Here is a 56,201-nt window from a genome sequence, read left to right as displayed (position 1 = left end):
CCGCCGTGGTGCTGTCGGTGCTCGGCGGCCTGGCGATGCACTACATCTACGGCGGCGTACGCCTGCAGGGCATTGGCGACCGGATGACGAACGCCGCGCGGGCCCACCTGACCACGCTGGTCGCGGTCTTCGTGTTGCTCAAGGCCGTGGCGTACGTGCTGGACCGGCGCGGCATGCTGCTGGAGTACAACGAGCAGGCCCGCATCTACGGAGCCGGCTACGCCGACATCAACGCGCTGCTGCCGGCCAAGGAGATCCTGGCCTACATCTCGATCGTGGTGGCGATCGCGATCATCGTCTTCTCCAACGCGGTGATGCGCAACCTGGTCTGGCCGGGCATCTCGCTGGCCCTGCTGGGCATCTCGGCGGTGGCGATCGGCGGCATCTACCCGTGGGCGGTGCAGACCTTCGAGGTCAACCCGAGCCTGCGGGACAAGGAGGCCCAGTTCATCGAGCGCGGCATCGTCGCCACCCGGGAGGCGTTCGGGCTCGACATCAGCGAGCAGACGCCGTACCCGGCGACGAACCTGACGCCGCCGGAGAGCCTGGCCACCGACACGGCCGTGGTGCCCAACATCCGGCTGCTGGACCCGCAGCTGGTCTCCGAGACCTACACCCAGTTGCAGCAGGTCCGTGGCTTCTACGACTTCGGCACGAAGCTGGACATCGACCGCTACACCATCGACGAGCAGACCCAGGACTACGTCGTGGGCATGCGGGAGATCAACTACGGCGAGCTGACCGAGCAGCAGAGCAACTGGATCAACCGCCACACGGTCTTCACCCACGGGTACGGCATGGTCGGCGCGCCGGCCAACCGGGTGGTCTGCGGCGGGCAGCCGTACTTCGTCTCCGGCTTCCTCGGTGACCAGGCCCAGGAGCAGTGTTCGTCGTCGACCGAGGAGATCCCGGTCGAGCAGCCGCGGATCTACTACGGCGAGCAGATGGACGGCACCGACTACGCGATCGTCGGCTCGCCCGGCGACACCAACGTCGAGTTCGACCGGCCGACCTCCAGCGGCGGCGAGCAGTACTACACGTACACCGGTTCCGGCGGCGTCGAGGTCGGTTCGTTCGGCCGCAAGCTGCTGTACGCGATCAAGGAGCAGGAGACCAACTTCCTGCTCTCCGAGGCGGTCAACGAGAACTCGAAGCTGCTGTACGTGCGTAACCCCCGCGACCGGGTGGAGAAGGTCGCGCCGTTCCTGACGCTCGACGGCGACCCGTACCCGGCGGTGGTCGACGGGCGCATCCAGTGGATCGTGGACGGCTACACCACCTCGGCGACCTACCCGTACTCGGAGCGGGTCAACCTGCAGGTGGAGACGGCCGACGAGCTCACCGGCCAGGGCACGTTCGTGCTGGCCCGGGAGAACGTCAACTACATCCGCAACTCGGTCAAGGCCACCGTCGACGCCTACGACGGCACGGTGCGGCTGTACGAGTTCGACGAGAACGACCCGGTGCTCAAGGCGTGGAACGCGGCGTTCGGCGGTGACCTGGTGATCCCGAAGGCGGAGACGCCGCAGTCGCTGGTCGACCACTTCCGCTACCCGGCGGACCTGTTCAAGGTGCAGCGCAACCTGCTGGCCCGCTACCACGTCACCAACCCGGCGGAGTTCTTCTCCGGGCAGGACTTCTGGGAGGTGCCCAACGTCCCGGACGCCCCGGACACCGAGGTCAAGCAGCCGCCGTACTACCTGCTGACCCAGTGGCCGGAGCAGGACGAGCCACGCTTCCAGCTGACCTCGGCGGTGACCCCGGCCGGCCGGCAGAACCTGGCCGCGTTGATCTCCGGTTCGTACGTCGACGGGCAGCCGCAGCTGCAGGTGCTGGAGCTGCCGGACCAGACGGCGATCTCCGGCCCGGTGCAGGTGCACCAGCGGATGACCAACAACGCGGCGATCCGCCAGCAGCTGAACCTGCTCTCGTCCAACCAGGCGCAGGTGCAGTACGGCAACCTGCTGTCGCTGCCGTTCGGCAACGGCATGCTCTACGTCGAGCCGGTGTACGTGAAGAGCAACCAGACGAACGCGTACCCGTTGCTGCAGCGGGTGCTGCTCTCCTACGGCGACGGCGGTTCGTACGTGGTGCTCGCCAACAGCGTGCAGGACGGCATCCGGCAGCTGATCGAGCAGGCTGAGCAGGGTGGCGCGCCGACGACACCGCCGGAGGGTGAGGAAGGCGAGGGCGAGGGTGAGGAGCCGGGTGGCACCCCGACGCCGCCGACGCCTCCGCCGACGACGCCGACCGATCCGGGTCTGGTGACGCCGGAGCTGCAGGCGGCCGCCGCCGAGGTCAGTGCCGCGATCGACGAGGCCCGCGCCGCGCAGGCGGCAGGTGACTTCCAGCGGTACGGCGAGGCGCTGGCCCGGCTGGACGCGGCGATGACGGCGTTCCAGGAGGCCCAGCGGGCGGCCGGGATCGGTGGCGCCGCCGCTCCACCCCCCGCCGCCGATCCTTCTCCCACCGGCTGACCTCGCCTGCCCCGGCTGACCCCTGCCGACTGACCCACTGCCCCCGCGATCTTGCACTTATCGAGAAGATATGTCCGGATTGTCCAACGATAAGTGCAAGATCGCCGGGATCTTGGGTGGTGTGGCGGGGGAGTTGGGGGTCGTTTTGCGGCGGCCGGACGGTGTGCGCTAGTGTTAACGCATCGCCGCGGGGTGGAGCAGCTCGGTAGCTCGCTGGGCTCATAACCCAGAGGTCGCAGGTTCAAATCCTGTCCCCGCTACCACGGTGAACGGCCCGCCAGGGAGTCCCTGGCGGGCCGTTTCGTGTGCATACCGTCTTGCGTCCCAGGCCTAGATGACGACGGCGGCGGCAGCGCCTGGGCCCAGACGACGACGGCGGCGGCAGCGCGCCTGGGCCCAGACGGCAGCGCCAACTAACTCCGTAGCGATTCGGCGATGTCGAGCAGCTGGCCGATCGTGCGGGAAGTGACGGTGTTGTCCGGGAGTTTGCCGGTGTCGGCCCGGAACCGTCGGCGCAGCTCGGCGGTGACCGTCGGGCCGTCGCCGCAGAGCAGCTCGACCAGCGCGGTGTCCTTGGCTTCGGTGGGCAACCCGGCCACCCAGTCGGCCAGTTCGGCCGAGTCGGCCGAGTCGGCGGCTGTCTGCGCCGTCACCGGGGCGCTGGCCTGGGCCGCCGCCGCGATCAGATCGGGGTCGATCCGCAGGAACTCGGCGAATTCGCGGAGCGGACCGGTGAGCCGACCGAGTCCGGCCGGCACCGGCGGCTCGGTCGCTTCGTCGCCGAACTCGCCGCCCTGGATGAGGAACAGCCAGGCCAGGTAGAGGGCGCGATGGTCGCCGACGGCGAGTTGATCGCGGATGCCGACGATGTCGGCGAGCCAGCCTTCACCGTCGCGGTCGACGCTGTCGTCGGAGTCCTCATCGGTGCTGGTGAAGTTGAGGATGAGGTGGTCGTCCGACTGGTACGCCTCGGCCGGCTCGGCCCAGCAGTACTGCTGGGCGGTGGTCAGGTCGAGCAGCCGCAGCGGCAGCCGGAGCGCCAGTTGCCGGGTGCCCCAGTTGGCGAAGTAGAGGTGCGCGTCGAAGTACTCCTCGACCATGGCCATGGGCTCGGCCTTGAGGTCACCCCACTCGTACGAGTTGGTGAAGCTGGTGGCGGTGATCACCGCCCGGGTCGACAGTTCGCGGAGCTCGGCCTGCTGTTGCTTGTCCAGCGGCCGGTCGATGGCAAGGAAGTCGTAGAACTGATACTCGCTCACCGGGCCATCATTCACCCGGCCGGTGCCGGTGTCTGCCCCGGGCAGGGCGGCTGCCCGGCGCCGTGCCTACCATTCCCGCCACAGGGCGGTGAAGAGCAGGGCGGCGCTGGCGACGGCGAGGGTGACCGGGATCGCGCCGGCGATCCAGAGCCAGGTGTGGTCGGGTTCGACGTCGCGGGGCAGCTTCGGGTAGAGGATGCCGGCCGGGTCGACCTGGACCTTGGTCCGCTCGTCGAGCTGGAACTCGCCGACGTCGCCGGAGACGGTGAATTCCCGCCGGTCACCGTCGAGGAGCCGCATCCGGTAGGATTGGTACGGGTCCCCGAACCCCGGCAGCGGCTGGTAGGTCGGGGACACCTCGGTCACCACGGCGACGGCGGACGGCCCTATACGGAGGATTTCCCGGTCGTGGTGCGCGGAGACCGACACGCAGAAGGCGTAGCCGGCGGCGGCGACCAGCAGCACCCCGGTCAGCAGCGCCGCCCCGAGGTCGTCCTCGTCGACCAGGCGGTTGAACACGCCCATCACCCCGGCGATGCCGGCGACGGTGACCAGCGCACCGAACAGCATCGCCCATCGCAGGGCACCCTCGTCCTGGGTGATCCGTGGAACGTGCCGGCCGATCGCCCCGAAGCCGGCGACCATCGTCAGCTGGCAGGCCAGGATGGCGGCGCTGGGCGGCAGCGTCCGGCGCAGGCGGGCTCGTCGTGCACGGCGACGGTAGGCGCGGAGCCGGTCCCGCAGCGCCGCCGGGTCGACGTCTCCCGGTCCGTCGGTCACCTTGTCGACGGTAGAGGTCCGACGCCACCGTACGAGCGGGTCGCGGCGGTCAGCTCCACAGTCGCAGGGAGCGGTCAGCTCCACAGGCGCAGCGGGTCAGCCGGGTCGGCGTACCCGATGAAGCCGGACAGCGTGACGCGGCGGCCGTGGTGGGTGGGGGTGACGGCGTGCACCCGGTCGCTGCGCAGCAGCACCAGGTCGCCGGTGCGCGGTGCCAGGGACACCGCCGGTTCACCCAGCAGGTCGCGGCGGTAGCCGTAGGTGCCGGCGACGCCGTGGTCGGTCCGGTCGACCGTGTACGGGTCGACGTCCCACAGCTGCAGCAGGCCGTCGTCCTGGCCGGCTGGTGCCTGCAGGAAGAGGTTGACGCCGAGCTGGCCGGTGAAGCGGTGGGCCCCGGGCACCCGGGGCGCGGCCCGGGCCAGGATGTCCATGTGCGGCAGGGCATGTGCGCCGTCCTGCCAGACCCGCAGCATCCCGAAGACCAGCGGGGTGCCGCCGTGGCGCAGCAGTTGGCTGCCGGCCGGCCAGCTCTCGTCCAGTTCGCAGCGGAGCCGGTCGACGGGGGAGGCGTACGGGGCGCAGCTGGCCCGGACGGCGCGCAACGTGTCGGCGGCGCGGGACCGGTAGTGGGCCAGAGCTTCGGCGTCCTTCTGGGCTTCGCTGAAGGTGCCGACGTTGCTGCGGTAGATGCGGCTGGTGGTGCCGGCGGCCCGGTCCAGGTGGTCCAGCAGCGCGGGGACGACGTCGGCGCAGACCTGCGCCGGAGTGTAGCCGCGCACCCGGGCGATCAGGGCTGCCCCGCTGGTCAGTGCGTCGAGGGTAGCGGTGTCCAGGGTGGGGGAGTCCAGGATCACGGCCGTCTCCATTCAGTTGTGGTCGTCGGTCACCGGTGCTCGTCGGTGACTCACGGGTGGTCGTCCGGTTGCCACTTGCGGTGCAGGCTGTCCAGGGTGGCGCGGGCGGTGCCGGCCATCAGGCCGATGTCGGAGCCGATGGCGACGAAGCTGGCACCGTGCGCCAGTTCGTCGGCGGCGGCGTCGGCGGTGCCGGAGAAGATGCCGAACGGCACCTTCGCAGCACCGCAGGCGGCGCGGACCTGCTGTACGGCGGCACGGACCGCCGGGTCGTCGACCTTGCCGAGCCGGCCCAGGCTGCCGGACAGGTCGTACGGGCCGATGAAGACGGCGTCGTAGCCGGGTACGGCGACGATGTCGTCGATGTGGCGGACCGCCTCGGCGTCCTCGATCTGCAGGATCAGCGCGGTGGCGTCGTTGGCGCGGGACAGGTAGCCGGCCAGGTCCATGCCGTAGCCGTGGGCGCGGGCGATGCCGACGCCGCGGGTGCCCAACGGCGGGTACTTCGCGGCCCGGACCCAGCGGCGGGCGTCGTCGGCGGAGCGTACGTGCGGCACGATGACGCCGTCGGCGCCGCTGTCGAGGATCCGGGCGATCCAGCCTTCGCCGGCGACCGGGATCCGGGCGATAACGTACGCACGTCCGGCGACCGCCTGGGCGATCCGTTGAATCGCCCTGGTGTCCAGGGTGGGGGAGTGTTCGGCGTCGACGAACAGCCAGTGCATTCCGCTGATGGCGAGTGCTTCGGCGGCTTCTGGATTTTCCATCGTTACCAGGGTGCCGATCAGTGGTGGTGCGGTGGCGAGCCGGTTCGGCAGTGCGGACAGCGTCATGATCCCATTTCCCTGAGTCGGTGGAATTCGTCGGTGTCCCGCAGTTCGGGGTGCAGGTCGGCCAGCAGGTCGAGGTTCGCCGCGTAGACCCGACGACCTTCGTTGATGTGCAGGGCGGCGTGCCACAGCTTGTCGAAGTGGCCGAGCATCACCTGGGCGACAGCCTCGTTGCGAATGAGTACGGAGTCCATCGCCCCGGTGAGGTTGACCGGCGGGAACAAAAAGACGAACGACTGACCGTCCTTGACGGTGATGTGCATGCTCAGCGGGTGCAGCAGTGGCCCGGTGGTGGTCTGGCGGAACACGGCGAACGACGCGCGGCCGGTGGCGGTCAGCTCCAGCGAGCGGGCCAGCAGGAAGCGCAGCTTCTGGTTGCTGTCGATGCTGGCGATGCTGCGGAAGCTGCGCAGCGGGGAGCGTCTGGCGCGGATGTAGGCGTGCAGGCGCTGGAAGTAGACGTCGAGGTTGCTGTGTTCGCCGCGCGCCGGGGAGAGGTTGAGGGTGCTGACCGTCTCGGCCCCGATGCTGATCTCCATCAGCTTTTCGAGGAATTTTTCACTCGTGTGGAACACCTCGACGCCCTGCGCCGGCTGGTTGAGGATGCTCGCCTGCTGATCGGCGAGGTGATCGAGCCGACCATGGACGTATGCTGCAAAAGCAGTCAATGTCGCGAACATGTAGCCGATGGTCAACTCGACGGGCAGCTCCACCGGGGCGGTGGTGAACAGGTTGAAGACACCGATCGGGAGTGCGACCAGAGTGAACGCACCGAACAGCCAGAGTGATACCGTTCCCGCGACGTCGGCGTCCGGACGTCGGGAATTCTTGATCATGCAGCAGGGCCCCGGGTCCAATATCAACTGATGAAACGTGTTAGTCCATCGTCGTTAGACAATGTCCATTGCGCAAGTGTCAGTCGCGCAAGCGTCAGCCGTCGATCGACCAGTCCCCACCCGCCAGGAATCCCCCGTCCGCATAGTAGGTGTGCCCGGTCAGGAACGCGCCGGCATCGGAGGCGAGCAGCAGGAGCAGGCCGGTCATCTCGTGCGGGAGGCCGGGTCGGGCCAGCGGGACCCGGTCGAGGATCCAGTCGGCGATCGCCGGGTCCGCCCAGAGCGGCTCCGACAACGGGGTCTTCAGGAATCCCGGAGCCAGGCAGTTGACCCGGATCCGGTGCCGCCCCCACTCCGCCGCCTGCACCCGGGTGAGCTGGGACAGCGCGGCCTTGGCGGCACCGTAGACGGCGACCCGGGCCAGCCCGAAACTGCTGTTGATCGAGCCGACGTGCACGATCGAGCCGCCACCCTGGTCGATCATGTGCCGGGCGCTCGCCTGGGCCAGGAAGAACGGGACCTTCAGGTCGTTGTCCATGATCCGGTCGAAGGTGGACTGGTCGACGTCGAGCGTCGGCGACCTGCTGTTGACCGCGGCACAGTTGACCAGCACGTCGAGCCGGCCGAGACGCTCGACGGTCCGGTCGATCAGCTCCTGGCAGTCCCGCTGGTCGTGCAGGTCGACCACGTCGGTGCTGGTGTCGGCCTGTGGCGACAACGCGTCAGCGGTGACCTTCAACCGTTCGGCGTCGCGGTCGGTGAGGACGGTGTGGGCTCCGGCGGCGGCGAGGCCGGCCGCGAGCCATTGGCCGAGACCGCCGGCGGCGCCGGTGACAAGTGCGGTACGGCCGGAGAGGTCGAAGAGGTGTTTTGGATGCAGTCGTGTCAATTCGGCCAGCGATGGGACGCCTGCCTGGTGGTCCTCCATCGTGACTCCCAAACGTGAAACGTGGTCGTGATGCAGGAATATCGCGAAGATCGATCCAGGAACACTCGGGAATCATCTAGATCTGCTGATGGATGCCGCTATCAGGTGATTAGAGCATATTCGTAGTATCTGGGCTTCTTGTCTTGTGCGGTGTCGCGACCTGCGGCAACTCGTCCGGTGGCCGGGGCGGTCCGGCCAGTGGACGGGGTGGGCTGACCGTCGGCCGGGAGTGGTCTGCCCGGTGGCCCGTGGCGGCTACGCCGGCCGGTCGGTCCACACCCGCCCTTCGGTGGGGTGACAAGGATTGCCGGCGTCGATACCGTGTAGCGTTCTGCACCGCTCAACACCCTCTGTGGAGAGTTGTGGATCTTCAACGCATCCGGCTGCTCGCCAACCAGTCTGCCAACTTCGGGTTCCTTGTGGATCATCCGTTGCTGGTGTTCTACGGCGTCGGCACCGAGTCGTTGATCTACGTGGACGCCCAGGCCGCGATGTTCAAGGCGCGGGCGTTCGGCGACACTCTCGCCCGTGAGCTGGTGAATCGCACCGGCACCCGGGCCGGCAGCGACAGGTTCGTCGATCAGGTGCAGGCGCTCAACGCGGCCGGCGTACTCACACCGAAGATCAACGAGGCGTTCCACCGGCTGCGTACGGTCGGCAACCAGGCGGTGCACGACCACCTCGACCAGGTGCGGACCGCGCTGGAGCTGCTGCGCTACTGCTTCGAGTTGGGCGTCTGGTTCCACCGGGCGCTGACCAACGACCGCAGCCCGATCGGCTTCGTGCCGCCCAGCCCGCCGGCACAGCAGGTGCCGCAGCGCGTCGTCGACGGTCTGCGGGCCGAGCTGGACCGCTACCGCCACGAGCTGGCCGAGGCCAAACTGCTGCTCGACGGGCAGCCGTCGGTGGCGGCGGCGCAGGCGGCGGCCGAAGCCGCGGCCGACCGGGCGGTCACCGAGTCCGCGGCCCGCCGTACGGTCGCCGCCGAGCTGGTCGCCGACCTGGAGCCGCAGATGACGGCGGCCAGTGCGGAGTTCGCCGCCCGTGCGCCGGCGAAGGTGTCGGCGGCCAACCGCGAGGCGTTCATCAGCCGCGCCCGGCGCGCCTCGGCCGAGCCGCTCAACGAGGTGCAGACCCGGGCCGAGATCGACCGGCAGCTCACCGCCGCCGGCTGGCAGGTCCAGGACGAAACCCAGATCAATTTGTACGCGGGGACCGGTGTCGCCGTCCGGGAGGTGACCCTGGCCACCGGCCGGGCCGACTACCTGCTCTACGTACAGCAGAAGTTGGTCGGGGTGGTCGAAGCCAAGCGGGAAGGCACCGCGCCGCGTGGCGTGGAGGCGCAGCTGGACCGCTACCTGCGCGGGTTGACCGCCGCGCAGCGGATCTCGGCCTGGCGGCGGGACGCGCCGCTGCCATTCGGCTACGTCGCCACCGGCACCGAGACGGCGTTCGTCAACGGGCTGGACCCGCAGCCGCGTACGCGGGAGGTTTTTGCCTTTCACCAGCCGGAGACCCTCGCGCGCTGGATGCGCGAGGCCGACGACGACCCGTCGGCCCCGACGCTGCGGGCCCGGCTGCGGGAACTGCCGCCGCTTGCGGAGGAAGGGTTGCGGCAGGCGCAGATCGACGCGGTACGCGGCCTCGAAGGCTCCCTCGCCGCAGACAAGCCCCGGTCGTTGATCCAGATGGCGACCGGTGCAGGCAAGACGTTCATGGCGGTGACCAGCAGTTACCGGCTGCTGCACCACGCCAAGGCAGTCCGGGTGCTGTTCCTGGTCGACCGCAACAACCTGGGCCGGCAGACGCTGCGCGAGTACGCCGGCTACGCCGCGCCGGGGGATGGGCGCAAGTTCACCGAGCTGTACAACGTGGACCGGCTGGCCGGGTCGGGGATGTCGGACTCGTCGGCGGTGGTCATCTCCACGATCCAGCGGCTGTACGGCGCGCTGGTCGGGCGGGAGCTGCCGGACGTCGACGTCGACGACCAGGCGTACGACAGTTATGAGCTGGACGAACCGGCGCAGGTCGCCTACAACCCGGCGATCCCGCCGGAGGCCTTTGATCTCATCATCGTGGACGAATGCCACCGGTCGATCTACGGCAAGTGGCGGGCGGTGCTGGAGTACTTCGACGCGTTCATGGTCGGGCTGACCGCCACGCCGGTGAAGCAGACCCTCGGCTTCTTCCAGCAAAACCTGGTCTCCGAGTACACCTACGAGCAGGCCGTCGCCGACGGGGTCAACGTCGGCTTCGACGTCTACCGCATCCGCACCGAGATCACCGACGCCGGCTCGACCATCGAGGCGAAGACGGTGGTGCCGCTGCGCGACCGGCGGACCCGCGCCGAGCGCTACCAGGAGCTGGAGGAGGACTTCAGCTACGTCGGTAAGGACGTCGGCCGCACGGTGATCTCCAAGGGGCAGCTGAAACTGGTGCTGGAGACCTTCCGGGACCGACTCTTCACCGAGATCTTCCCCGGCCGCACGACCGTACCCAAGACGTTGATCTTCGCTCGGGACGACAACCACGCCGAAGAGATCGTCACCATGGTCCGCGACGTCTTCGGCCGCGGCAACGACTTCGCCACCAAGATCACGTACGCGTCGCGGCGCACCGGCGACAACCCCGACGAGCTGATCCAGGCGCTGCGCAACAGCCCGGAGCTGCGGATCGCCGTCACCGTCGACATGATCGCCACCGGCACCGACGTCCGGCCGCTGGAATGCCTGCTGTTCCTGCGCCCGGTCCGCACGGCGACCTACTTCGAGCAGATGAAAGGCCGGGGCGCCCGCACCATCGACGCCGCCGACTTCCAGGCCGTCACCCCGGACGCCCAGGTCAAGGACCGGTTCGTCATCGTCGACGCGGTCGGCGTCACCGAGCAGGAGTTGGACGAGGCGGTGCCGCTGCACCGGCGCACCGAAGCACAGATCTCACTGCGCGAACTCCTCGGCAAAGCCGGCACCCTCACCGCCGACCAGGACGAGGTCGCCACCCTGGCCGCCCGACTGGCCCGGCTAGACCGCCAACTCACCGACGACGAACGCGCCGAGCTGACCGACCTCGCCGACGGCCAACCCCTGGCCGCAATCGCCCGCCGACTCACCGACGCCGTCGCCCCCGAATCGCTGATTCCCGCGCACGAGGCCGGCCCCGACGCGGTACGCGACCTGCTCGCCGAAGCGCTCCGGCCGCTGGCCGCCGCACCGGAGCTGCGGCACCGCATCCTGGAGATCCGCCGCGCCCACGACATCACCATCGACGAGGTCAACCGGGACACGCTGCTGTCCGCCGCCGGGGTGCCGGCCGCCGAACGCGCCCAGAAGGTCGTCCGCAGCTGGCACGCCTACCTGGAGGAACACCGCGACGAGATCACCGCGCTGCAGATCTTCTTCGACGGCAAAGGCCGGGTCGACTTCGACGAGCTCAAAGAGCTGGCGACGCGGATCTCCCGGCCACCGCAGGCGTGGACCCCGGACCGGCTGTGGGAGGCGTACGTGCTGCTCGGCCGCACCGCCGAGGCACCCGGCGACCGGGGCGTCACCGACCTGATCACCCTGGTCCGCTACGAACTCGGCATCGACCAGGAGCTGCGCCCGTACCGGTCGGTCGTCGAAGAACGCTTCCAAGGATGGCTGTTGCGCCAGGAGCAGGCCGGCACCGCCTTCACCCCCGAGCAAGTCTGGTGGCTGGAAAGGATCAAGAACGTGATAGCGGCAAGCGTTGCCGTCACCCCCGACGACCTGGACGGCGCCCCGTTCACCGAACGCGGCGGCATCGACGGCTACCTCCGAGCCTTCGGCGACGACCGTGCTCAACCCCTCCTCACCGAACTCAACCAGGAACTGGCGGCATGAGCGACCTACCCCCAGGCTGGGAGTTGGCACCCCTTTCGGAAATCGTTGCCATTAACCAACGGCGCTTCGATGCCGAGCCAGACGACGATGAGCACATCTCATTCGTTCCGATGGCGTCGGTCGAAGCTGAGTCTGGGCAGTTGGATGCTTCGCAGACGGCACCCTACGGAGAGTTGAAGCAGCGATCCCTGACGCGATTTCAGGAAGGCGATGTCTTATTCGCCAAAGTGACACCATGCATGGAGAACGGCAAGATCGCGGTCGCACGTGGTCTGTCGTCCGGTCGGGGGATGGGGAGCACCGAGCTGTTCTCGCTGCGATCCCACGGGGCAATCGACCCTGACTATCTTGCCTACTACCTGCTACAGGACTCGGTCCGGCGGGACGCTGCGCGCGCGATGACCGGCGCTGTAGGGCTCAGGCGAGTTCCACGCGGCTACCTCGAGGACCTTGCCATCCCGGTCCCACCGCTCGCCGAGCAACGCCGCATCGCCGAAGCCCTGGATACGCATTTGTCATCTCTCCAGGCTGGCATGCAGCAGCTTGACCGTACAGCTGGGCGGGTGAGCCGATTCCGGGACCAGGTGATGTTGCTTGTCAGCACGGGGCAGCTCGCACGTGGCCGGGCGGCGGGACAGGCCGCGTTGGAACCAGACGGTGTTGACGATGGGGAACTGCCCGATCTCCCCGACTCCTGGTCGTGGCACCGTTTGCATGAGATCGCCGACGTCATCGGCGGTGTGACCAAGGACAGCAAGAAGCAGTCGGATCCTGACTACGTCGAGGTTCCCTACTTGCGAGTGGCGAACGTGCAACGCGCGGAGCTTGACTTGACTGCGGTAGCCCGGATCAGGGTTCCTGAGAAGAAGGCGCAGCAGCTCCGCCTGCTTCCGGGGGACGTACTCCTCAACGAGGGCGGCGACCGGGACAAGCTGGGGCGCGGGTGGATCTGGGAGGGGCAGATCCCCGACTGCATCCACCAGAACCACGTGTTTCGTGCGCGGATTCGGGACGAGATTCTGCATCCGAAGCTGCTTGCCTGGCACGCGAACGGGTTCGGTAGGAGGTGGTTCGAGGTCAACGGACTGCAGAGCGTGAACCTCGCCTCGATCAGTCTGGGGAAGATGAAGAAGTTCCCGGTGCCGGTGCCGCCGGTGGAGGAGCAAGGCGAGTTGGTGCGGCAGGCCGAGACGTACCTCTCCCTGCTGGATCAGTTGGAAACCGCGATTTCCGACGGCCTGCGCAAGGCGAGCACGTTGAGAACATCGTTGCTTGCGGAGGCGTTTGCGGGGCGGTTGGTGGAGCAGGATCCGGCGGATGAGCCGGCATCGGAGTTGCTGGCCCGCATCCGGGCGCAACGGGTGGCGGTGCCGAAGCAGCGGGGTCGGCGTACGGCCAAGGAGCTGGCAGCGCCCGCGACCAGGGCGATTGGGACCGATTTTCAGCAGGGAGAGTTGCCGCTGTGAGCAACGTGGATTCGCGCCGGCTGGTGCAGAAGCTGTGGAACTACTGCGACGTACTGCGCGACGACGGGGTCTCCACGATCGACTACGTGGAGCAGCTGACGTACCTGCTGTTCTTGAAGATGGCCCACGAGCGGGCCGAGCGTGTGTTCAAGCCGGAGCAGATCGTGCCGGCGGACCTGAGCTGGCAGACGTTGCTCGACCGCGAAGGTGTCCGGCTAGAGGTGCAGTACCGCAACATCCTGAGCGGGCTCGGGCAGGAGTCCGGCACGCTCGGCACGATCTTCCGCAAGGCGCAGAACAAGATCCAAGACCCGGCGAAGCTCAAGAAGCTGATCGTCGACCTGATCGACAAGGAGCAGTGGTCGCAGGCCGGCGTCGACGTCAAGGGCGACGCCTACGAGGAACTGCTGGCCAAGGGCGCGGAGGATGCCAAGTCGGGTGCCGGGCAGTACTTCACGCCGCGCGCGCTGATCGAAGCGATCGTCGACTGCGTGCAGCCGACCCCGGACGACACGATCACCGACCCGGCATGCGGCACCGGCGGGTTCCTGCTGTCGGCGTACGACCATATCCAGCGGCACCACGGCGACAGCCTGACCCGGGACCAGGCCCGGCACCTCGCCAACGGTGGGATCACCGGCACCGAGCTGGTCGACGGCACCGCACGGCTCGCGGCCATGAACATGCTGCTGCACGGCATCGGTACGCCGAGCGGCCCGTCGCTGATCGACGTCCGCGACTCGCTCGGGCGGGAGCCGTCGAGCAAGGTCAGCCTGGTGCTGGCCAACCCGCCGTTCGGGCGTAGCTCGTCGATCCGCATGATCGGCGAAGACGGGCGGGCCAGCCGCGAGGAGCGGGAGATCGAGCGCGCCGACTTCTGGGCGACGACGTCGAACAAGCAGCTCAACTTCGTGCAGCACATCGCCTCGATGCTGGAGATCGACGGGCGGGCTGCGGTGGTGCTGCCCGACAACGTGCTCTTCGAAGGCGGGGCGGGGGAGACGATCCGGCGGCGGCTGCTCAAGCAGTACGACCTGCACACCATGCTGCGGCTGCCGACCGGCATCTTCTACGCCGGTGGGGTCAAGGCCAACGTGCTGTTCTTCGAGCGCAAGCGCGCCCGGGAGGAGCCGTGGACCAGCAAGCTCTGGGTGTACGACTTCCGCACCAACCAGCACTTCACGCTCAAGCAGAACCCGCTGCGGCGGGAGCATCTGGAGGAGTTCGTCAGGGACTGCTACCTGCCGGGCAAGGACCGGGCCGAGCGGGTGGAGAGCGAGCGGTTCCGGGCGTACGACTACGACGAGTTGCTGAGCCGGGACAAAGTCAACCTGGACATCACCTGGCTGAAGGACGCCTCGCTGGAGGACGCCGACGCACTGCTGCCACCCGAGGTCATCGCCCAGGAGATCGTCGAAGACCTACAAGCCGCCCTACGCGAGTTCGCCGCCATCGCCGACGCGCTCACGAGTCGCGCTGCAGTGAATGCGCTACCTTTGCAGAAGTCGGAGTCAAGAGTTCCTGATGCAAATACTACTTTGCAGTAGAGTGGAAAGAATGCGGTGCCCACTCCAGACGGGAGTGCGCTCTCTCTGCAAAGATCCGGTTTCTGGTGCCTTGTTGGTTGTGGTTAGTCTGACAAGCCTCTCCGACAATCCAAGAACAGTCCGGCTATGCGGGAATTATATCCTGCGGCCAAACCGAGGAGTGCCAAATGCCCCCAACGCTGGTTAATGGTAGATTTGTACTGACCGACGAGTCGCCAAAACGGGGTGGCTTGTCAGAGGTGCGGAAGGCGTTCGACAGTGCAAGTGGCGGGTTCGTCGCGGTCAAGATGCTTAACTCGCCTACGGGTGACGGCGTCATCGAGATTTTCTTGCAGCGGGAGACGGAGACACTCGGAAAGCTGCAGCACAAAAACATCGTCCGCTTGCTAGACTCCGGATGGAGCGCAGAGCTCGGCAAGTACTTTATGGCCCTGGAGTGGATCGACCGTAGTCTGAAGGACGAACTTGACGCAGGACGCGTTTACGAGTGGCAAGAGTACTTTGACAAGATTGGCCTTCCGCTCGCAAATGCGTTGAGTTTTGCACACGCAAAGGAAATTGAGCATCGGGATGTCAAGCCAGGAAATGTGCTGCTTGATCCCGAAGGTGAGGTAAAGCTTGCGGACTTTGGAATTGCAAAGATTCGTTCAAAAATGACGGATCCGGACCGGACTGTTTCCGGCTTCCGGTCTGGCTTGTACGCACCTCCCGAAATGGATGATTCGGTTCCTTATGTGCGCGACATATTTGCATTCGGGGTACTTGCGGTCAAGGTGCTTGCGTCGCGTGAGGTCGCAAGTTACGCAGACCTTGAGCCGGCGCTAAATAGTCTCGTAGTCGTGCCAAACGAGATTCGTGATGTCCTGTGGAATTGTGTCGCCCTCGATCGAAGTGATCGCTTCAAAAATGCTGCAGTGCTGAACCAGAAGCTGACGGATGCTTACCAAATTTTCCGGCAACGGACCTCTCGTAAGAATAACGTTCTTTGGCTTGGGATGACCCGTGCCGCCGCTGGTGCGATCCTGCGCGTTGAAAAGGAGAAGGTTGACCAAAGGCGGGCTGAGGCTGATGTCCTCAACGATTTGGGTGATGTATTGCACATCGATTATGGATACGACGCAAGAAGTCGGCAAGTCGACCGCGATGTGATCGTTCTTGCCGGCAAGTCCATGATGCTGCGCGTTGTGCAGGACCACGAGTATGACGACCGGGCGCGGATCGTGAGTGCTAGTGTCAGAGACGAGGAGTGGCTACGGCGATGGCGAGAGAAAGCTGTCGATTTCAGCCGACTTCTGACTCTCCGTTTCGATGATCCGGGCGAGGCGGCGGCCAGTGCAGGCATCGATTTTGTGCTTGATCGCTTGGACGAGGATCAGTCAAATAAACGTGCTGCAGCCGAGAGTTCGGCAGAGAACGGGGACAAGATTGGTGACCTGTATGAAAAATGGCGCAGGCTGCTGGAAGCGCGCGAAGTCCTTGCCCGTGGTGCCCGGAAGCCAATTGTCTATAGGGGAATTACTCAGCGTGGCCGAAAAATCATTTTTCATCTGACCGAACCTCATGAGATTTCCCTGATGGGGGAGGAATGGGAGGTGGCCCACTCACCTCAGGGCTATTCCGTCGATCGTGGCGAGGTGATTGAGCAAACAGATGACGGCATACGCATCCAGTTCCGGAAGCAGACAAATAGGGTTCCCCGAAACGGCGTCCTGGTGCCGTACCTAGGACCGAGCAAGGTCGCCCTGCAGCGGCAGCAGGAGGCACTCGTCAACGTCCGTACCGGCCAGACAGCGAACCCACGACTGGGGCAGATCATCCAGGATCCGATCTCTCTACAGGCAGGAACGCCAGTCGAGGTCACGGAGTGGTCGCGCGGTAACCTTGATCAGAGCAAGCAGCAGGTGGTCCGGCACGCTTTGGGGACACAGGATCTCTTGCTTATCCAAGGACCGCCTGGTACCGGCAAAACGACGGTCATCGTTGAAATCGTGCGGCAGACGATTAGGCGACAGCCGAACGCCCGGATCCTAATAGTCAGCCAAACCCATATCGCAGTCGACAATGCGCTGGAGCGCTTGGAATCGGCTGGCGTTGAGGGCCTCGTACGGCTTGGACGTCCGGACGATCCTAGAGTTTCCGGGGATGTTCGACATCTGTTAATCGACGGTCGGATCAAAAAGTGGTCACGTGGTATACGGGCAAAGGCTGCCGCATACTTAAAGCAGATCGCATCCGCTCAAGGGCTTAATTCCCGTCATCTCGAAGCCGCCTTGCTGTTGGAAGAGTTGGCAGCGATTCAATCAGATGCGAGTCACGTGCGGGAAGTCGTTGCTCGTCTGGAGTCTTCGATAACCGGTGATAAGACTAGTGCAACGAGAAACGCTGCTGGCGATCTGATTAACGCTCGGGAGCGGTTGGAGCGGCTGCAGGAGAAGTCCGACGAGCTGATGGTGGATATCCAAGTTCTCCTTGATGGAGCACTTACGCTTCCAGCCCGACCTAATGCCTCCGTGGCGCGCTCTGCTATCGGCGCGCTGCTTGGTGATGCACCCACAGCACATAATCTGATGAACCTTCTCAGATTGCAGGGAGAGTGGCTACAACGCATCGATACCGACATGAAGCTAGTAACCGCGTATTTGCGTACCACAAATGTTGTTGGTGGTACGGCGCTTGGATTCCTCAGCCATCCTGCTGCGCGTGAGTTGGATTTTGATCTGTGCATCTTCGACGAGGCATCGAAAGCTACTGCGACCGAGGCTCTGGTACCACTTGCTCGAGCTCGGCAGTGGATCCTGGTGGGAGACACCAACCAACTGCCGCCGATGGACGAAGACCTGTTGCGGGAGCCTCGATTGATAGACGAGTTCGGACTCACCGAGGAGCTGATCAAGACAACGCTATTTCAGTACCTATCAGATCGGACTGCAGCGCCAATCCGGCACATGCTCACCGAGCAGTACCGCATGACGCCTGCAATTGGGAACCTTGTCTCAACTTGCTTTTATCAGGGCGAGCTCGTTTCGCCGAACCGCCACCTGCTGAAGGGCTACGATCGGCTCAACAAGCCGGTGCTCTGGATTAACACGCGTTCGCTAGGTGAGGCGCGGCGCGAGTCAATACGTAGCTTTGGAAATACGAGCGTCGCCAATCCGGCTGAGGCGAGTCAGGTGATCGCAGCGCTTGAGGTGATGAATCGGGCGGTCGATCTGCACATGGTCGAACCGGGCGGAGATAGGCTCAATATTCTCGTGATTGCGCCATACGGGCGCCAGGTGGAGGACCTTCGAAGGCGAGTCGCGGGCATGCGTCCGACGCATCTGATCGTCGAAGTTCTGTCTGTCGATGCGGTGCAAGGGAGGGAGTGCGATATTGCAATCTTCTCCGTCACGCGCAGCAACGAACGCGGGGAATTCGGATTCATCGGCGAGCACTACTGGCGGCGAATAAACGTTGCGCTCTCTCGTGCCCGTTTTGGTCTGATCGTCATCGGGGACGCCGAATTTTGCCGAGGTAAGCCGGGTGCGCTGCGTGATGTCCTATATTATATCAGCGAGCACCCAGAGGAGTGTGGTATCCGTGATGCAGGCAACTAGCAGTCCAGACAACCAGTTGGCGTTGCGGTTCCAGGGAAGTCGTCCCGGTTGGGACCTGGTCGCTATTGTCGATGCGGCCATTCCTGTCACTCTAGTCAGCGCGGATGTGCTCGCCCAGGATAGGAAAAAGCTACCGCCACTAGACGAATTTATCCTCCGATTTCTTGCTGCAGACGTTGTAACTGTCGAAGACCTCACCGGTCTCCTAGGCCTTCCGGAAGCTATTGTCACTGACGCCATCGCCGGCCAATTGTCGTCTGACAACATCGCCTACCGTCACCACCTAAATCGAAAGACGCTGGCGCTCACTGGTCGCGGTCGGGTTACGGCCCGGGAACTTGCGTCGGTGAGCCCTGTGAACGTAGAGCTTCCGTTGATTTTCGACCGGCTACTCTGGCGAATTCGGCCGTATGACGATGGTCAGACAATATCCCGAAGTGAGGCCCAGCGAGATGATGTCGTCATCCTTCCGGAGTTGCGGCCACATAAAGTGGCGACGACGGATATAACCGCGGCGGAGATTAATTCGATTCTCCAGACTGATGGGCTAGCGGAGCGCGAGGTGCTGGTTGTCAAGGGGGTTCGGCAGCGACCCGCAAAGCGCTTTATGTCGGCAAAGTTGATGGTCTTTGCGGACGCGTCGCGAGAGGAAGTGCAGCTAGCTGTCGTTGTGGACGACGAACTCAGCCAAGAGCATGAGATGGCTTTGCTGAGTTTAGGCGGCGCATCGAGGATTGGGATCAAGGCCGAGCCTGCTGAGCCAAGACCGTTGCTCTCGGATGAGTTGGAGAGCTTACGTGTCCCGCTGGAAGAAGTGACGCGGCAGCAGGCGGAGTCTCTATCCGATGGCCAGCGCGACGAAGTGGCTCTTCCGGTGGACATGCCGGAGGTCCGTGGGATCGGAGTCTTTGAGCATCCCGGCCTTTTGGATGAGGCGCTGACTCAAGCATCACGCCGTGTTCTTATCGTGTCGCCTTGGATCAAGAGGAATGTCGTCAACACCTCTTTTCTTGGGAAGCTCGAGCAGCGACTACGACGAAATGTTTCAGTGCATATTGCGTACGGGATCGACCCAGGGGATCCAGAATGTCACGAGGACGCCGTGCGCAAGCTGTCGAACCTCGCGGGACGATATCCCGATCGGTTCACCTTCACTAGGTTGCGCAGGACGCATGCCAAGGTGCTTATTTATGATGACGTATGGATTACAACAAGTTTCAACTGGCTTTCGTTCCAGGGATCGGCGGACCGCACCTATCGGATGGAAGAGGGCACGCTCGTGCGAAGCAAGGAACTAGTTGATGAAAATTACCAGAAGTACTTAAGCTTGATTGCGCAACACCGCCTCACTGCGTGACTTGGTGTGGGATGGTCGTGGTATGGGCCTGCCCTCGATCGACTCCTAGTTTGTTCCGGGATTGTGCGGATTCCGATTTGTGGGGTTCTATCGTGTTCCTGAGAAAAGGTTGGGGCGTTGACCCTGTTCACCAGGTGAGTGGGTTGCGGTTGTGAAGAGTCGGCCGGTGTGTCCGTGGCCGGGCAGTGTGGCCAGCCAGGTGAGTGTTTCGGCTGCTTCGTCGGGGGTGTGGTTGGCTTTGCCGTAGGGGAGGCGGGTGTTGCCCTTCCCTGGCGAGGCGGCGTTGACGAGGATGTTGTGGTCGTGTAGCTCAGCCGCGAGGATCTGGGTGAGTGCGTTGACGCCCGCCTTGGAGACTCGGTAGGAGACGCTGCCGGTCCCCATCTCGGCGGACGTGCCCATGTGGCTGGTGACATTGACGATCCGGCCGTACCCGTTTCGCTTCATCTCCGGGATGGCGGCGGTGCAGCAGCGCCAGGTGCCGATGAGGTTCGCGTCGAGGGTCGCGGTGACCTTTTCCATGTCGACTGCGCTGGCTGCCTGGCCTCGGTCGATGGCGATGGCGGCGTTGTTGACCAGGACGTCGAGTCGGCCGTACTGGTAGCCGATGTCGACCATGGCGCGGGCGACGCTGGCGGGGTCGGTGATGTCGAGCTGGTGGCCCGAGACCGGCAGGCCGAGTCCGGTCAGCTCGGCGGCTGTCCGTTCTGCGGCTTCCTCGCTTCTGGCGGTGACGACGACGTGGAGGCCGGCCTGGGCGAGCTGTTGGGCGATTGCTCGGCCGAGCCCTCGGTTGGCTCCGGTGACCACCGCTACCCGCTGGAGTGCCGAGGCTGCGCCGGCATCTGCTGCTGCCTGCGTGGCCTGAGGACTGCTACCGGTGGGTTGGTCAGTCACGGTGGGCACCGGGCGGCCAGATGATGTTCACAGGGACGCCGCGAGACTTGGCGTAGGCGACGGCCTAGGCGGTGCCGCCGTAGCTTCGGGCGGGCATACCGTCCCAGACGGCGAAGAGCCGATCCGATTGGTCGACCATCAACTCGCTTGCCGCCATGTGGGCATCCGAGTCGGAGACCCGGTAGTCGCATCGGTGGACCTTCGCGGCCTGACTGATCAACTTGTCGTACGCGGCGTGGGCGTGCTCGGGCAGGCCGTCGCGGTACTCCTGTGCAGGGACGACAACTTCAAGCCGACCGCCGCACCGGAGCACCGCTTCAGCGAAGAGTTGATCTGCCCCGTCAGCGAGGCAGGTGACGCCAACGAGGTCGTCGGTCAACTGCGCGAGTTGCACACCGAGGGCTCGCGCGACAAAGCCGCTGACCTCGTCGCTGAGCCCTCGATGTCCGGTGATCGCTATCCGCATGGATGCCAAGTCAGTGCTTGGTGCTGACCTCGGCGATGAACGACTGCCAGGCAGCCGTCGCGAAGGCCAGGGTGCCGCTGTCGCGGTCCTTGCTGTCGCGGACGAGCACGCGACCGGGGACGTTGGCGGCCACCTCCACGCACTCGCCACCGTTGCTGCTGCTGCGGGATGATTTGCGCCAGATCGGTTCAACCGTGCTCATCGATCATCCTCCGGTTGAGTCTCGCGGCTGCTGGTCGGGGGAGCCTCTGAATCTTCCCACGGATCCATCCTGAGTCCAACCGTGAGTGCAACTGCTCCGTGCACCCGCCGCGATCTTGCTTGGCTGCGACAATATTGCGACATGCGTGATCTGGCGCGGGCAGCGTCAGCTGTGGACAGCGTTGGTATATCGATGGCAGCATCGATCACTGCCGGAGATAGTTCGTACGGGGAAGTGGCAGCGGATATGGCAATCGGTAACGCCGGTAAGGATCATGAGGTCGGCATGATCAAATCGCAGGTGATCGCCGAAGCGCGGAGAGCGCTGGGACGGCAGCTCGCCGCCTACCGGGAGGCCGCCGGGCTCATCCAAGAACAACTCGCCCCTTTGATCCACTACGGTCGCAGCACGATCGCCAACGCCGAAACTGGCTATTCGATCTGCAGCCGTACCTTCTGGGAACGGTGTGACGCGGAGCTGAACGCGCATGGCGTGCTGCTCCGCAGCTACGACGAGTTCAAAGCACTCACGCGCGGACAGCGAGCTGCGGCCGCCGAGCAGGTGAAGGATGACCGGCTCGCCAAGCTGCGGCGGTTGCAAGATCATTCGAGTGGGACCTCCGGCGTTGGCACGGTAGGCGAACCATCCGATGTGCCTCTCCAGCGGATACCGGAGCCCTCGTCGTTCGCCGAGAGCCGGCCGGACGAGCCCTGGGGCTGTCTCGCGTACTTCATGCAGCATCCAGATCAACTGGACGAGCCCACCGTCGAACACCTTGAGTGGTACACCTGCGAGATGTTCCGCCGCGAGGAGCACCTGCCGAGCGGAGATCTGACCAGGCACCTGCAAGCGCACATCATGCGTCTGAATCACCTGCTCACCGGGCCGCCTGTGCGATTCCAGCGCCGGTTGCTGATGGCGGCCGGCGAGGCGCTGGCCCTGGCCGGCTGGCTCGCCTGGGATCTGAGGGACTTCGCCGAAGCGGACCGTCTCCTCGGTGCCGCGTCAGATGCGGCGCACCAGGCCGGAGACGGACCGCTGCTCGCCTGTGTCCTGGCCTACCGCAGCTACGCCGCCGAAGCAGACGGCGACACTGGAAACGCCCGCGAACTGCTCGTCGCGGCCCAGCGCTATGCGCGCAGCCCAGAAAGTGCCACCACGCGGGCATGGCTGGCAGCACGCGAAGCCGAGATCAACGCCACTCTGACGGACGAGATGCCCGCGCTGCGGGCGCTCGACCGGGCGATGACGGCCTACGATTACGCCCGTCCTCACAATGAACGTTCGTGGACCGCCTTCCTGACGCCGACACGTCTGGGCAGCATGTCGATCACCACGCATGCCCGGCTGGACCATGCCGATCTTGATGCGGTCACGGACTCGGTCATCGCCTCGCTGGAGGCGACAGACTTCAAGAAGGTCATCGTCCTCGCGGACGTGTCCGCTGCGGCTATCCAGCGCGGACGTTACGACCAAGGTGCGGCGCTCGGCCACGAGGCTCTTGACCACACAGGAGCAAGGAAGACCCGCCTGATTAGCCAGCGGGTGCACGGCTTGCGTCAGCTGATCCGGGACAAGTCCGATGTCCCGGCGCTCGCCGAGCTTGACGACCGGCTCCTGACCCACGTGGCGTGAACGTTCAGCGCTCCTGCGTCTCGGCGACAATCCACTGCAGGTACGGTGCGAATCCGGCGACGATCGGCACACACACGATGCCGGGCACCTCGTAGTTGTGACGCGCCCGGATGTGCTCCTCCAAGTCCGCGTACCGGGTGATCGTGGTCCTGAACGTCACCCGCCACTCCTCGGCGGCCACCACCTCGCCCTGCCACCTGTAGGTGCTCCTGATCGGGCCGGCGATCTGAGCGGAAGCAGCCAGCCGCGCCGCGACGGCAGAATCGGCCAGCGCTTCGGCCACCGTACGGGAATCGGTAGCCGTGACGACGTGGCAATGCTGCTGACTGGACATCGATGGCTCTCCCTCGGGGATCGTCTGGTCGTGACCGTCAAGTTGGCAGGGTCGGCGGCGCGCCTCCGGTCTGGAGATATGTGACCGCTGCTGCGATGGCTGCCTCCGGTCGGAGGCGGAGGTGTTCGGCGGGATACTCCGTGGGGACGCCGCCGAAGTCGAAACTGATGCCACCCGCCGGGGGTCTGACGTCCGAGGCGGCGAGGTGGTAGCCGTTGTCCGAGATATGGGCGACGAACGCGTGGATGGGGTGGCCGAGTCCGATCTGCAGGCCGGGTGGCAGCTCGTCGGGGTCAGTGGGTGGCTCGGGGTAGATGGTCACGACAACGGGCTCGGCCCGGTCGTGGATCTCGCGCAGCAGGGAGCCCAAGTCAGCGGCGTCTATTGATGTGGTGCTGTGGCGCTCCCGGAGGCCGCCCTTGTCGTATGCCCAGTTCACTTTCATGCGATGGCGTTTGAGCTGCGCTGCCACTCGGTCAGCAGTTCGCGCTCGCGGTCTTGCGGCAGTCCGTGGTCGGCGGCGCGGGCCGCTTCGCCTTCGCCAACTATCCAACTGCCGCCCTCGGTCAGCCACGCCCAGGTGTCGTCGATGGTCGCCGTCAGAGGTACGCAGCGTAGCCCGGCGGCCTGTGCCCGTGAGCTGTCGACGGCCCACACACCGCCGTGGGTACGCCACAGCGGCAGGCCGGTCCACTGCTCGACGCCGTGTGCGGTCAGCCAGTCGGGGTCGGCCCAGACCGGCTCGGCGTCCGATCCGGTCGCCGCGATACAGCCGGTGACCAGGTCCGCGAATGTGGCGTGCCCTGGCGGGGCGGTGATGTTGAAGGTGCCTGAGGTGCCGTGGCGGGCGCAGCGCAGGGCGAAGTCAGCCACGTCGCGTACGTCGATCGGCTGAATCGGTCGTGCCGCCGGGGCGGGCACGAGTAGCTGACCGCCTCGGGCGGCGCGAGCCAGCCACCAGGTGAGCCGGCCTACGTACTCGTAGCGGCCGAGGATCACACCGGGGCGCAGGATCGTCGTTTTATCGGTGCCGACAGTCGCTGTCACCGCCTGTTCGCAGCCGGCTTTGAGCGCGCCGTACTGGCCGGCGTAGCCGAGGTCTGCCCCGAAGTCAGCTCCGGCGTCCGGTGGGCAGTCGAAGACAGGGGAGTCCTCGTCGAGCGGCTGGTCCGGCCAACCGGTGTAGACGTTGACAGTGGACAGGTAGACGTAGTGCCCGACGACGGGGGCCAGCGCCGACGCGGCGGCCAGGACCTGGTTCGGGACGTAGCCGATGGTGTCGATCACGGCGTCCCACGGGCCGTGGTCGGCCAGCCGGTGGAGGTCGTCGGGGTTCTCCCGGTCGCCGTGGACAGCAGAGACCCCAGGCGCGTCGGCTGCTGACGAGCCCCGGTTGAAGGTGGTGACCGCCCAGCCGGCGGCGAGTGCCCGCTCGGCCAGGTGGCGTCCGAGGAACCAGGTCCCGCCCAGGATCAGCAGCCGCATGTCCTCATCATGGCGCAGCGACGGATCGACGGCTGATGTGCCTGGACTGTCAGCCGATTGCTGCCGTCAGCGTGACGCCGTAGCCGACAACGAGATCGGGCGAGTTCGCTCGGTGGGCACGTGATTCGTGTCCGTTCGATCTTGCGGGAGACGACTGTGGAAAGACTGCTGGCGTTCACCATGGTGGGCTTGGCCGCCGGATTCATGCTCGGCTTCTTCACGTTCCGGTTGAAGCAGCGGTGGTGTCCGGTGTGTGGGGCGACGTTGCGGTGTCCGGAGTGTGCGCCTCGGCATTCGATGCGGTTCAGCCCGACCGGACCGTCCGGCGTGCATGGTTCGGCGGGTGCTGGTCGGACTGGTGCTGTCGGGCGGGCTGCGGTGGACGCGGCTCGGGTGAACCGGGGGCGGTGGTCGCGGTGAGGGCGCGGTTGCGGGAGCTGGCCGCTGCTGGTGGTGGGGTGCTGGTCGTCCGTCATGACGGGCATCCTGGGGTCGGCCGGGTCGGCGGCTCTGCGTACCGCGATGTGACCGGTGTGGAGCCGGCGGCCGACAGCGGCGGCGGTGGTGGTCATGTGGCGGTGCGGCCGTTGTGGTCGTGTGCCGGCTGCGGCGAATTGTGGCCGTGTCTGGTGGCGCGGGTCGAGTTGTCGGGGGTGTTCGGGCCGGTCGCGTTGGCGACGTACGCGGTGGAGCGGATGACCGAGGCGGCGTTCGACCTGCCCGACGTCACGGCGGCCGAGCTGTTCGACCGGTTTCTGGTGTGGACGAGGCGGCCATGCTGACCGTACGGGCGGCGACGGTCGCCGACGTGGAGCCGTTGGGGGAGTTGTTGGCGCAGTCGTGTGTGGTGGACCCGGTGGTGGCGTGGCTGATCAGCGACCACGCGTTGCGCTATCTGACGATGCACCGGTTCTTCACCGCTGAGTTGGAGTTCGGTGTCCGGCACGGGATCGTGGACGTGGTGGGGCACTGCGACGGGGTGGCGATCTGGTATCCGCATCCGGCGGACCGGCTGCTGGGTGCGGAGCATCAGCGGCGCAGGTTGCGGTCCTGTGGTGACCGGCATGGCCCGTACGCGCACTACACGTTCACCGCCGGCCGGCTGGAGCCGACCGGCCGACACCACCACCTGGCGTTCCTGGCGGCGGCACCCTGGCTGAGACGCCAGGGCATCGGCAGGGCGCTACTTGCGGCGCATCATGCTCGGCTGGATCGGATCAGCATGCCGGCGGTGGTGGAGGCGAGCAGCGTGCGGCAGCGGACGTTCTACGAACGCCACGGCTACCGCGTCGTACGCGTCGCCCACCTGCCAGCCGGCGGGCCCCCGTTGTGGGCGATGCGCCGCTGCGGCGACCCGGTCGACCAACCACCCATGGCCGCTGCCCTGCGTGTCGGCTGAACTGGGACGGCTTGGATCACCGGACCCGGAACAAGTCTGATGTCCCGGCGCTCGCCGAGCTGGACGACCGGTTACTGACCCACGTGGCGTGAACGTTCAACGCTCCTGAGTCTCGGCGGCCATCCACTCCAAGTACGGTGCGTATCCGGCGACAATCGGCACGCACACGATGCCGGGCACGTCGTAGTTGTGGCGTGCCCGGATGTGCTCCTCCAACTCCGCGTACCGGGTGACCGTGGTTCTGAACGTCACCCGCCACTCCTCGGCGGCCACCACCTCGCCCTGCCACCAGTAGGTGCTCCTGATCGGGCCGGCGACCTGCGCGGAGGCAGCTAACCGCGCTGCGACCGCAGAATCGGCCAGTGTCTCCGCCACCGTACGGGAGTCGGTAGCCGTGACGACCTGGCAATGCTGAGGATCGGACATCGGTGCTGCCTCCTTCGCAGGCGACCTTCATCAGGTCATCGAGTTGGCAGGGTGGGCGGTTCGCCGCCGGAGCGTAGGTATGTGACTGCTGCCGCGATGGCGGTCTCGGGTCGAAGGCGGAGGTGCTCGGCGGGGTACTCGGTCGGGACGCCGCCTAGGTCGAAGCTGATGTCGGCAGCCGGCGGCTGAACGTCTGGGGCGGTGAGGTGGTACCCGTCGTCGGCGACGTAGCCGACGAAGGCGTGCGTGGGGTGGCCGAGTCCGAGTTGCAGACCGGGCGGCAGCTCGTCCGGGTCAGTGGGTCTCTCGTCATAGATGGTCACGACAACGGGCTCGGCGCGCTGTTGGATCTCGCGCAGCAGCGAGTCCAGTACTGCGGCGTCTGTTGCGGCAGCGCTGTGGTGTTCCCTGCGGCTGCCCTTGTCGTAGGCCCAGTTCACCTTCATGCGATCGCCCTTCCGTTGCCAGTGTAGGTGCGCCAGAACCTGACCTGCCCGTCATCATCGCGTACGAAGACCGTCAACCTGGAGCCGGCCGGTAGCAGTCGGGGCAGAATGGCGTCGCATCCGTACGGCTCATAGTCGCAGGGCGCGTTGTTCGTGATCAGGCTGGCCTCCTTGGTTTGCTCTCGACGCATCCACGCGGCAAGTTTCGCTTCGAGGTGATCTGTAGTGGTGGCTATCATCCGGTAGCTGGGCTTTAGGTCTGCGGCGGCGTTTGGATCTCGGCCGGATCTCATCGGAATCTGTTTGCCGTCGATGAATGCTATTCCGGATGTTGGGTCTTTTGGCTTTCGGTCCGGTAGCCGGTGGCTTGTTTCTGTGATCCACTTTGGGATGCTCTTCGAATGTTCGTCGGGTTTGGTAGAGGTGGCAGGAGCGGTATCCTGGCGTGACGGTGACGGTGACGGTGACGGTGGCGGCGCGGTGCTTGGCTGGCTCGTCGGGGACATGCTGAGCCTTATTCCGATGCTGCCGGCGTAATCGATAAGCGTTGTCGCAGCGCTGTGTAGCAGTTGGGCTGCTTCTTGCAACCTTTCCGACGATAGGTGGACCATGCTGACGACCCCGCCTGTCGAGAGCTGGTCGCTTCCGACTAGGAGAATTCTTGCCTTGGACTGCTCCTCCGAAAGAATGGCAACAATGGCAGCAATACGGCTTTTCTCGCGGGTGATCTCGTCGAGTATCCGTTGCAGGCGATTGCCGAGTTCGGCCATGCTCATCTGCTTGACCTGTCAGCTGACGGTTTCGTCCGGGCGGCCGGATGGGCGGATCGTCGGGTCGGTCGAGGCCATGAGGTCACCGTAGCTGCAGCTGCGCAACGTAAACGATCTTCGGAGCCCGCCGACAAAATGTTGACAACCGGCACCTCCACGTTGGGCGGCGGATGCGAGATCATTTGTGTATGTCCGAGGGTCGGGTTGATCAAGAGTCGCCGGTCAATGATCTTCTACAGGTGCGTCGCGGGTTGGGTCGTCGGTTGGCGGTGCTGCGGCAGGCGGCGGGCCACACGCAGCATCAGTTGTCGAGGTTGATCCACTACCACCGCAGCAGCGTGGCGAATGTGGAGACCGGTCGTCAGCGAGCGCCACGAGATTTCTGGCAGCGGGCGGACAAGCTGCTGGGTGCCGGTGGTGACTTGCTGGCGGCGTTTGACCGTGTCGAGTCGCAGCACCGGCAGCATAAAGTTGATCAAATGGCCAGCCGGTTCCCGCCCGAGACGATCCCGGAGGTCTCGCCGGAGTTTGGCCAAGGCGCAGCAGTCCGATCGATCGTGCAGGCCGCGCACGAGACCCGTGAACATGCCTTGAACGCAGGTGCATTGGCAGTGTCAGATGTGGCTATCGAGCAGTTGCGCGACGACGTCAGCCGGCTGGCGCGGCGCTTCCCGGAGCTGGAGCTGCAGCAAATCGTCGGCGAGACGCTTCGGATTCGTGATCTCGCCGTGCGCCTGCTGGAGCACACCCGCAGGCCAGCGCAGCAGACCGAGCTGTATCTGATCGTCGCCCAGGCAGCGGCGCTGCTGGCCAGCGAAAGCGTCGACCTCGGCCTGTGGTCACCAGCGATGCAGTACGCCCGAGCGGCCTACGCCTACGGCGAGATCGTCGGCCACGCCGGTGCGTGCGCCTACGCCAGAGGGATGCAGGCGACGATCGCCTACTGGACCGGTCAGGTCGACGACGCCGTTCACTACGCACAGGCCGCCGCCGATCTCGCTCCGGCAGGTGTCGCGCGGGTCCGTGCGTACAGCGTCCTTGCTCGTGCCCTGGCGTACCGGGGAGATGCCGGCGCGGTGCTGACGGCGATCGCCACCGCTGCGGACGCCCGCAGCCAGACCGGTCGTGATGAGCTGCATGACGTCGTTGGCGGCGAGTTCGGGTTCACGGCCGAGCAGCAGGCCCGCTGCGATGGGACCGCGCTGCTGCAGGTCGGCCAGGTCACGCAGGCCACCGACGCGGCGCGCCGAGCCCTTGACCTGGCGTCGGCGACCCAGGCGCAGTGGCCGACGGTCGTGGCGGAAGCCCGTGTCGACCTGGCGGCCTGTCTGCTGCTGGGCGGGCAACTCGATGCGGTGGAGCCAACGCTGTCGCCGGTGTGGGCGATGCCGCCGCAGTGGCGTCGCGTCGGACTGATCGGCCGGATCGACAGTCTCCGAGGCTCGCTCAACGACCGCCGGTGGCGTGGCAGCTCGATCACCCGGTCCACCGTCGATCGGGCCGCAGCGTTCGTGGCCGTACGGCCGGAGCTTCCGGCGCTACCTGGCGTTTGAGCTGCGCTGCCACTCGGTCAGCAGTTCGCGTTCGCGTTCCTGCGGCAGGCCGTGGTCGGCGGCGCGGGCAGCTTCGCCCTCGCCGACTATCCAGCTGCCGCCGTCAGTCAGCCACGCCCAGGTGTCGTCGATGGTCGCGGCCAGCGGTGCGCAGCGCAGTCCGGCGGCGTGTGCCCGTGAGCTGTCGACGGCCCACACCCCGACGTGGGTACGCCACAGTGGCAGGCCGGTCCACTGCTCGACACCGTGCGCGGTCAGCCAGGCGGGGTCCGCCCAGATCGGCTCCGCGTCCGATCCGGTTGCCGTGATGCAGCCGGTGACCAGGTCCGCGAAGGTGGCGTGGCCTGGCGGGGCGGTGATGTTGAACGTGCCCGACGTGCCGTGGCGGGCACAGCGGAGGGCGAAGTCGGCGACGTCGCGTACGTCGATCGGCTGAATCGGTAGTGTCGCCGGGGCGGGCGCGAGTAGTTGTCCGCCGCGGGCGGCGCGGGCGAGCCACCAGGTGAGCCGGCCGACGTACTCGTAGCGGCCGAGGATCACGCCGGGGCGCAGGATCGTCGTTTTGTCGGTGCCGAGTGCGGCTGTCACGGCCTGTTCGCAGCCGGCTTTGAGCGCGCCGTACTGGCTGGCGTAGCCGAGGTCGGCACCGAAGCCGGCTCCGGCGTCCGGCGGGCAGTCGAAGACAAGGGAGTCTTCGTCGAGTGGCACGTCGGGCCAGCCGGTGTAGACGTTGACAGTGGACAGGTAGACGTAGTGCCCGACGACGGGGGCCAGTGCCGACGCGGCGGCCAGGACCTGGTTCGGGACGTAGCCGATGGTGTCGATCACGGCGTCCCACGGGCCGTGGTCGGCCAGCCGGTGGAGGTCTTCGGGGTTCTCCCGGTCGCCGTGGACAGCGGATACCCCTGGGGTGTCGGCCGCTGAGGTGCCCCGGTTGAAGGTGGTGACCGCCCAGCCGGCGGCGAGTGCCCGCTCAGCCAGGTGGCGTCCAAGGAACCAGGTCCCGCCCAGGATCAGCAGCCGCATGTCCTCATCATGGCGCACCGATGGATCGACGGCTGATGTGCCTGGACTGTCAGCCGATTGCTGCCGTCGGCGCGATCCGTAGCCGACAACGAGATCGGGCGGGTTCGCTCGGTGGGCACGTGATTCGTGTCCGTTCGAACTTGCGGGAGACGACTGTGGGAAGACTGCTGGCGTTCACCATGGTGGGCATAGCTGCCGGATTCATGCTTGGCTTCTTCACGTTTCAGTTGAAGCGGCGGTGGTGTCCGAGCTGCGGGGCGACGTTGCGGTGTCCGGAGTGTGCGCCTCGGCATTCGGTGCGGTTCAGTCCGACCGGTCCGGCCGGCGTGCCCGGTGCGGCGGGGGCTGTTCGGGCCGGTGCTGTGGGTCGGGCTGCGGTGGATGCGGCTCGGGTGAACCGTGGTCGGTGGTCGCGGTGAGGGAGCGGTTGCGGGAACTGGCCGCTGCCGGTGGTGGGGTGCTGGTCGTCCGTCATGACGGGCAACCTGGGGTCGGCCGGATCGCGGGTGCTGCGTACCGCGATGTTTCCGGTGCGGACCCGGCGGCCGACAGCGGTGGCGGCGGTGGTCATGTGGCGGTGCGGCCGTCGTGGTCGTGTGCCGGCTGCGGCGAGTCGTGGCCGTGTCTGGTGGCGCGGGTCGAGTTGTCGGGGGTGTTCGGGCCGGTCGCGTTGGCGACGTACGCGGTGGAGCGGATGACCGAGGCGGCGTTCGACCTGCCCGACGTCACGGCGGCCGAGCTGTTCGACCGGTTCCTGGTGTGGACGTGGCGGCCATGCTGACCGTACGGGCCGCGACGGCCGCCGACGTGGAGCCGTTGGGGGAGCTGTTGGCGCAGGCCAGTGTGGTGGATCCGGTGGTGGCGTGGCTGATCAATGATCACGCGTTGCGGTATCTGACGATGCACCGGTTCTTCACCGCCGAGTTGGAGTTCGGTGTGCGGCACGGGATCGTCGACGTGGTGGGGCACTGCGACGGGGTGGCGATCTGGTATCCGCATCCGGTGGACCGGCTGCTGGGCGCGGAGCATCAGCGGCGCAGGTTGCGGTCGTGTGGTGACCGGCACGGACCGTACGCGCACTATACGTTCACTGCCGGCCGGCTGGAGCCGACCGGCCGGCTGGAGCCGACCGGCCGGCATCATCATCTGGCGTTCCTGGCGGCCGCCCCCTGGCTGAGACGCCAAGGGATCGGGTCGACGCTGCTCGCCGCGCACCACGCCCGGCTGGACCGGATCGGGATGCCGGCGGTGGTGGAGGCGAGCAGCCAGCGGCAGCGGGCGTTCTACGAACGCCAGGGTTACCGCGTCGTCCGCGTGGCGCACCTGCCGGCGGGTGGGCCGCCGTTGTGGGCGATGCGCCGCTCCGGTGACCCGGTCGACCAACCACCCATGGCCGCCGCCCTCCGCGTCGGCTGAACCAGGGGTGGTCGCTGGTTGCTGCCCTGACCGGCTTACTGCCGGCTGTGTCGGGCAGCGCAGCGCTTCATCGACGTGAGGCTGAGACACCTAACGTTTTAGGGTGTCTCAGCCTCACGTCGATGGTGGCGGATAAGAAGCGGGGCGGATTCGGGCACCGGCCGTCGAAGTACTCGGTGCTGGCGGGTGCCGGTCGCCGCCGATGCCGTCGGGCTAAAACAGGTCGTAGACGTCGCTGTGATGGCCGAGGTGCACCACGAGAACGATGAGCTTGCCATCGTCGATCTGGTAGACCACCCGGTAGTCGCCGACGCGGATTCGCAGGAGCCCAGGGTGTCCTGTCAGGGCATTGACCCCGTGTGGTCGTGGATCGATGCTGAGGGCGGCGATGGCCGCGACAAGTCGGGACTGGACGGGTCGGTCCAGCTTGCGCAGCAGCTTGGCAGCTTTCGTATCGAGCTGGATTTCGTACGGCGGCCGCCGAGTCGGTCCGGTCACAACCCGAGCTCGGCGCGAAGCTCTGCCAACGAGACAGGCTTCTCGCCCGCGTCGATGCGGGCCAGCGCCTCGCGGGCGGCCGCGACGTCGGCGGCGTCCTCGGCACGCTCGATCGCCTCGGCCAGGTCGGCAGGAACGATCGCGGCGAGCCGTTGACCCCGTCGAGTGACGTAGGTGATCCGGCCGCTGTAGTGGGCACGGGACACGATGTCGGCGAACTCATTTCGGGCGGCCGAGATGCTCAGCTCCTGCTCGGGTCTGATCGGTTCGGTCACGTACGGATCGTACGCCTTGTACAAGTCGTACGCCATCGTTCGCCAGCACGTACTTACCTATGAGTGCTTTGTTCTTACTTGTCCCGTGAATCGGCGGTGCCGGCCTTGACGCGGCCGGTTGCGGCCGAGCGATCGAGGTGCAGGCGCGACTGCATCGAGGTGAGGCAGGCACCCAAGCGGCCGTCGCTGGCCACACGTCTGCGTGTGAGGGGTCTCGCCTGTCAGTGGGGATCGAAGGGGTTGATGGTGCTGACCCCGGTCCGAGAGATGTCGGCGATGTTGCGGGTGACCAGGGTGAGGCGGTGGACCTTCGCGGTCGCCGCGATCAGTCCGTCGACGACCGGTGGTGGCGCAGGCGGGACGTTCATCCGGCCCCACTCGATCGCTATCTCGGTCGTCACGGGCAGCACCCGATCTCGGAAGCTCGCGATCAGACCGGTCAGCCAGCGCTGAAGTGACTCGGCGCGCTGCGGGTCACGCGGGCGGAGCCGCTCGATTCCCTGCCGGATCTCACCTACCACGAGCACACTCAGGTAGGCCTCGGCGGCCGAATGTGTCTTGTTCCACGCGATGACGTTCTGGTTCGGGTTTGACTTACGCAGTTCCGACACCACGTTGGTGTCCAGCAGAAATGCCAACGGTCAGCCAGCCAGGTCGATGTCGCGGGGGAGATCCTGCTGGCGTTCGATCTCGAAGTCGTCGTCCATGTCAGGATTGCTGCGAAGGTACTCCATGAAGCTGGTCTGTTCGCCGCGGAGACGGCGGTACTCCGAGATGTCGATGACCACGGCCACCTCCTCGCCGTGCTTCGTCACGATCTGCGGCTCACCCCGCTCGGCTGCGCGAAGCACCTCGCTGAACCTCTGCTTCGCCTCTTGGACCTGCCAGTGCATCTCAGCCGTACCTCCGTCTAGTCTGACTAGACTATACCTGCTGTCGGAGGCTTGTACCGCTTTTTCTCCTGCGTCGACGCGGGTAGCCGCTGGCGTGCCGCGTTGCCGGCTCGGTGACGCTTGTGCGACGCTGCGCAGTCAGTGTGGCGACGGGCAGGTGGAGGCGCGGTGCGCGAGGTCGAGGTCAAGTACCGCGTCCAGGACCGGGAAGCGTTGCTCGTCGCGCTCACCGCGCGCGGCATCGAGCCGGGTCCGCCGATCGTGCAGGACGATCAGGCGTACGCGCCGCAAAGCTGGTCGTACGGTGACAGCAAGCTCGGCGTCCCCTTCGTACGGTTGCGGACCGTCGGCGGCCGACACACCTTCACCCTCAAGCGTCCCGCCGACAACGCGCTGGCTTGTGACGAGTACGAGACGGCGGTGACCGACCGCGACCAGATGCACGCCGCGATCCTGGCGATGGGCTTCCGCCCGACCGTGCGGATCGCGAAAGTACGCCGTACCGCCGAATTGCCCGACGGCGTGCTGTGCGTCGACGACGTCGCCGGCCTCGGCACCTTCCTTGAGCTGGAACGCATCGTCGGTGACGGCGTGCCCGGCGAGGCGGTGCAGGCCGAGCTGGCCGCGTTCGTCGCCGCACTCGGCGTCGCGGCGTCCCGCACCGACGAGACGTACGACTCGCTGGTCCGGTCGGCCCTCGCCGCAGCCTGACCGCTGGGCCGCAGTTGGCTCAGATCCTTGCGCTGCTCGGCCGTTAGGGCGAGCGGCCCACTGAACGGGAGGCGAGCGTTGGTTGCCGCCTTGAAGTTACTTTCGGTGACGGGTGTCTGCTGGAACGTCGACCTGCACGGTATTCCTGTGTGGAATAATTATTCCACACAGGAATATTGCTCTACCGCACTACCGGTCCGCCGGGGGCCGGGGGCTGTTGCGACGAGGCTCCCCCAACCTGCAGGCTCAAGCTCTGCGGCGCGGCCGGCTGCGCAGGCCCAGCGGGAGAGCTTGCGGTACGCCGACACCACCTGGCACCGGGCATCGGCCTGGCAGCTCCTGATGAGTTGGGGCGCCAGGCCGACCAGTTCGACGCCCACAGCGGCACCGCGCCAGCGGCGGAGCTGTCGTAGACGACGAGGTTGCCGTCGGTCTGCATCAGCAGGCCGAACCGGCCGTCGGGGGAGAGGACGTACTGGCCTGCGTACATGGTGGTCCCCGCGTTGAGCTGGCTGCCGATCCTGGTCGACGATCAGCAGCTGGTCCGCTCCGGGATCGCGATGCTGCTCGCCGGTGAACCGGACATCGAGATCGTCGGCGAGTGCGCCGACGGCGCGTCGGCGGTCACCATGGCCGCCGCGCGGCAGCCGGACGTCGTACTGATGGATGCCCGGCATGGACGGCGTCGCCGCCACCCGCGAGATCACCTCGGACGACTTCGCCGCCCGACCGGAGCCGTCGATCGGCGTGCCCGGCCGGCTGTCCGCGCTGACCGGGCGGGAACGCCACGTGCTCGTCCTGGTCGCCCACGGCCTGTCGAATGCGGAGATCGCCCGTCGGCTGCTGGTGGGCGAGGCCACCGTCAAGACCCACCTGGGCCGGGTGCTGATCAAGCTGGGGCTGCGCGACCGGGCCCAGGCGGTCGCGCTGGCCTACCAGAGCGGGCTGGTCGCGCCCGGCAGCACGTCGTAGCGTGCCTGCGCCTCACCTCGAAGTCGGCTGAGCGTCGCCGTTTTGAACCTCGCCTGCCGGGATGTCGGTGAGCTGCGCATGACAGACGGCCAACAGCTGGCGGAGTTGCATCAGCCGGGCGATCTGCCGGTCGATGACCTCCAGCCGTCGGCCGAAGGTCTCGGCCGCCTCCGGAATCCGGACGTGCGCCGGCAGGGTGTGCTGCGGCAACGTGTCGCCGTCGAGCAGGTGCAGCCGGTCGCTGAGGGTGGCGATGTCCTCGACGGTGAGGCCGAGTGACAGCAGCTCCCGGATGATCCGGACCCGGGCGACGTCGGCGGGGCCGTACGTCCGCTGCCCGGTGCGGGTGCGGGTCGGCGGTGGCAGCAGCCCCCGTTGCTCGTAGAAGCGCAGCGCTCGTGGTGTCGTCCCCGCCGCTGCCGCCGCGTCACCGATCCGCATCCCTGCTCCCGTCGCTGTAGCTCCACTATGACGGCACCAGCTCCACGATGACGGCGCCGACGTGCCGACCTTCGGCGACGTGCTGGAACGCCTCCGGTGCCCGGTCGATTCCGGGCAGCCGTGCATGCGGGAACTGGATGTGGCCGGCCCGCAGCCAGCCGCCGAACCGCTCGGTCCATTCGTCGAGTGCGTCCAGATGGTCGGCGGCGTTGAAGCCGTGCAGGTGGATGCGCTTGAGCACGATCGGCACCAGGTCGAGCTCCACCGGGGCGCTGATGCCCAGACCCTCGGCGGCCAGCTGCGCGGAGAGCGCCCCGATGAGGACGAACCGGGCGTGCGGACGGGCTGCGGCCACGGCTGCCTGGAGTTGTTCGCCGCCGACGGTGTCGAGCAGCACGTCGATGCCGTCCGGCGCGGCGTCGGCGAGCTGCTTCGCGACAGGTCCCGCGCCGCGTACGACCACGGCGTCGTACCCGAGGTCGGCGGTCAGCCGGTCGGCCTTTTCCGTCGAACCGGTGGTGCCGATGACCCGGCCCGCGCCCAGGAGCCGGGCGATCTGACCCGCGAGTGATCCGACGGCACCGGCCGCGCCGGTGACCAGGACGGTGTCGCCAGGGCGTACGTCGACGGCTCGGGTCAGTGCGCCGTACGCCGTCCAGCCCTGCGACAGGTGCGCGACCGGGTCCGGGAGGGAGTTCCCCAACGGCCGGCATCCGTCGAGGGGCACCGTCGCGTACTCGCGCCAGCCGAGGTCGTGCCCGACGAGGTCGCCTGGGCGCAACCCGCTGCCGTCCGGGGCGGTGACGACCTCGCCGATCGCCGGTCCCGGCAGCGGCTCGCCGGGACGTACCCCGGGCAGCCCCGCCGCCGCAGCGCCGATCATGGTCCGCAGCAGCGCGGCGAACACCAGGAAGGCGCGGTTGCGGACGAGGACTTCGCCTGGTCCGGGGCGTGGTGTCGGGACCTGCGCGACGGTGAAGTGTTCGGGTCGGGGCAGGCCGTCCGGGACGGCGGTGAGCCGCACCTCCCGGTGCGTCAAGGGTGTCGAGGGCATGACGCGACCGTAGACCTTGACCCGCGCGTCAGGGTCAAGCGAAGGCCGACCCTGGACCCCTGGCCAGGGCGATCAGGGCTGGTCGGCGTCGGCCGGGCCGAGCACCCGGATCGGGTCGCCTGGCCGGATGACCCCGGCGACGACGACCCGCGTGTACAGGCCACGCAGCCGGGCCTGGCGACCGTCCTCGCTCCAGACCAGCTTGTGCGCGTCCCGCCCGTAGCGGTGGGCGAACTTCGCGCACCCGTTGTGCGGCTCGGCCGTCACCTCGATGACCGCCTCGTCGCCCACCGCCAGCCGGGTGCCCGGCGGCAGCGCGTCGCTGTGCAGGTCGAGGTCGGCGAAGAGCTGATCGCCCGCCAGCGCCCAGTCCTGCGGGTCGTCACCGGCGATCAGCCGGACGAAGCGGGAGTTCATGACGGTGAGTTGCCGGCCCGGGTGGGCCGACCCGTCCTGCGTTGTTGAGCTGCCCCGCGCCGCCCAGCAGTCGCCGACCAGGCCGGCGGTGACGTCGAGGATGCCCTCGGTCAGCACCTCCCGCTCGTCGACGGCCGGCCGGCGGACCACCAGGTCCAGGGTGCCGGTGCCACGGGGGGAGCGGGCCACCTCGGCGAGGCCGGCGGTCAGCTCGGCGGCGGACAACTGACGGGGTGCCGTGGCGTGTGCCCTGGCCTGGTCCATACCCGTCAGTGTCCCAGAGCGTGCCCGTACCGTCGATGGGGTTTCCCGGCCGTGCGCGGGACGGGACCGGACCGGACTACCGTGCCGTGCCCAGGGTCGGGGAGGATGTCAGTCGCAGCCCCTATCTGCCCAGGAGGCACGGATGGACGTACGGCACCGGATCGCCGCCCTCGTCGCCGCCGGCGCGCTGACGCTGGCCGGCTGCGGCGACGCGGCCGGCGACGCCCCGGCAGGTCCGGACGACCCGTCGCCGGCTGCCGCCCCCGCCGCCGGCGGTACGGCGGACGACCCGACGACGTCGCAGGAGCCGGCCACCTCGGACCAGCCGGCCGCCGAGAGCCACGACTTCACCGCGCGGACCCTCGACGGGGCCACGTTCGACGGACGCAGCCTGGCCGGCAAGCCGGCGGTCCTGTGGTTCTGGGCACCCTGGTGCACCACCTGCCTCGGTCAGGCCGACCGGGTGAACGCCCTCGCCGCCGACTACGGCGACCGCGCCACCGTGCTCGGCGTCGCCGGACTCGACGGCGAACCGGCGATGCGCGACTTCGTCGCGCTGGCGAAGCTGGCCGGGTTCGCGCAGCTCTCCGACGAGCAGGGCGTCGTGTGGAAGAAGTTCGGCATCACCGCGCAGAGCACCTTCGTGGTCCTCGACGCCGCCGGTGAGGTCGTCGACCGGGGGCATGTCGACGTCGACGAACTGCCGGGCACCCTCGACCGACTGCTGGCGGACTGAGTGACCGACGCGCCGCTGGCCCTGGCTCTGGCGGCGGGGATGCTCGCGGCGGTCAACCCGTGCGGGTTCGCGCTGCTGCCGGCGTACCTGTCGTTTCTCGTCGTCGGTGACGGCCGGGCCGGCTCCGGCCGGGACGCCGCCATCGGTCGGGCCCTGGCCGCGACCGCCGCGATGACCATCGGGTTCGTCGCCGTCTTCGGCGTGTTCGGTCTGGTCGTGGCCCCGGTGGCCGGCGCGGTGCAGCGGCAGCTGCCCTGGCTGACCATCGCCATGGGCGTACTGCTCGTCGTGCTGGGCGTCATGGTGCTGCTCGGTCGGCAGCTGCCCGGTCTCGGCGCCGTCGTGTCGCGGGCCCCGGGCAGCGGCACGTCCACACTGTCCATGGTGGTGTTCGGGATGGCGTACGCGGGGGCCTCGCTGTCCTGCACGATCGCGCCGTTCCTGGCGATCGTGGTGACCAGCCTGCGGGCCGGGTCGGTCACCTCCGGCGTGGCGCTGTTCGTCACCTACGCCGCGGGGATGGGCCTGACCGTCGCGGTCGCCGCCGTCGCCGTGGCGCTGGCCCGCGACGGACTGCTGCGCCGGCTGCGCCGCGCCGGCCCGCTGCTGTCGCGCGTCGGTGGGGCGCTGCTCGTCGCCGCCGGCGGCTACGTCGCCTGGTACGGCTGGTACGAGATCCGGGTGCTGGACGGTGCCGACCCCGGCGATCCGGTCATCGACGGCGCTGCGGTGGTCCAGCGGTCGCTGGCCGACCTGCTCGACCGGGCGGGCCCGGTGACCCTGGTCGGGGTGCTGGTCCTGCTGCTCGTCGTCGCCGGACTGGGCTGGCGGGCCAAGCGCCGCAAACGGTAGGCCACCGGCGGCCCGGTCGGCCGTCGGCCGGTTCAGTCCGCTGGCCCCGGCTGGTAGACACAGCCGCTGGCCGGGTGCGCGGCGGCGGCGATCACCTCGTCGAGCCGGCGTCGGGCCGCGGTCAGCTCGGCGATCCGCGCGTCGATGCGGTCGCGTTCGGCGGCCAGCCGGGCCCGCGACTGCGGCGTGTTGACCTTGGCGTCGACGCAGGGCATCAGGTCGGCGATGGTACGGCTGGACAGGGCCGCCGCGTACAGCCGCTGGATGAGCCGGACCCGCTCGACGGCCGACTCCGGATAGTGGCGCTGACCTGCCGGACTGCGCTGCGCGACCAGCAGGCCCTGCTCCTCGTAGTAGCGCAACGCCCGCGTGCTCACCCCGGCCCGCTCAGCCAGCTCGCCGATCCGCACAGTGGTCTGCCTCACAATCCTTTGCCTCTGACGTCAACGTCAGGTTTTAGCGTAGCCGGCATGCAGATCTCTGGAGCAACCGCCCTGGTCACCGGGGCGAACCGTGGTATCGGTCGACATTTCGCCGCCCAGCTGCTCGAACGCGGCGCCGCAACGGTGTACGCCACTGCCCGTCGCCCCGAGTCCGTCGACCTGCCCGGCGTGCGGGTGCTGCGGCTGGACATCACCGACCCCGACTCGGTGGCCGCCGCCGCGCAGGCCGCCGGGGACGTCAATTTGCTGATCAACAACGCTGGGATCTCCACCGGTGCGGACCTCGTCGGCGGCGACCTCGACCTGGTCCGCCGGGAGATGGACACCCACTTCTGGGGCACCCTCGCCATGATCCGGGCCTTCGCCCCTCAACTGGCCGGCGGCGCGATCCTGAACGTGCTGTCGGCACTGTCTTGGAGCGCCTACCCGGGTGCCGGCGGCTACGCGGCGGCGAAGGCGGCCCAGTGGAACCTCACCAACGCCGTCCGGCTGGAGCTGGCCGCGCAGCGGACCCAGGTCACCGGACTGCTGATGGCCGCCGTCGACACCGACATGATGGCTGGGTACGACGTACCGAAAAGCGACCCGGCGGTGATCGCGAAGGCAGCCCTCGACGGACTGGAGGCCGGCCAGTGGGAGATCCTCGCCGATGCGGCGGCCGGTGCGGTCAAGGCGTCGCTCGCCACCGACCCCCGCGAGTTCTACCGCCTGGCGTGACAACCGCCTGGCGTGACAACCGGCCGGCGTGACAACCGGCCGGCGTGACACCGGTCGGTCAGCCGGGCACGCGCGGGGTCGGCAGGGTCAGCAGTGGAACTCGCCGGCGTCGAACACGGCCCGTAGCACGTCGGTGGGCGCGACCAGGATCTTGCCGAACGCGTCCTGGGACACGGTGAAACCGATCCCCGACGCACTGTCGCTGACCACGTAGTTCTCCGCGTACGGGTTGTTGGCGGCGGTGTGCCGGACAAGCCGCACCCCGTACGCCTGGCGCAGCGCCGCCGCGGTGCTCCCGACGCCGATACCGTCGGCGGTGGACAGCGGACGGTCCTGGACGAGGATCATCGCGGCGGTGCCGTCCACAGCGGTGTGCACCACCACCCCGGCCAGTTGCGCGGTGCCGACCAGCCGGTCCGGGCAGGCCTCGCCGGGCTCGGTGCCGAGGCTGCCGTCGCCGGCCAGCTCGGCGACACTGGCGCCGAGGCGCAGCGGACCGATCCCCTCCGGTGTGATCAGCAGCTCCTCGTCCGCCGGGCCGGCGTCGCCGCCCGCCGTCGGTTCGGTCGCCCCGTCGATGCCCCCGGTCGGCGCCGCAGACCCGCCCGGCGGCGTCGGATCCGGCCGGTTCCACAGCCAGACCGTGCCGACGACGAGGAGGGGCGAGCACGACGGCCGATCCGATGACGACCCGGTTCCTGGTACGGCGCATCAGCGTTTCCTCCTCATTGGAATTTCCCGTCGCGCCATGTCAGGGTCCTCTCCTGGGTGCCGGTGGCGACGAGCAGGCGGCCACCGTCCTGGGTCACCTGCCCGGCCGCGAGGCCGGTCTCGGAGTGCAGGACGCCGAAGGTCGCCGGGCCGGTGAACCCGAGTACGTCGAAGTCCAGGAACCCGCCGCTGCCGCAGCGGCGACCGAACACCAGATCCTGCTCCCCGCCACCGCGCACCGTGACCGGTGTCAGCAGTATCTCGCACGCGGTGGTGTCCAGCGCTGTGACGAAGACCTGTTCCCACCTGTCGGCGGTGCAGCCGAGCACGAGCAGCCGGGTCTGCTGCGGCTGCCCGGGCTCGACGTCGGCCGGTGACAGGGCGACCGCGACGTGCTCACCGGCGGCGAGCGTCGAGTCGAACGTCAGGGAGGCGGTGACCGTGGCGCCGGCGTCGACCGCGACGGCCTGCTCGACGGGCGGACAGGCCGGTGCCGCGCCGGACTGCGGTACCTCGGTCGTCGCTGTCACGGCCGGACCATCGCCGGTGCCGGTGCCGGTGCCGGTGCCGGTCGCGGTCGTCGACGCGTCGTCGAGGCTCTGCCACAGCCACCACCCTCCGACGGTGGCCAGCGCGGCGGCGACGGCCGCACCGGGTAGTAGCCAACGACGCGTGGACCCGGAGCTTTCCGCCACGACCCTCGTTCACCTGCGGCAACGCCAACGCTCGGCCACGCTACCGGCCGGGCCCGCAGCCAGGGATCGGCTGGTCAGCGGTACGCGGTGACCGACTCGCCGGATGCCACCGGTCGGGTGGCCGGCACGGGTGCCTGGTTGCGCGGGGTGCCTGGTTGCGCGCGGGATCGCGATACGTCACCATTGCCGACATGATTTCTTCCCACTGGAAGGGCGGTTTCGCCCTCGCGCGATGACCGCGCCGACGCGGCGTGACGCCGCCGGCACCATCTCCACCATCTCTGTCGGCTCCACCACCTCCACCACCTCTGCCGGCTACGCCGAGCGGGCTCTCGCCCGGTGGTGGGCGGCCGAACCGATCCGGCGCGAGTGGCTCGACCACGGGCTCGACACCGCGCCGGCCGACCGGCCCGCCACAGAGGACATCGTGGCCCGCCTCTACGCCCGGCACCGCCGTCAGCGCCCCCGATTCCGCTGGGTCGACTCACCACACGAGGCGTTGTCACTGGTGGCTGGACTGCCCACACACGACATGCTGCACCGCTGGGTCACCGGTCGACCGCCGCCGGGCGTACCGCCGCTGGTCAGCGACCTCGTCGCAGGGTGGTCCCGGCTGCGCACCGCGCTGGACGACGGTGCCGGCCATCCTGATCTGACTCCGCCACCGCAGTCGCGTGGCCGGTCGGGCGGCCGGGGCGGCGGTCGTCGGTCGGCCGACCGACGGGCCGATGCCGGCGGTGCGGACCCGCCGGGGACCCGCTGGCCGGTGCTGCCGCCGGCCGAGGCGTTCGCCGCAGGTGTCCCGCTGCGGGTCGTGCTGCGCCAGGGAATCTGTGCGGCGTTGCGGGTCAGTCTCGTCGACGGCTTCGTCCTGCCGGTCCGCGCGGCACTCGCGGCCTCGGGTCGGCCGGTGCCCAGTGCCTGGTACGGGCAGCAGGACGCGTACTGGGTCGCGTACTACGACGCGCTGCGTCGGCTCGGCCTGGCCCACTACCGCCGGGCCGACGAGGCGCAGCTCGACGAGTGGGCGACGCTGGCCCGTCAGGCCGGCTGGTGGTGGCCGGGGGAGCGGACCTGTGTGCTCGTCGACCGGCCGGTGGTGCTCCGTACCGACCCGGTGCCGGGCGGTTGGCACGACGAGCGCCGCCTGGCGCGCGACGGTGCGGCACCGATCAGGTATCGCGATGGGTGGTCTCCGTCGTTGCGGGCGGTGCCGGGCTGACCGACATGCGACGGGCGCGGGCAGGTGTCCCGCCCGCGCCCGTCGCGCATGTCATGCCGATCGGTCGACGGTGTCAGTGTCTGGTCGGCCTGCGGTTCAGCACCGCTCCCATTTGAGGTTGAACAGGGTGTCGACGTCACCCTCGGTGGTCGTCATCGACATGCTGGCGACCGTGGTGGCGGTGCCGGCCTCGACCCGCAGCTCGGTGTTGATGTTGAGTACCCGCTGCTGGCCACAGGGCAGGTAGTAGAGCACCGGGGCGACGTCCTCGGCGGACCAGTAGCTGTTGTACGGACCACCGAACGTCGCCTCGGTGCGGCTGCTCTCCGACGAGCCCTGCCAGTAGTAGTGGGTGCGCTGGCGGCCGGTCGCGCCGGCGGGGATCCGGGCGCGACCCCGGTAGTCGGCGGTGGCGACAGCGAAGGTCCAGCCGGCCGGCACCTTGACCAGGACACCCAGCTGGCAGTTCTTCCGGCTGGCGGTCGTGTCGACGCCCCGTCCGGCGCTGGCGACGAAGTCGAAGTAGCGGATCCGGAACCCGGACTTGTCAGGGTTGGCGACGACGACGGCGGTCCCTGGGGCGCAGCCGGAGCCGTTGGCGGCCAGCACCTCGACGGTGATGTCGCTGTCCGGCGTGTGGGGGGTCGTGACGGGTGCCGCGTGGGCCGGCGTGGCCAGGGACAGCGCGAGAGCCGCGCCGAGCGCGGCGAGGAACCCGTGTCTCGTGCCGACGAGGACTTTCTTCATTCCGTTCCTCTCGGTTGCAATTGGTGTTCGAGGATGCGCACGTGCTTCGTCGCCGAGCTGGCGGGTGCCGCTCGCAGACCGTACTGTGGATCAAGAATTGATTGTTGGGACCTTGTCCGGGGGTGTTCTGCGCAAGATGGTAGCGATGCCATGGGAGCCGCGCAAGCATCAGCATAAGTCGATATCCGATTAATCTTGGCTGGCCTCTGACCTGGGAATCTGTTCGGTCAGGATCATGTCGGATGTTGGTCTGGTGACCGAATGCTCTCGGTCGGCTGCTGGCCTGTTCTGTAGTGTTTTGCAACTATCTGACCGTTTTTCTTGCGGTGCTCGAAGGTGCCGTAACCCGTCGAACTCCCGCAATTTATCAGCCGATCTCCTTTGCCAAATTTGTGTTGACATACATCTATGCCCATCAGTAGCTTGTCCGGCATGTAGCGCCGTTTCCTGCATCGGAGGAGGTTTCATGCGTAAACTGCTGACGCGTGGCGGTGTGGTGCTTGCACTACTCGCCTCGTCACTGGTCGTGGGGGCGCCCGCGTCCGCCCGGGGTGTCATGGACAACCCGCCCCCCGACCAGGTCGTCATCGACCTGGTCGCGATGGCCGGTTCCGGCTGCCGGCCGGGCACCGCTGATGTGGCGGTATCGCCGGACAACACCGCCTTCACCACGATCTACAGCGACTACCTGGTCCAGGCCGGACCCGGCATCTCCGTCACCGACGGACGCCGCAACTGCCAGCTCAACGTGCTGGTCCACGCCCCGGCCGGCTACACCTTCGCCATCGTCAAGGTGGATTACCGAGGGTACGGCCTGCTCAACCGGGGCGCTGTCGCGTCGCAACGGGCCAACTACTACTTCCAGGGCATGACCCAGAGCACGTTCAGCAACCACCCGATCGCCGCACCGCTGGACGACAACTGGATGGTCACCGACGAGGTCCCGATCGCCTCGGTGGTCTGGCACCCCTGCGGTGAGAAGCGCAACCTCAACATCAACACCGAACTGCGGCTGAGCCGGGGCTCGTCGTCGGGGACCAGCTTCCTGACGATGGACTCGACCGACGGCAGCATCGAGACCATGTACCACCTCGCCTGGCAACCCTGCCCGTGACGCCGTAGCGCGTACCGACCCGAGGGTGACCGGTCCGTTGACCGGTCACCCTCGCCGTGCTCAGAGCCCGACCCCGGCGGTACGCGGCTCCGAGCCCATCGTGTGCAGCCAGTGCACCGCCTCGTGCGCCCCGGGGCAGGACGCAGCGGAAAACGCCCGGGCCAGGGCGACCATCTCGGCACCCGGCAGCATGGTGCCGTCGCGGCTGCGCAGCGGCAGTGTCACGGTGCCGTCCGGTCCGACGACGGTGATCGTGGGAGTGCGCGGAGCTACCGGCGCGGAGCGTCGCCCAGGTGCGGCCGACCGCCGTCGCGACGGCGCGGAACGGCTCGGGCCCGCCGCAGCGGTGCCGGTTCCCGCTGGCTCAGCCGACGCCGGTGTCGCGCTGTCCCGTGCGGTGGCGTCCGCTGCGGTGGCGTCCGCTGCGGTGGCGTCCGCTGCGGTGGCGTCCGTCCCGGTGGCGTCCGTCCCGGTGGCGTCCGCTGCGGTGGCGGTCGGGTCGGGTGCGGTCCGCAGGGTGACCGACTCGGCCACCGTCAGGTCCACTGTGCGGCTGACGAGCCCTCGGACGGTTAGCCGGGTGCCAGCCAGCCAGGCGCCGGTACGGGCGGTGCGGGCGATCGGCAGCCCCATCACCGTCGCCGCGCCGGCGGCGAGCCCGCCACCGACGAGCATCGGCGCGATGGTGCCCGTACCGTCCCCGGCCATCGCGCCGAGGACCCCACCACCGACGCAGGACGCCATCACCGCAAGGGCACCCAGCACCGAGAACATCGCCAGCCTGGTCGGTTTGCTGGTCGGGTACCCGATGGAGAGTTCGAGACCGTCGCGCCCATGATCCATGCCGCCGATCGTGCCACTGTCGATCAAGGCCGGACGCGGTCGGGTGGCGGTGGCCGGCGAGACGGTGACGGGGAGGGAACCCGCCGGCCACCGGGATCACCCGCGCGTGGCGTGGGAGATGCAGCTTATCCGATGTCCGCACGCGTCGGTGTCCACCGCAGCGCCGACCGTCCTCGGTGGGACGGCGGAACCGGGTCCGCCGTTTGGCGGTTATCGATGCCGGTCCGTGCGAGAGGTGTGGTGATCGGCGGGTGAACCCGCATGTATTTCGGGTTTTCAAACTTTCGTTGCGGTTTCATCGGCGCGTTAAGCATTGCACCACTGTGGGTGCCCTGGCAGACTCGATCTGCATCCGCCGATGGTGGCTGCCTGATGGTGATCCAGGGTGAGGAGTTGGCGATGGCCCCAAGCCGTGGCGCGCGCCGTGAGATCACTGACGGTGCCGAGTTGAATGATGTTCGGGTCGTTGCGCCCAATGTGTCCCTTGGTAGTTTGCGATCTCCGCTGTCCGGGCTGCTCTACTGTGCAACTTGCGAACGGCAAATGATCGTGATGTCCAGGCTGAACGGTCGGGCCTACGGTGCCCCGTGCGGCTGCCGGCTCAGCCCGGTCGACGCGCTCACCGTCGAGCGACTCGTCTTCAACGCCGTCGAAGCGCGCCACCCGGAGCTCCTCGCCGGCTCAACCTCGCTTGATCCGTCCAGCGTGTTTCGAGAGGTGCTGGCCGAGGTCAGGATAGGCGGAGCCGTGGATGAACTGGAATTCATCTGGTCCACGTGACCTTGCCCGTCAAGCGCTCTCCCCCGACAGACATCGCCGAAATCACACTCCATCCGGATCGGCTGAGCCGACCGGACGATCCCGTCCGCGACACGGGATCGACGATTCGGGCTGGACAAATTCAAATGAAATATGATGCTGAAATCTCATGTGTCCCGGATCCGCCGCCAGGAACCGTGCTCCGGTTCGCCGTCAGCGAGTGGCGCTACGGCCTGGGTACCGTGGTGGGGGAGCCGTTCGAACTGCTGATCACCAAGGTGCGGACCACCTCGGCAGCCAGTTACGACGGCCAGTGGGTCTGGGTCGACGGCCACCATCTGGACTGCCGCCCCGACCACCAGCCGTGCCAGCAGGCGCTGGTCAGCGTCGCCGCCCTCCGGTGCGCCGCGTTGCCCGGCGAGCAGGTGGTGGACGGTGCTGCTCGCCGATGAGTTCTTCCTGCTCGCCCACCACGACATCACCGGCCGGGCCCGGCTGCACCCGCGAGCGGTCGGGCTGGGCCTGGCCAGTGCGGTCCTCGCCGAACTCGTCACCGTAGGAGCGGCGGCGGTCGACGCCGGCCAGCTCTGGGTGGTCAACCCGGACGCGCCGGCCGATGCCCTGGGCCGATCCGCACTGCGGCTGCTGCTCGACGAACCGGAGCACACCGCGGTGCGGACCTGGCTGACCGTACTGTCCGAACGGGCCCCCACCCACGTCGCGCAGCGCCTCGCCGCCGCCGGAGTGGTCCGCGCCGAGCAGAGCCGCCGGTTGCTGCGCAGCCGCACCGTCTACGTACCGATGGACATGAACACCGCCGCCTGGCCATGGGCCCGGCTGTCGATGCGGCTACGCCGGGGTGAACCACTCACCGAACCGGACCTGTTCCTCGCCGGTCTGTCGGTCGAGACCGGCCTGGACACCTACCTGCTCGACGGCGCCCAACCCGAGGTGCGCCGACACCTCGCCGGCCTGCTGGGCAACCTGCGCCCGGACCTGCGCGGTCTGCTGCGCCACACCGGGGCGGCAGTAGGCAACGCGGTCATGTCCGGCCGCGCCTGACCGGCTCCACCGGCCCCCGCATCAGCGATCCGAGACCCGCATCAGCGATCCGAGATCCGCCTCACCTGTCTGGAGTGTGCCCGATGAACGCCACCATGCCCGCACCGACCGTCCGCGACGCCACACCCGACGACATCCCACAGGCGGCGACGCTGCTCACCGAGGCGTTCCTGATCGCACCGGTGTCCCAGTGGCTCGTCACCGACATCGACGCCCGGGTCACCACGTTCCGGACGCTGTTCACCCTCGAACTGGAACACGCCCTCGACGCCGGGGCCACGGTGCACATCGCCGGGCCGCTGAGCGCTGTGGCGATCTGGTACCACCGGGAGCAGCCGGTGCCGTCCGGCCGGGTCACCGTCCACCAACGGCGGATGCTGCTCGCCGCCGGGATCTGGCAGCACCGGGTCGCCGCGCTGGACACCCTGCTCGAACGGCACCGGCCCCAGACGCCGCACCACTACCTCGCGTACCTCGGGGTCACCCCGTGGCTGCAGGGGCGGGGTATCGGCAGCGCGCTGCTGTGTCACCAGCACCGGCTCCTGGACACGGCGGCCGAACCGGCGTACCTGGAAGCCACCACGCCCCGCAACCGGGGCCTCTACCAACGCCAGGGCTACGTCGCCACCGAGCCGATCCTGCTGCCTGACGGCCCGTCGATGTGGCCGATGTGGCGCGCACCCCGTCGCGGGGACGATCGGCCCGCTCCGCAGTGACCTCCGACCCTGGCGAAAATCCCGGCAACTGTCGGGAACCAGCCGGTACGGGCGGCCGACCAATGCACCGAGCCCCTTTGCGCCCACGGCACCTGGGCGTCCGCACACTGAGAGGTAGCCCGTCCAATGCACCCCACCCTTCGTCATGTCGCGCGCCTCGGTGCCGTCGCCGCCCTCGCCGGCGGCGCGGTGCTGCTCGCCGGCGCACCGGCGGCCGCCCACGTCACCGTCACCCCGACGGTGACCACCGCCGACTCCTACACCGTGCTGACCGTGTCGGTGCCGCACGGCTGCGACGGCTCGGCGACCACCAAGGTCGCCATCCAGATCCCCGAGCTGATCAACGCGGTGACGCCGACGATCAACCAGGGCTGGACCGTGGAGAAGGTGATGGCCGACCTCGACCCGCCGGTGACCGACAGCCACGGCAACGAACTGACCCAGCGGGTGGCCGAGATCGTCTACACCGCCAAGACCCCACTGCCCGAAGGGCACCGGGACGTCTTCGAGCTGTCCCTGAAGCTGCCCGACGCCGCCGGTGAGCGCCTGGTCTTTCCGTCGATCCAGACCTGCGAGCAGGGCGAGACGGCGTGGGCCCAGGTGCCGGCCGAGGGCGAGGACGGCGAGGACCTGGAGCACCCGGCACCCTGGTTCATGATCACCGCTGCCGAGGAGGCGCCGGCCGCCGACGGCGACGACACCGTTCCGGCCGCGCTCACCACCACGGACTCCGCCACTGACAGCGGTCCCACCTCACTGCTCGGCTGGATCGGCCTGATCCTCGGCCTGCTCGGGTTCATCGCCGGCGCCCTCGCCCTGCACCGGACGAGGAAGGCAGCCTAGCTGTGCCATCGCGTCACCGGCTGCGCCCACCGGCGCAGCCGGTCCGTGGCACGTCGCGTGGTGCACGTCCGGCACAGCGACGGTCCCGTTCCCGGCGGGCGGGTCTCCTGGCCGTACCGGGGATGCTGCTCGGAGTGGTGCTCGCCCTGGCCGGTGCCAGCCCGGCCGCCGCGCATGCCACCCTGCTCAGCCACGACCCGGCCGACGGCGCGCTGCTCGCCGAGGCGCCGTCGACGGTCACCCTCACCTTCGACGAGCCGGTCACCCTGCGCCCCGGCGGGGTGCAGGTGCTCGACGCGGCCGGCACCACCGTGGACGCCGCCGCCCGCTCCGTCGACCGCTCCGTCGTCATCGACCTGCCCGCCGCGATGGCCGACGGGACGTACGTGGTCAGCTGGCGGGTCGTCTCGGCCGACAGTCACCCGGTGGCCGGTGGGTTCAGCTTCGCGATCGGCGCACCCTCCACCGGCAGCGTCGTCATCCCGGTCAGTACGCCGGACACCGCCCTGCAGGTGCTGCGGCCCGTCACCGAGGCGGTGGTCTATCTCGGGGTGCTCGGCAGCGCCGGACTGGCCGTCTTCGCGCTGCTGTTCCTGCCGGGCCGCCCGGCCCCGCGCCGGACGATCCAGCTGCTCGGTGTCGCCGCGCTGGCCGCGCTGGTGGTGATGCCGCCGGTCACCGCCGCCTGGCAGGACGCCGCCGACGTGGGCGCGCTGGCCACCGTCGCCGCCTGGCGCACCGGGTACGGCGCCGACCTGGGCCTGTCCGCCGTTCTCGCCGGCATCGGGGTGGCCGTGGTCCTCGCCGGCACCGACCTGCTCACCCGGGTCAGCGGTGGGCGACGACGCGCCGTCGCGACGGCGGTCTTCGCCGGGGCCGGCCTGGCCCTCGGCGCGTTGCTGATCGTCGGACACACCCGCAGTTTCGGCCCCGCCTGGCTGGTGCTCGGCAGCGACCTGCTGCACCTGGCGACCGCCGCGGTCTGGCTCGGCGGCATCCTGGGCCTGGCCCACCTGCTGTCCCGGCGGGCCGCACCGCCGTCCGGTCCGGACGCCGGGTCCGACGCCAGGCCGGACGCCGGGTCCGACGCCGGGTCCGACGCCAGGCCGGACTCCGGATCCGACGCGCCACCGGCCGCCGAGCGGGCCGCCGTGGTGGCTGCCTTTTCCCAGGTCGCCGCCGTGCTGGTGGCACTGCTCGGGGTCGCCGGGGTGCTGCTCGGCTGGCGGATCGTCGGCTCCTGGTCGACCCTGTTCGGCACCGCGTACGGGTTGGCGCTGCTGGCCAAGGTGGCGGCCGTCGCGGTGCTGATCGGGATCGCCGCATGGAACCGGTACCGGTTGGTGCCCCGTACCACCCGGCCGGGCAGCGAGGCCGCCGCGCTGGGCGCGCTGCGTCGCACCGTACGGGTCGAAGCGGTGCTGCTGGTCGCGGTGCTCGCCGTGACCGGCGTACTGGTGACCCGGGACCCCACCGCGCCACCGGCCGACACCGACCCGACCAGCTCGGCCGACGGCACCTCGGCGGAGGGTGCCGAGCTGGCGGTCGACGCCGAGGCGGCACTCGGCGACGGCCAGGTACGGATCCGGATCACCCCGGGGGCCACCGGGATCAACGCACTGGAGGTGGCGTTGTTCGACGCGGCCGGGCAGCCACTGGAACCGGTGGCACTGCCCACGGTCACCGTCAGCCTGCCGGAGTACGACCTTGGTCCGCTGGACCGCCGGCTGTCCCAGGTCGGCACCGGTCGCTACGAGGCGATCGCGGACTTTCCGCTGCCCGGTGCCTGGGAGGTCGAGATCAACGCCCGGACCTCCCGGTTCGACAGCCCGATCGCGACGATTCCGGTGGAGATCCGGTGAGTACCTTCCGCACCCGGGCGGCGCGAGTGCTGGCCGGGTCGACGCTCGGTCTGGTCGCCCTCGGGCTGGCCAACCTCGGGGTGGCGACGCCGGCCCTGGCCCACACCCAGCTGGCCGGGGCTGCGCCCAACGGCGCCGGCGCGACGACGCTGACCTTCACCTTCGACCACGGCTGCGCCAACGCCGACACCACCGAGCTGACCGTCGAGATGCCCGACGGCGCGATCGTCGGCACCGCCGTCGGACAGCCGGACGGCTGGACCGCCGAGGTCACGCCCCGGCAGGTCACCTGGACGGGTCCGCCGATCGGCGACGAGCAGATCGCGGCCGGCGTCGCCGAGTTCGCCGTACTGGTCCGGTTGACCGGCACGGTCGGGCAGACGTTCTGGTTCCCGGCGGTGCAGCGCTGCGCCGACGGCGACAGCTACGACTGGGCGGACACCCGGGCCGACGCCGAGCGCCCCGCTCCCTCGCTGATCGCCACGAACGCGGTGCTGGCACCGGCACCGCCGATCGATGAGGGGGCCGCGTCGGAGCGGTCCGGCGGGGCGAGCCTGCCGCAGGCGTTGACCGCCGCCGCGCTGCTGGTGGTCGTCGCCGGCCTGCTCGGTCACCGCTGGACCCGGACCGACGCAGTGTCGGTCGTCACGCCGGATGCCGGCGCGGACGTCGCCGTCGGCCCCGGCGTGGGTTCCGGCGAGGGTCCCGGTGCGGGTGCCGGTCGCCCCCCGCCGGCCGGGACCTGACCGGAGGGCGGGCGACCGGCACCCGGCGCGTCGGAGGAAGGTTCAGCAGGGTCCGGCGTCCGGTGGCCGGTGGTCAGCTCCAGCGCCCACCGGGCCTGCCAGCAGGGGTACGGCACCAGCAGACCCCACCAGGCCAGACAGCCCTGGCAGCAGCCGTCGGGACCGGACACGTGGACCCGGACGATTTCGGTTGCCCGGTCGGTCATCGCGGCCAGTGGCCCCGGTTGATCGGCACCCGGTGCAGGACGCGACAGGGTAGTTCGGCCCCGCACCGGCAGGTCCGCCGCCAGTGTCGCCACGACCACTGCGGGCGGTGCCGGCGGGCCAGTGTCGCCGCGACGGCGAAGAGATACTCGTCGTACGAGACCACGTTCACTCCCTTCACGACGGTGGGCGCGACGAACCGACGGTACGGGCGCGGCACGACAGCCGGGGTGCGACGCCGGGGGCTCTCCACTGACACCCGACGCCGCACCCCGTACCTATGACGGTAGAAGCTCCGACGTGGATTGTGTGTAACGACCGGTTACGTTGCGTGGTCCTCTGGGGAGAGTGGATCGATCCCCATCCGGACGGCGAGGCTGCGCAGTTCGTCCGAGCCACCGCGAGGCGACGAGTCGCGCACGATGTGGGCGATGATCTCCCGTACGGTGGCCCGGCTGCGAGTCTCGTGCGGGGCGATCGTCTCGGCCCGCAGGAACGCCCGGACCGCCTCGTCGTTGCGTTTCGCGGCGTGGAAGCCGCGGCCGGCGTCCATGTGCAGTCTGGCCCGCCGTTGCGGGGTCCGTAACGCGCTCTGGTCCACCTTGCGGGCCAGCTCCGGAGCCTTACCCGGTTCACCGTTCTCCAGCACCACGCCGACCCGCCACACCGCGACGTTGGCCGGGGTGAACTCCATCCGCCACGGGTCACCGGCGGTCCGGCGGGCCACCTCCTCGGCCTCGGTGACGTGCTCCTCGGCGATCTCGTGCTGGCTGAGGCTGGCCGCAGAGAGCGCGGCGTGCAGGTGCAACATGCCGTACCAGGCCCGGCCCTCGTCCGTACCCAGGTGGTCCTGCATCCGGTCAGCGGCCGTCCGGGCCAGGGTCCAGGAGCGTTTACGTAGGCCGGTGGCGAGTACCGCCTGAGCGAGCGCGAAGTCGGCGGCTGCCTCGCAGGCCGGGTCCTCGGAGAGCGCGGCCGCCCGGACGGCGCGTTCGGCGAGCCGCATCGCCAGGTCGACATGGCCCTGGGGCTTGAGTGCGAGCGAGCCGGTGACCAGCGTCTGTACGGCGATCCGTAGGGCCGCCGGGTCGTTCTCGGCGTTGGCGGTGGTCCGGATCTCGGCGATCAGGCGGGGTAGGAGAATCCCGAGCGTCGGGTTGTCGCAGGCCATCCGGGCCCGCATCGCCCGGTCGGCCTCGGCAGCGAGCTGGGCCGGCGGCCGGGCGACGGCCGGCTCGTCGTCGTCCATCGCCTTGCGGATCGCCGGTACGGCCGCCCACAGCGCCAGGTCGTTGCGGGACCGGGGCAGGTACGGCTGGGCGGTGAGATCCATCGTGGATACGCCGAGGGCGGAGGCGAGCGCGATCAGCATGGACCGTTTGGTCACGGCGCGCTTGCCGTTTTCGATCATGGATACGTACTCGCGGCTCACGCCGATCGCGGCCGCGAGCTGTTGCTGCGTCATGCCGGCGATGTCGCGCCACCGCGCGACCCGCAGGCCGATGTAGTCCTCCGGCATCGGGGACACCTCCCATGCCGACGGTACGGATCGAACGCCGTGACGTCGACCAATGTAACTTCCTGTTACGCCTGTCTCGCCTGGTGGTGTCCGACACTGATCATCGTGCCGGTGCCGTGGGGGCGTCGCGGGGTGTCGTGGAGGTGCCGGCGTGCCTGCTCAGCTGCCTGCTCAGCCGTTGGTCAGAGCGGCGTTGGCCGCGCGGATGAACTCCCCGGCGGCCTCCTGCCCGGTGGCGTCGCCACCCTGCACACTCTCGGCGGCGGTGATCAGCAACGCCCGGACCTTGGTGTGCCCTGGCGGCGGCGGCACCGGCGCGGGCCCGAACCGCTCGGCCATCTGCTGCTCGAACGCGAGGGAGTCCTTCATCTTCTCGTCCGCGAGGGTCGCCTGCACGGCCTGACGTACCTTCAAGTTGGAGCTCAGACCCCGCTCGGTGCCGAGGATCCGGCCGGCCTGCGGGTCGTTGACCAGGAAGTCGATCACGTCCACCACCAGCTCGGGGTGCCGGGTGCCGCGGTACCCCGCCCAGTACATCGAGGCCCGCGCCCACTGACCCTTCGGATCACCCGGGTACGAGACCACGCCGAGGTCGTCGCTGGTGTGCTTCTGGAGTTCGGCCAGCTGGTTCGACCACATGAAGGAGGTGGCCGCGTCGCCGGTGGCCACCAGTTGCTGGGTCACGTCGCCGCTGTTCGCCGACTTGATCAGCGCGGCGTCCGGGGTGGCGTCGGCGGCGCGGGCCTGCTCCCACAGCGCGAACCACCTGGTCAGGTCGGCGGCGCTGAAACCCATCCGGCGGCCCTGGTACAGCTCCAGATCCTGGGTACGCAGCCAGAGCCAGAGTGCCTTGTAGTCCCCGGACGGGTCCATCGTCCCGGCCACCTCGCCGTCGGTGAGCGCGGTGATTTCGCTGGCCCAGTCGATGAGCTCCTCGTAGCTCATCCCGATGGTCGGCTCCGCCACCTCCAGCTCGGCCAGCAAAGTCTTGTTGTAGACCATGCCCGGGGTGTTCGCGGCGGCCGCCACCGCGACCGTACGGCCGGCGATCTGTCCGTACTGGACCAGACTGCTCGGGAAGTCGGAGAGGTCTAGTTCGCCGCTGTCGACGTACGGGGTGAGGTCCAGCACGACGTCCCGCTCGGCGTACTCGGTCAGGTAGTTGTCGTCGATCTGGAACAGGTCCGGAGGGTTGCCGCCGACGGCCTGGCTGGACAGCTTGTCGTAGTAGCCGGTGTTGCCCTGCCAGGTCATGGTGAAGGTGACGCCGGGGTGGCGGCCGGCGTACACGTCGAGAGCCTGTTGGGTGAGCTCCGCCCGCCGCTCCGCACCCCACCAGAAGATGGACAGGTTGACCGGCCCGTCCTCGGTGGTGTCCTGGTCGCTGTCGCCGGTGCCGCAGGCGGTGACGCCGACGACGAGGGCAAGTGCGACAGCGAGTGCTCGGGTGCGGGCTCCGCGTGTCGAACGGGCGAATGGTGACACGAGTTTCTCCTGATCGGGGCCGGGTTCGCCGGTCGGCGGCCCGATCATTTACACAAGCGATCCGGGCGGATGTCAACGGTCCGACCGGACGGTCATTGCCGCGTCATAAATCGAAATATTGACATGCGTTCCGCCCCATCGTACCGTTCAGTGCATCGGAAAGCGCTTTCCTCCGTGTCCAGTCCGCGTACCGTCCACGTACCGTCCGCCTCCGGGAGGCACCGCCATGTGGCACCATCCCGACCGTGCCGGCCGCCGTCGCCGGCCCCGCGCCCCCGCCCTCGCCGCACTCACGGTCACCGGCACCGTGCTGCTCATCGCCGGTGCCCTGCTCGCCACCGGCATCACCGGAGCCTGGGCGGCGACCCTGTTCAGCGACGACTTCGACGACGGCGACGCCGCCGGCTGGTCGAAGTCCGGTGGCACCTGGACGGTCGTCACCGACGGCTCCCGGGTCCTTCGACAGTCCAAGACCGACGCCGGCCTCGCCCGGATGTTCGCCGGCTCGTCCAGCTGGACCGACTACCAGGTCCAGGCCCGCGTCAAGCCGCTGAGCTGGACCTCGGCCGGCGGATTCGCTGGACTCGCCGCCCGTTCGCCGGGCGCCACCAGCTTCGACCGGCTGGCACTGCTCGACGGGCGCGTCGAACTGCAGGCCGTACGCAGCGGAACCGTCACCGTCCTCGGCGCCGTCACCCGGCCGGTGCCCGCCGGCACCTGGGCGACGCTCACCCTGGAGGTCTCCGGTGACACCGTCCGGGGCTGGGTCGACGGCACCCTGATCGGCACCGGCACCAGCCAACGCGACCAGGGTCGCATCGGCGTGCAGACCGACCGTGCCACCGCCGCCTTCGACGACGTCACCGTCAGCACCGTCGGGGCCGGCCCGCCCCCGACGCCGTCGCCCTCCGTACCGCCGACGTCCTCGCCATCGGCGAGCCCGCCACCGACGGTCCCGCCGACCACCGCCCCACCGACGACGGCGCCGCCCACGTCCGGACCGGGGCGTGAGTTGATCGTCGCGACCACCGGCGATGACGCGAACCCGGGCACCCTCGCTCAGCCGCTGCGCACGGTGCAACGTGCTGTCGATCTGGCCGTCCCCGGCACCACCATCCGGCTGCGCGGCGGCCGGTACGCCCCGACCACCAACATCCGGATCCTCACCTCCGGCACCGCCGACGCACCGATCACCCTCACCCGGTACCGCACTGAACCCGTGCTCATCGACGGCGAACAGATGCCGCACACCCCGGCACCACTGGGCGGCAGCATCCCCAACATCGAACGCGGCGCCATCCACATGCAGGCCTCGTACTGGCGGCTCGTCGACCTGGAGATCGCCAACGGCCCGTACGGGGTCTACTGCCGCACCTGTCATCACAACGTGTTTCAGCGCCTGACCACCCGCGACAACTACGAATCCGGCCTGCAGATCCAGGGCGACGCCACGTACAACCAGGTCATCGACCTCGACGCGTACGGCAACCGGGACCCGCGCAAGAACGGCGAGAGCGCCGACGGCCTGGCCATCAAGGAAGGCTCCGGCGTC

At 68.3% G+C, this 56,201-nt stretch carries 57 protein-coding genes, 1 tRNA gene and 1 pseudogene (2 of these 59 running past the window's edge); 28 read left to right on the top strand and 31 right to left on the bottom strand.

Annotated elements, in window-relative coordinates:
* Both O7608_RS29585 and O7608_RS29580 read left to right on the top strand, forming a co-directional pair.
* Positions 1-2,477 carry the 3' portion of a UPF0182 family membrane protein gene (locus tag O7608_RS29585; RefSeq protein ID WP_289207673.1) on the top strand. 520 nt of this gene lie to the left of the window's left edge, so only the last 2,477 of its 2,997 coding nucleotides appear in the window; its start codon lies off the left edge, out of view; its stop codon occupies positions 2,475-2,477.
* Positions 2,478-2,663: 186 nt separating this feature from the next.
* Positions 2,664-2,740: transfer RNA gene (locus O7608_RS29580), tRNA-Met, on the top strand.
* 150 nt (positions 2,741-2,890) lie between these two features.
* Here O7608_RS29580 and O7608_RS29575 read toward each other — a convergent pair.
* The 6 genes from O7608_RS29575 to O7608_RS29550 form a co-directional block, all read right to left on the bottom strand.
* A complete protein-coding gene (locus tag O7608_RS29575) occupies positions 2,891-3,736 on the bottom strand; it encodes a hypothetical protein (RefSeq protein ID WP_289207672.1) in 846 nt (281 codons plus the stop codon).
* 66 nt (positions 3,737-3,802) lie between these two features.
* On the bottom strand, positions 3,803-4,516 hold the full coding sequence (locus O7608_RS29570; protein WP_289207671.1) for a hypothetical protein: 714 nt from the start codon (positions 4,514-4,516) through the stop codon (positions 3,803-3,805).
* 74 nt (positions 4,517-4,590) lie between these two features.
* On the bottom strand, positions 4,591-5,385 hold the full coding sequence (locus O7608_RS29565) for a 2OG-Fe(II) oxygenase (protein ID WP_289207670.1): 795 nt from the start codon (positions 5,383-5,385) through the stop codon (positions 4,591-4,593).
* Positions 5,386-5,423: 38 nt separating this feature from the next.
* Positions 5,424-6,206 (bottom strand): HpcH/HpaI aldolase family protein, encoded by a 783-nt coding sequence (locus O7608_RS29560; protein ID WP_289207669.1) that lies wholly within the window; start codon positions 6,204-6,206, stop codon positions 5,424-5,426.
* A complete protein-coding gene (locus O7608_RS29555; RefSeq protein ID WP_289207668.1) occupies positions 6,203-7,039 on the bottom strand; it encodes a hypothetical protein in 837 nt (278 codons plus the stop codon). Before O7608_RS29555 ends, O7608_RS29560 begins: the two co-directional genes overlap by 4 nt.
* Positions 7,040-7,133: 94 nt before the next feature.
* Positions 7,134-7,967 (bottom strand): SDR family NAD(P)-dependent oxidoreductase, encoded by an 834-nt coding sequence (locus O7608_RS29550; RefSeq protein WP_289207667.1) that lies wholly within the window; start codon positions 7,965-7,967, stop codon positions 7,134-7,136.
* A gap of 362 nt (positions 7,968-8,329) precedes the next feature.
* Between O7608_RS29550 and O7608_RS29545 the strand changes: the two genes are divergently transcribed.
* The 5 genes from O7608_RS29545 to O7608_RS29525 all read left to right on the top strand — a co-directional run bounded on the left by O7608_RS29545 (position 8,330) and on the right by O7608_RS29525 (position 19,793).
* Positions 8,330-11,827 carry a DEAD/DEAH box helicase family protein gene (locus O7608_RS29545; RefSeq protein WP_289207666.1) on the top strand — a complete coding sequence of 1,166 codons (3,498 nt, stop codon included), beginning with the start codon at positions 8,330-8,332 and terminating at the stop codon, positions 11,825-11,827.
* Complete coding sequence (locus O7608_RS29540) at positions 11,824-13,293, top strand: restriction endonuclease subunit S (protein WP_289207665.1); 1,470 nt, start codon at positions 11,824-11,826, stop codon at positions 13,291-13,293. Before O7608_RS29545 ends, O7608_RS29540 begins: the two co-directional genes overlap by 4 nt.
* A complete protein-coding gene (locus tag O7608_RS29535) occupies positions 13,290-14,840 on the top strand; it encodes a class I SAM-dependent DNA methyltransferase (RefSeq protein ID WP_289207664.1) in 1,551 nt (516 codons plus the stop codon). The genes O7608_RS29540 and O7608_RS29535 overlap by 4 nt, the downstream gene beginning before the upstream one ends.
* Positions 14,841-15,007: 167 nt before the next feature.
* Complete coding sequence (locus tag O7608_RS29530; protein WP_289207663.1) at positions 15,008-18,436, top strand: serine/threonine-protein kinase; 3,429 nt, start codon at positions 15,008-15,010, stop codon at positions 18,434-18,436.
* Positions 18,420-19,793, top strand: a complete 1,374-nt coding sequence (locus tag O7608_RS29525) for a phospholipase D-like domain-containing protein (RefSeq protein ID WP_289207662.1) — start codon at positions 18,420-18,422, stop codon at positions 19,791-19,793. The genes O7608_RS29530 and O7608_RS29525 overlap by 17 nt, the downstream gene beginning before the upstream one ends.
* Before the next feature lie 87 nt (positions 19,794-19,880).
* Here O7608_RS29525 and O7608_RS29520 read toward each other — a convergent pair whose 3' ends face one another.
* The 3 genes from O7608_RS29520 to O7608_RS29510 form a co-directional block, all read right to left on the bottom strand.
* Positions 19,881-20,690 carry an SDR family NAD(P)-dependent oxidoreductase gene (locus tag O7608_RS29520; RefSeq protein WP_289207661.1) on the bottom strand — a complete coding sequence of 270 codons (810 nt, stop codon included), beginning with the start codon at positions 20,688-20,690 and terminating at the stop codon, positions 19,881-19,883.
* Between the two features lie 64 nt (positions 20,691-20,754).
* Entirely contained in the window at positions 20,755-21,156 is a 402-nt protein-coding gene (locus O7608_RS29515) for a hypothetical protein (RefSeq protein WP_289207660.1), read from the bottom strand.
* A gap of 10 nt (positions 21,157-21,166) precedes the next feature.
* Positions 21,167-21,358: a DUF397 domain-containing protein gene (locus O7608_RS29510; protein ID WP_289207659.1), complete on the bottom strand. Its 192-nt coding sequence runs from the start codon at positions 21,356-21,358 to the stop codon at positions 21,167-21,169.
* A gap of 141 nt (positions 21,359-21,499) precedes the next feature.
* Here O7608_RS29510 and O7608_RS29505 point away from each other — a divergent pair, with 141 nt between their 5' ends.
* Entirely contained in the window at positions 21,500-22,993 is a 1,494-nt protein-coding gene (locus O7608_RS29505; protein ID WP_289207658.1) for a helix-turn-helix domain-containing protein, read from the top strand.
* A gap of 4 nt (positions 22,994-22,997) precedes the next feature.
* On the opposite strand, the gene cutA (O7608_RS29500) is transcribed toward O7608_RS29505, so the two are convergent.
* From cutA (O7608_RS29500) to O7608_RS29490, 3 genes are read right to left on the bottom strand one after another with little or no spacing between them, the layout of a single operon-like run.
* Positions 22,998-23,327, bottom strand: a complete 330-nt coding sequence (gene cutA, locus O7608_RS29500; protein WP_289207657.1) for a divalent-cation tolerance protein CutA — start codon at positions 23,325-23,327, stop codon at positions 22,998-23,000.
* 37 nt (positions 23,328-23,364) lie between these two features.
* A complete protein-coding gene (locus O7608_RS29495; RefSeq protein ID WP_289207656.1) occupies positions 23,365-23,772 on the bottom strand; it encodes an Imm1 family immunity protein in 408 nt (135 codons plus the stop codon).
* Entirely contained in the window at positions 23,769-24,812 is a 1,044-nt protein-coding gene (locus tag O7608_RS29490) for an NAD-dependent epimerase/dehydratase family protein (RefSeq protein WP_289207655.1), read from the bottom strand. Before O7608_RS29490 ends, O7608_RS29495 begins: the two co-directional genes overlap by 4 nt.
* A gap of 416 nt (positions 24,813-25,228) precedes the next feature.
* Here O7608_RS29490 and O7608_RS29485 point away from each other — a divergent pair, with 416 nt between their 5' ends.
* Positions 25,229-25,594 (top strand): hypothetical protein, encoded by a 366-nt coding sequence (locus O7608_RS29485; RefSeq protein ID WP_289207654.1) that lies wholly within the window; start codon positions 25,229-25,231, stop codon positions 25,592-25,594.
* Entirely contained in the window at positions 25,573-26,211 is a 639-nt protein-coding gene (locus O7608_RS29480; protein ID WP_289207653.1) for a GNAT family N-acetyltransferase, read from the top strand. The genes O7608_RS29485 and O7608_RS29480 overlap by 22 nt, the downstream gene beginning before the upstream one ends.
* A gap of 96 nt (positions 26,212-26,307) precedes the next feature.
* Here O7608_RS29480 and cutA (O7608_RS29475) read toward each other — a convergent pair whose 3' ends face one another.
* From cutA (O7608_RS29475) to O7608_RS29465, 3 genes are read right to left on the bottom strand one after another with little or no spacing between them, the layout of a single operon-like run.
* A complete protein-coding gene (cutA, locus tag O7608_RS29475) occupies positions 26,308-26,637 on the bottom strand; it encodes a divalent-cation tolerance protein CutA (protein ID WP_289207652.1) in 330 nt (109 codons plus the stop codon).
* A 35-nt stretch (positions 26,638-26,672) separates the two neighbouring features.
* Positions 26,673-27,083 (bottom strand): Imm1 family immunity protein, encoded by a 411-nt coding sequence (locus O7608_RS29470; RefSeq protein ID WP_289207651.1) that lies wholly within the window; start codon positions 27,081-27,083, stop codon positions 26,673-26,675.
* Positions 27,080-27,859 (bottom strand): DddA-like double-stranded DNA deaminase toxin, encoded by a 780-nt coding sequence (locus O7608_RS29465; RefSeq protein ID WP_289207650.1) that lies wholly within the window; start codon positions 27,857-27,859, stop codon positions 27,080-27,082. Before O7608_RS29465 ends, O7608_RS29470 begins: the two co-directional genes overlap by 4 nt.
* Before the next feature lie 182 nt (positions 27,860-28,041).
* Here O7608_RS29465 and O7608_RS29460 point away from each other — a divergent pair, with 182 nt between their 5' ends.
* Complete coding sequence (locus O7608_RS29460) at positions 28,042-29,406, top strand: helix-turn-helix domain-containing protein (RefSeq protein ID WP_289207649.1); 1,365 nt, start codon at positions 28,042-28,044, stop codon at positions 29,404-29,406.
* On the opposite strand, the gene O7608_RS29455 is transcribed toward O7608_RS29460, so the two are convergent.
* Positions 29,392-30,432, bottom strand: coding sequence for an NAD-dependent epimerase/dehydratase family protein (locus O7608_RS29455; RefSeq protein WP_289207648.1), 1,041 nt, complete (start codon positions 30,430-30,432; stop codon positions 29,392-29,394). The genes O7608_RS29460 and O7608_RS29455 overlap by 15 nt on opposite strands.
* 415 nt (positions 30,433-30,847) lie before the next feature.
* Here O7608_RS29455 and O7608_RS29450 point away from each other — a divergent pair, with 415 nt between their 5' ends.
* Both O7608_RS29450 and O7608_RS29445 read left to right on the top strand, forming a co-directional pair.
* Entirely contained in the window at positions 30,848-31,213 is a 366-nt protein-coding gene (locus tag O7608_RS29450) for a hypothetical protein (RefSeq protein ID WP_289207647.1), read from the top strand.
* Entirely contained in the window at positions 31,207-31,848 is a 642-nt protein-coding gene (locus O7608_RS29445) for a GNAT family N-acetyltransferase (RefSeq protein ID WP_289211092.1), read from the top strand. The genes O7608_RS29450 and O7608_RS29445 overlap by 7 nt, the downstream gene beginning before the upstream one ends.
* A gap of 213 nt (positions 31,849-32,061) precedes the next feature.
* Here the strand turns inward: O7608_RS29445 and O7608_RS29440 are convergent, their stop codons facing one another.
* The 4 genes from O7608_RS29440 to O7608_RS29425 all read right to left on the bottom strand — a co-directional run bounded on the left by O7608_RS29440 (position 32,062) and on the right by O7608_RS29425 (position 33,514).
* The gene (locus tag O7608_RS29440; protein ID WP_289207646.1) at positions 32,062-32,346 is read right to left on the bottom strand and encodes a type II toxin-antitoxin system RelE family toxin; all 285 of its coding nucleotides are present in this window, start codon (positions 32,344-32,346) and stop codon (positions 32,062-32,064) included.
* Complete coding sequence (locus O7608_RS29435) at positions 32,343-32,621, bottom strand: type II toxin-antitoxin system prevent-host-death family antitoxin (RefSeq protein WP_289207645.1); 279 nt, start codon at positions 32,619-32,621, stop codon at positions 32,343-32,345. The genes O7608_RS29440 and O7608_RS29435 overlap by 4 nt, the downstream gene beginning before the upstream one ends.
* A gap of 221 nt (positions 32,622-32,842) precedes the next feature.
* The gene (locus tag O7608_RS29430; protein WP_289207644.1) at positions 32,843-33,259 is read right to left on the bottom strand and encodes a type II toxin-antitoxin system VapC family toxin; all 417 of its coding nucleotides are present in this window, start codon (positions 33,257-33,259) and stop codon (positions 32,843-32,845) included.
* 3 nt (positions 33,260-33,262) lie between these two features.
* Complete coding sequence (locus O7608_RS29425; RefSeq protein ID WP_278118340.1) at positions 33,263-33,514, bottom strand: type II toxin-antitoxin system Phd/YefM family antitoxin; 252 nt, start codon at positions 33,512-33,514, stop codon at positions 33,263-33,265.
* A 168-nt stretch (positions 33,515-33,682) separates the two neighbouring features.
* Here O7608_RS29425 and O7608_RS29420 point away from each other — a divergent pair, with 168 nt between their 5' ends.
* Positions 33,683-34,225, top strand: coding sequence for a class IV adenylate cyclase (locus tag O7608_RS29420; RefSeq protein WP_289207643.1), 543 nt, complete (start codon positions 33,683-33,685; stop codon positions 34,223-34,225).
* Positions 34,226-34,785: 560 nt separating this feature from the next.
* Positions 34,786-35,197, top strand: a pseudogene (locus O7608_RS29415) (response regulator transcription factor).
* A gap of 12 nt (positions 35,198-35,209) precedes the next feature.
* Here the strand turns inward: O7608_RS29415 and O7608_RS29410 are convergent.
* From O7608_RS29410 to O7608_RS29400, 3 genes are all read right to left on the bottom strand, one after another.
* Entirely contained in the window at positions 35,210-35,638 is a 429-nt protein-coding gene (locus O7608_RS29410) for a MerR family transcriptional regulator (RefSeq protein WP_289207642.1), read from the bottom strand.
* Positions 35,639-35,663: 25 nt separating this feature from the next.
* The gene (locus tag O7608_RS29405) at positions 35,664-36,692 is read right to left on the bottom strand and encodes an MDR family NADP-dependent oxidoreductase (RefSeq protein WP_289207641.1); all 1,029 of its coding nucleotides are present in this window, start codon (positions 36,690-36,692) and stop codon (positions 35,664-35,666) included.
* A gap of 72 nt (positions 36,693-36,764) precedes the next feature.
* The gene (locus O7608_RS29400) at positions 36,765-37,373 is read right to left on the bottom strand and encodes an MOSC domain-containing protein (protein WP_289207640.1); all 609 of its coding nucleotides are present in this window, start codon (positions 37,371-37,373) and stop codon (positions 36,765-36,767) included.
* Positions 37,374-37,515: 142 nt separating this feature from the next.
* On the opposite strand from O7608_RS29400, the gene O7608_RS29395 reads away from it, so the two are divergent.
* Both O7608_RS29395 and O7608_RS29390 read left to right on the top strand, forming a co-directional pair.
* A complete protein-coding gene (locus tag O7608_RS29395; RefSeq protein WP_289207639.1) occupies positions 37,516-38,109 on the top strand; it encodes a redoxin domain-containing protein in 594 nt (197 codons plus the stop codon).
* Positions 38,110-38,961, top strand: coding sequence for a cytochrome c biogenesis CcdA family protein (locus O7608_RS29390; protein WP_289207638.1), 852 nt, complete (start codon positions 38,110-38,112; stop codon positions 38,959-38,961).
* Between the two features lie 32 nt (positions 38,962-38,993).
* On the opposite strand, the gene O7608_RS29385 is transcribed toward O7608_RS29390, so the two are convergent.
* Positions 38,994-39,371, bottom strand: a complete 378-nt coding sequence (locus O7608_RS29385) for a MerR family transcriptional regulator (RefSeq protein WP_289211091.1) — start codon at positions 39,369-39,371, stop codon at positions 38,994-38,996.
* Positions 39,372-39,431: 60 nt separating this feature from the next.
* Between O7608_RS29385 and O7608_RS29380 the strand changes: the two genes are divergently transcribed.
* Positions 39,432-40,121, top strand: a complete 690-nt coding sequence (locus tag O7608_RS29380; protein WP_289207637.1) for an SDR family oxidoreductase — start codon at positions 39,432-39,434, stop codon at positions 40,119-40,121.
* An 87-nt stretch (positions 40,122-40,208) separates the two neighbouring features.
* Here the strand turns inward: O7608_RS29380 and O7608_RS29375 are convergent, their stop codons facing one another.
* Together O7608_RS29375 and O7608_RS29370 are read right to left on the bottom strand one after the other, a co-directional pair.
* Positions 40,209-40,499, bottom strand: a complete 291-nt coding sequence (locus O7608_RS29375) for a hypothetical protein (RefSeq protein ID WP_289207636.1) — start codon at positions 40,497-40,499, stop codon at positions 40,209-40,211.
* A 347-nt stretch (positions 40,500-40,846) separates the two neighbouring features.
* Entirely contained in the window at positions 40,847-41,527 is a 681-nt protein-coding gene (locus O7608_RS29370; RefSeq protein WP_289207635.1) for a hypothetical protein, read from the bottom strand.
* A gap of 232 nt (positions 41,528-41,759) precedes the next feature.
* Between O7608_RS29370 and O7608_RS29365 the strand changes: the two genes are divergently transcribed.
* Positions 41,760-42,749 (top strand): DUF6745 domain-containing protein, encoded by a 990-nt coding sequence (locus O7608_RS29365; protein WP_289207634.1) that lies wholly within the window; start codon positions 41,760-41,762, stop codon positions 42,747-42,749.
* Between the two features lie 96 nt (positions 42,750-42,845).
* Here O7608_RS29365 and O7608_RS29360 read toward each other — a convergent pair whose 3' ends face one another.
* Positions 42,846-43,496 (bottom strand): DUF4360 domain-containing protein, encoded by a 651-nt coding sequence (locus O7608_RS29360; RefSeq protein ID WP_289207633.1) that lies wholly within the window; start codon positions 43,494-43,496, stop codon positions 42,846-42,848.
* 466 nt (positions 43,497-43,962) lie between these two features.
* On the opposite strand from O7608_RS29360, the gene O7608_RS29355 reads away from it, so the two are divergent.
* Positions 43,963-44,610, top strand: coding sequence for a DUF4360 domain-containing protein (locus O7608_RS29355; RefSeq protein ID WP_289207632.1), 648 nt, complete (start codon positions 43,963-43,965; stop codon positions 44,608-44,610).
* Positions 44,611-44,670: 60 nt separating this feature from the next.
* Here O7608_RS29355 and O7608_RS29350 read toward each other — a convergent pair whose 3' ends face one another.
* Positions 44,671-45,453: a hypothetical protein gene (locus tag O7608_RS29350; protein WP_289207631.1), complete on the bottom strand. Its 783-nt coding sequence runs from the start codon at positions 45,451-45,453 to the stop codon at positions 44,671-44,673.
* A gap of 261 nt (positions 45,454-45,714) precedes the next feature.
* Between O7608_RS29350 and O7608_RS29345 the strand changes: the two genes are divergently transcribed.
* From O7608_RS29345 to O7608_RS29315, 7 genes are all read left to right on the top strand, one after another.
* Entirely contained in the window at positions 45,715-46,233 is a 519-nt protein-coding gene (locus O7608_RS29345; protein ID WP_289207630.1) for a recombinase zinc ribbon domain-containing protein, read from the top strand.
* Positions 46,234-46,409: 176 nt separating this feature from the next.
* Positions 46,410-46,664, top strand: coding sequence for a hypothetical protein (locus O7608_RS29340; RefSeq protein WP_289207629.1), 255 nt, complete (start codon positions 46,410-46,412; stop codon positions 46,662-46,664).
* Positions 46,648-47,274 carry a GOLPH3/VPS74 family protein gene (locus tag O7608_RS29335; protein WP_289207628.1) on the top strand — a complete coding sequence of 209 codons (627 nt, stop codon included), beginning with the start codon at positions 46,648-46,650 and terminating at the stop codon, positions 47,272-47,274. The genes O7608_RS29340 and O7608_RS29335 overlap by 17 nt, the downstream gene beginning before the upstream one ends.
* 83 nt (positions 47,275-47,357) lie before the next feature.
* Positions 47,358-47,990 (top strand): GNAT family N-acetyltransferase, encoded by a 633-nt coding sequence (locus O7608_RS29330; protein WP_289207627.1) that lies wholly within the window; start codon positions 47,358-47,360, stop codon positions 47,988-47,990.
* Positions 47,991-48,116: 126 nt separating this feature from the next.
* Positions 48,117-48,833: a YcnI family copper-binding membrane protein gene (locus O7608_RS29325; protein ID WP_289207626.1), complete on the top strand. Its 717-nt coding sequence runs from the start codon at positions 48,117-48,119 to the stop codon at positions 48,831-48,833.
* Between the two features lie 2 nt (positions 48,834-48,835).
* The gene (locus tag O7608_RS29320) at positions 48,836-50,695 is read left to right on the top strand and encodes a copper resistance CopC/CopD family protein (protein ID WP_289207625.1); all 1,860 of its coding nucleotides are present in this window, start codon (positions 48,836-48,838) and stop codon (positions 50,693-50,695) included.
* Positions 50,692-51,441, top strand: coding sequence for a DUF1775 domain-containing protein (locus O7608_RS29315; RefSeq protein WP_289207624.1), 750 nt, complete (start codon positions 50,692-50,694; stop codon positions 51,439-51,441). The genes O7608_RS29320 and O7608_RS29315 overlap by 4 nt, the downstream gene beginning before the upstream one ends.
* Positions 51,442-51,643: 202 nt before the next feature.
* Here the strand turns inward: O7608_RS29315 and O7608_RS29310 are convergent, their stop codons facing one another.
* The 3 genes from O7608_RS29310 to O7608_RS29300 form a co-directional block, all read right to left on the bottom strand.
* Complete coding sequence (locus O7608_RS29310) at positions 51,644-51,865, bottom strand: hypothetical protein (protein WP_289207623.1); 222 nt, start codon at positions 51,863-51,865, stop codon at positions 51,644-51,646.
* Positions 51,866-51,967: 102 nt separating this feature from the next.
* Positions 51,968-53,164, bottom strand: coding sequence for a helix-turn-helix domain-containing protein (locus O7608_RS29305; protein ID WP_289207622.1), 1,197 nt, complete (start codon positions 53,162-53,164; stop codon positions 51,968-51,970).
* Positions 53,165-53,335: 171 nt separating this feature from the next.
* The gene (locus O7608_RS29300; RefSeq protein ID WP_289207621.1) at positions 53,336-54,649 is read right to left on the bottom strand and encodes an ABC transporter substrate-binding protein; all 1,314 of its coding nucleotides are present in this window, start codon (positions 54,647-54,649) and stop codon (positions 53,336-53,338) included.
* Between the two features lie 226 nt (positions 54,650-54,875).
* On the opposite strand from O7608_RS29300, the gene O7608_RS29295 reads away from it, so the two are divergent.
* Positions 54,876-56,201, top strand: the 5' portion of a protein-coding gene (locus O7608_RS29295; protein WP_289207620.1) for a right-handed parallel beta-helix repeat-containing protein. It continues 555 nt past the right edge of the window; the window shows 1,326 of its 1,881 coding nt (coding positions 1-1,326); it begins with the start codon at positions 54,876-54,878; its stop codon lies beyond the right edge, outside the window.

The sequence above is a fragment of the Solwaraspora sp. WMMA2056 genome (genome assembly GCF_030345095.1).
Taxonomy (GTDB): Bacteria; Actinomycetota; Actinomycetes; order Mycobacteriales; family Micromonosporaceae; genus Micromonospora_E.
Note: the sequence above shows the minus strand (reverse complement) of the source record. Positions and strands in the feature narration are given on the sequence as shown.

Coding starts and splice junctions, on each gene's coding strand:
- O7608_RS29565 (WP_289207670.1), bottom strand. CDS start 5,385: ATGGAGACGGCCGTGATCCTGGACTCCCCCACCCTGGACACCGCTACC.
- O7608_RS29560 (WP_289207669.1), bottom strand. CDS start 6,206: ATGACGCTGTCCGCACTGCCGAACCGGCTCGCCACCGCACCACCACTG.
- O7608_RS29555 (WP_289207668.1), bottom strand. CDS start 7,039: ATGATCAAGAATTCCCGACGTCCGGACGCCGACGTCGCGGGAACGGTA.
- O7608_RS29550 (WP_289207667.1), bottom strand. CDS start 7,967: ATGGAGGACCACCAGGCAGGCGTCCCATCGCTGGCCGAATTGACACGA.
- O7608_RS29540 (WP_289207665.1), top strand. CDS start 11,824: ATGAGCGACCTACCCCCAGGCTGGGAGTTGGCACCCCTTTCGGAAATC.
- O7608_RS29530 (WP_289207663.1), top strand. CDS start 15,008: ATGCCCCCAACGCTGGTTAATGGTAGATTTGTACTGACCGACGAGTCG.
- O7608_RS29515 (WP_289207660.1), bottom strand. CDS start 21,156: ATGCGGATAGCGATCACCGGACATCGAGGGCTCAGCGACGAGGTCAGC.
- O7608_RS29510 (WP_289207659.1), bottom strand. CDS start 21,358: ATGAGCACGGTTGAACCGATCTGGCGCAAATCATCCCGCAGCAGCAGC.
- O7608_RS29505 (WP_289207658.1), top strand. CDS start 21,500: ATGCGTGATCTGGCGCGGGCAGCGTCAGCTGTGGACAGCGTTGGTATA.
- cutA (WP_289207657.1), bottom strand. CDS start 23,327: ATGTCCAGTCAGCAGCATTGCCACGTCGTCACGGCTACCGATTCCCGT.
- O7608_RS29495 (WP_289207656.1), bottom strand. CDS start 23,772: ATGAAAGTGAACTGGGCATACGACAAGGGCGGCCTCCGGGAGCGCCAC.
- O7608_RS29490 (WP_289207655.1), bottom strand. CDS start 24,812: ATGCGGCTGCTGATCCTGGGCGGGACCTGGTTCCTCGGACGCCACCTG.
- cutA (WP_289207652.1), bottom strand. CDS start 26,637: ATGTCCGATCCTCAGCATTGCCAGGTCGTCACGGCTACCGACTCCCGT.
- O7608_RS29470 (WP_289207651.1), bottom strand. CDS start 27,083: ATGAAGGTGAACTGGGCCTACGACAAGGGCAGCCGCAGGGAACACCAC.
- O7608_RS29465 (WP_289207650.1), bottom strand. CDS start 27,859: ATGAGCATGGCCGAACTCGGCAATCGCCTGCAACGGATACTCGACGAG.
- O7608_RS29460 (WP_289207649.1), top strand. CDS start 28,042: ATGTCCGAGGGTCGGGTTGATCAAGAGTCGCCGGTCAATGATCTTCTA.
- O7608_RS29455 (WP_289207648.1), bottom strand. CDS start 30,432: ATGCGGCTGCTGATCCTGGGCGGGACCTGGTTCCTTGGACGCCACCTG.
- O7608_RS29445 (WP_289211092.1), top strand. CDS start 31,207: ATGCTGACCGTACGGGCCGCGACGGCCGCCGACGTGGAGCCGTTGGGG.
- O7608_RS29425 (WP_278118340.1), bottom strand. CDS start 33,514: ATGCACTGGCAGGTCCAAGAGGCGAAGCAGAGGTTCAGCGAGGTGCTT.
- O7608_RS29410 (WP_289207642.1), bottom strand. CDS start 35,638: ATGCGGATCGGTGACGCGGCGGCAGCGGCGGGGACGACACCACGAGCG.
- O7608_RS29405 (WP_289207641.1), bottom strand. CDS start 36,692: ATGCCCTCGACACCCTTGACGCACCGGGAGGTGCGGCTCACCGCCGTC.
- O7608_RS29400 (WP_289207640.1), bottom strand. CDS start 37,373: ATGGACCAGGCCAGGGCACACGCCACGGCACCCCGTCAGTTGTCCGCC.
- O7608_RS29395 (WP_289207639.1), top strand. CDS start 37,516: ATGGACGTACGGCACCGGATCGCCGCCCTCGTCGCCGCCGGCGCGCTG.
- O7608_RS29380 (WP_289207637.1), top strand. CDS start 39,432: ATGCAGATCTCTGGAGCAACCGCCCTGGTCACCGGGGCGAACCGTGGT.
- O7608_RS29365 (WP_289207634.1), top strand. CDS start 41,760: ATGACCGCGCCGACGCGGCGTGACGCCGCCGGCACCATCTCCACCATC.
- O7608_RS29360 (WP_289207633.1), bottom strand. CDS start 43,496: ATGAAGAAAGTCCTCGTCGGCACGAGACACGGGTTCCTCGCCGCGCTC.
- O7608_RS29355 (WP_289207632.1), top strand. CDS start 43,963: ATGCGTAAACTGCTGACGCGTGGCGGTGTGGTGCTTGCACTACTCGCC.
- O7608_RS29350 (WP_289207631.1), bottom strand. CDS start 45,453: ATGGATCATGGGCGCGACGGTCTCGAACTCTCCATCGGGTACCCGACC.
- O7608_RS29345 (WP_289207630.1), top strand. CDS start 45,715: ATGTATTTCGGGTTTTCAAACTTTCGTTGCGGTTTCATCGGCGCGTTA.
- O7608_RS29330 (WP_289207627.1), top strand. CDS start 47,358: ATGAACGCCACCATGCCCGCACCGACCGTCCGCGACGCCACACCCGAC.
- O7608_RS29325 (WP_289207626.1), top strand. CDS start 48,117: ATGCACCCCACCCTTCGTCATGTCGCGCGCCTCGGTGCCGTCGCCGCC.
- O7608_RS29305 (WP_289207622.1), bottom strand. CDS start 53,164: ATGCCGGAGGACTACATCGGCCTGCGGGTCGCGCGGTGGCGCGACATC.